Annotated in this window: 56 protein-coding genes and 1 tRNA gene (2 of these 57 running past the window's edge); 40 read left to right on the top strand and 17 right to left on the bottom strand. The window is 60.4% G+C overall.

Going from position 1 to position 56,034, the window contains the following annotated elements; translation table 11 throughout:
- The 20 genes from mutS to A6U86_RS26930 all read left to right on the top strand — a co-directional run.
- Positions 1-1,841, top strand: partial view of a DNA mismatch repair protein MutS gene (mutS, locus tag A6U86_RS27025; RefSeq protein WP_244510110.1) — the 3' portion only. 817 nt of this gene lie to the left of the window's left edge; only the last 1,841 of its 2,658 coding nucleotides appear in the window; its start codon lies off the left edge, out of view; its stop codon occupies positions 1,839-1,841.
- A gap of 27 nt (positions 1,842-1,868) precedes the next feature.
- Complete coding sequence (locus tag A6U86_RS27020) at positions 1,869-2,162, top strand: hypothetical protein (protein WP_068397638.1); 294 nt, start codon at positions 1,869-1,871, stop codon at positions 2,160-2,162.
- Between the two features lie 148 nt (positions 2,163-2,310).
- Positions 2,311-5,226, top strand: coding sequence for a [protein-PII] uridylyltransferase (locus tag A6U86_RS27015; RefSeq protein WP_068397635.1), 2,916 nt, complete (start codon positions 2,311-2,313; stop codon positions 5,224-5,226).
- Positions 5,223-6,788: a murein biosynthesis integral membrane protein MurJ gene (murJ, locus tag A6U86_RS27010; RefSeq protein WP_068397632.1), complete on the top strand. Its 1,566-nt coding sequence runs from the start codon at positions 5,223-5,225 to the stop codon at positions 6,786-6,788. Before A6U86_RS27015 ends, murJ begins: the two co-directional genes overlap by 4 nt.
- Positions 6,789-7,072: 284 nt before the next feature.
- Positions 7,073-7,465 (top strand): VOC family protein, encoded by a 393-nt coding sequence (locus tag A6U86_RS27005; RefSeq protein WP_068397630.1) that lies wholly within the window; start codon positions 7,073-7,075, stop codon positions 7,463-7,465.
- Positions 7,466-7,636: 171 nt separating this feature from the next.
- Positions 7,637-8,701, top strand: coding sequence for a tryptophan--tRNA ligase (gene trpS, locus A6U86_RS27000; protein ID WP_068397628.1), 1,065 nt, complete (start codon positions 7,637-7,639; stop codon positions 8,699-8,701).
- Positions 8,702-8,776: 75 nt separating this feature from the next.
- A complete protein-coding gene (locus A6U86_RS26995) occupies positions 8,777-9,268 on the top strand; it encodes a universal stress protein (RefSeq protein ID WP_068397626.1) in 492 nt (163 codons plus the stop codon).
- 115 nt (positions 9,269-9,383) lie between these two features.
- Positions 9,384-9,950, top strand: a complete 567-nt coding sequence (locus tag A6U86_RS26990) for a NifU family protein (RefSeq protein WP_068397948.1) — start codon at positions 9,384-9,386, stop codon at positions 9,948-9,950.
- Positions 9,951-9,974: 24 nt separating this feature from the next.
- Positions 9,975-10,631, top strand: a complete 657-nt coding sequence (gene tsaB / locus A6U86_RS26985; RefSeq protein ID WP_068397623.1) for a tRNA (adenosine(37)-N6)-threonylcarbamoyltransferase complex dimerization subunit type 1 TsaB — start codon at positions 9,975-9,977, stop codon at positions 10,629-10,631.
- A 2-nt stretch (positions 10,632-10,633) separates the two neighbouring features.
- Positions 10,634-11,128 (top strand): GNAT family N-acetyltransferase, encoded by a 495-nt coding sequence (locus A6U86_RS26980; protein WP_068397615.1) that lies wholly within the window; start codon positions 10,634-10,636, stop codon positions 11,126-11,128.
- A 38-nt stretch (positions 11,129-11,166) separates the two neighbouring features.
- Complete coding sequence (locus A6U86_RS26975) at positions 11,167-11,595, top strand: Fur family transcriptional regulator (protein ID WP_068397613.1); 429 nt, start codon at positions 11,167-11,169, stop codon at positions 11,593-11,595.
- Positions 11,596-11,625: 30 nt separating this feature from the next.
- Positions 11,626-12,423, top strand: a complete 798-nt coding sequence (locus tag A6U86_RS26970; RefSeq protein ID WP_068397608.1) for a 1-acyl-sn-glycerol-3-phosphate acyltransferase — start codon at positions 11,626-11,628, stop codon at positions 12,421-12,423.
- A gap of 60 nt (positions 12,424-12,483) precedes the next feature.
- Positions 12,484-13,896 carry a tRNA (N6-isopentenyl adenosine(37)-C2)-methylthiotransferase MiaB gene (gene miaB / locus A6U86_RS26965; RefSeq protein ID WP_068397606.1) on the top strand — a complete coding sequence of 471 codons (1,413 nt, stop codon included), beginning with the start codon at positions 12,484-12,486 and terminating at the stop codon, positions 13,894-13,896.
- Positions 13,897-13,926: 30 nt separating this feature from the next.
- Positions 13,927-14,979 (top strand): PhoH family protein, encoded by a 1,053-nt coding sequence (locus A6U86_RS26960; RefSeq protein ID WP_068397604.1) that lies wholly within the window; start codon positions 13,927-13,929, stop codon positions 14,977-14,979.
- Between the two features lie 18 nt (positions 14,980-14,997).
- Entirely contained in the window at positions 14,998-15,504 is a 507-nt protein-coding gene (ybeY, locus tag A6U86_RS26955) for an rRNA maturation RNase YbeY (protein WP_068397601.1), read from the top strand.
- 25 nt (positions 15,505-15,529) lie between these two features.
- Positions 15,530-16,687 (top strand): hemolysin family protein, encoded by a 1,158-nt coding sequence (locus tag A6U86_RS26950; protein ID WP_068397598.1) that lies wholly within the window; start codon positions 15,530-15,532, stop codon positions 16,685-16,687.
- A gap of 78 nt (positions 16,688-16,765) precedes the next feature.
- Entirely contained in the window at positions 16,766-18,367 is a 1,602-nt protein-coding gene (gene lnt, locus A6U86_RS26945; RefSeq protein ID WP_068397595.1) for an apolipoprotein N-acyltransferase, read from the top strand.
- Positions 18,368-18,519: 152 nt separating this feature from the next.
- Positions 18,520-18,939: a helix-turn-helix domain-containing protein gene (locus tag A6U86_RS26940; RefSeq protein ID WP_034489843.1), complete on the top strand. Its 420-nt coding sequence runs from the start codon at positions 18,520-18,522 to the stop codon at positions 18,937-18,939.
- A gap of 188 nt (positions 18,940-19,127) precedes the next feature.
- Positions 19,128-20,381, top strand: a complete 1,254-nt coding sequence (gene metK, locus A6U86_RS26935) for a methionine adenosyltransferase (protein ID WP_068397592.1) — start codon at positions 19,128-19,130, stop codon at positions 20,379-20,381.
- Positions 20,378-21,079, top strand: a complete 702-nt coding sequence (locus A6U86_RS26930; protein WP_068397589.1) for a tRNA (guanosine(46)-N(7))-methyltransferase TrmB — start codon at positions 20,378-20,380, stop codon at positions 21,077-21,079. The genes metK and A6U86_RS26930 overlap by 4 nt, the downstream gene beginning before the upstream one ends.
- A 161-nt stretch (positions 21,080-21,240) precedes the next feature.
- Here A6U86_RS26930 and A6U86_RS26925 read toward each other — a convergent pair whose 3' ends face one another.
- Entirely contained in the window at positions 21,241-21,498 is a 258-nt protein-coding gene (locus A6U86_RS26925; protein WP_068397582.1) for a DUF1150 family protein, read from the bottom strand.
- A 45-nt stretch (positions 21,499-21,543) separates the two neighbouring features.
- The gene (locus tag A6U86_RS26920; RefSeq protein ID WP_068397579.1) at positions 21,544-21,975 is read right to left on the bottom strand and encodes an Hsp20 family protein; all 432 of its coding nucleotides are present in this window, start codon (positions 21,973-21,975) and stop codon (positions 21,544-21,546) included.
- A 230-nt stretch (positions 21,976-22,205) separates the two neighbouring features.
- Here A6U86_RS26920 and A6U86_RS26915 point away from each other — a divergent pair, with 230 nt between their 5' ends.
- Positions 22,206-23,150: a nucleoside hydrolase gene (locus tag A6U86_RS26915; protein WP_068397576.1), complete on the top strand. Its 945-nt coding sequence runs from the start codon at positions 22,206-22,208 to the stop codon at positions 23,148-23,150.
- Positions 23,151-23,222: 72 nt separating this feature from the next.
- Here the strand turns inward: A6U86_RS26915 and A6U86_RS26910 are convergent, their stop codons facing one another.
- The 3 genes from A6U86_RS26910 to A6U86_RS26900 form a co-directional block, all read right to left on the bottom strand.
- On the bottom strand, positions 23,223-25,568 hold the full coding sequence (locus A6U86_RS26910; RefSeq protein ID WP_068397945.1) for a methyl-accepting chemotaxis protein: 2,346 nt from the start codon (positions 25,566-25,568) through the stop codon (positions 23,223-23,225).
- Positions 25,569-25,762: 194 nt separating this feature from the next.
- Positions 25,763-26,662, bottom strand: a complete 900-nt coding sequence (locus tag A6U86_RS26905; RefSeq protein ID WP_068397570.1) for a ribokinase — start codon at positions 26,660-26,662, stop codon at positions 25,763-25,765.
- Positions 26,663-26,761: 99 nt separating this feature from the next.
- Positions 26,762-27,940 (bottom strand): DNA recombination protein RmuC, encoded by a 1,179-nt coding sequence (locus tag A6U86_RS26900; RefSeq protein ID WP_068397567.1) that lies wholly within the window; start codon positions 27,938-27,940, stop codon positions 26,762-26,764.
- Between the two features lie 186 nt (positions 27,941-28,126).
- Here A6U86_RS26900 and def point away from each other — a divergent pair, with 186 nt between their 5' ends.
- From def to truA, 5 genes are all read left to right on the top strand, one after another.
- Positions 28,127-28,642 carry a peptide deformylase gene (def, locus tag A6U86_RS26895; RefSeq protein ID WP_068397943.1) on the top strand — a complete coding sequence of 172 codons (516 nt, stop codon included), beginning with the start codon at positions 28,127-28,129 and terminating at the stop codon, positions 28,640-28,642.
- A gap of 65 nt (positions 28,643-28,707) precedes the next feature.
- Positions 28,708-28,968, top strand: a complete 261-nt coding sequence (locus tag A6U86_RS26890) for a plasmid stabilization protein (RefSeq protein WP_068397941.1) — start codon at positions 28,708-28,710, stop codon at positions 28,966-28,968.
- A 21-nt stretch (positions 28,969-28,989) separates the two neighbouring features.
- Positions 28,990-29,409 carry a type II toxin-antitoxin system VapC family toxin gene (locus A6U86_RS26885; protein WP_068397564.1) on the top strand — a complete coding sequence of 140 codons (420 nt, stop codon included), beginning with the start codon at positions 28,990-28,992 and terminating at the stop codon, positions 29,407-29,409.
- A gap of 76 nt (positions 29,410-29,485) precedes the next feature.
- Positions 29,486-30,433 (top strand): methionyl-tRNA formyltransferase, encoded by a 948-nt coding sequence (gene fmt, locus A6U86_RS26880; RefSeq protein WP_068397938.1) that lies wholly within the window; start codon positions 29,486-29,488, stop codon positions 30,431-30,433.
- Positions 30,433-31,230: a tRNA pseudouridine(38-40) synthase TruA gene (gene truA, locus A6U86_RS26875; RefSeq protein ID WP_068397561.1), complete on the top strand. Its 798-nt coding sequence runs from the start codon at positions 30,433-30,435 to the stop codon at positions 31,228-31,230. The genes fmt and truA overlap by 1 nt, the downstream gene beginning before the upstream one ends.
- A gap of 4 nt (positions 31,231-31,234) precedes the next feature.
- Here the strand turns inward: truA and A6U86_RS26870 are convergent, their stop codons facing one another.
- The 3 genes from A6U86_RS26870 to dapD all read right to left on the bottom strand — a co-directional run bounded on the left by A6U86_RS26870 (position 31,235) and on the right by dapD (position 34,027).
- Positions 31,235-31,834 carry a hypothetical protein gene (locus tag A6U86_RS26870; protein WP_068397559.1) on the bottom strand — a complete coding sequence of 200 codons (600 nt, stop codon included), beginning with the start codon at positions 31,832-31,834 and terminating at the stop codon, positions 31,235-31,237.
- Entirely contained in the window at positions 31,821-33,014 is a 1,194-nt protein-coding gene (dapE, locus tag A6U86_RS26865) for a succinyl-diaminopimelate desuccinylase (RefSeq protein ID WP_068397557.1), read from the bottom strand. Before dapE ends, A6U86_RS26870 begins: the two co-directional genes overlap by 14 nt.
- Positions 33,015-33,169: 155 nt before the next feature.
- Positions 33,170-34,027 carry a 2,3,4,5-tetrahydropyridine-2,6-dicarboxylate N-succinyltransferase gene (dapD, locus tag A6U86_RS26860; protein WP_068397555.1) on the bottom strand — a complete coding sequence of 286 codons (858 nt, stop codon included), beginning with the start codon at positions 34,025-34,027 and terminating at the stop codon, positions 33,170-33,172.
- Between the two features lie 212 nt (positions 34,028-34,239).
- On the opposite strand from dapD, the gene A6U86_RS26855 reads away from it, so the two are divergent.
- Entirely contained in the window at positions 34,240-35,112 is an 873-nt protein-coding gene (locus A6U86_RS26855; RefSeq protein WP_068397553.1) for an LOG family protein, read from the top strand.
- 66 nt (positions 35,113-35,178) lie between these two features.
- Here the strand turns inward: A6U86_RS26855 and A6U86_RS26850 are convergent, their stop codons facing one another.
- Positions 35,179-35,883 carry a calcium-binding protein gene (locus A6U86_RS26850; RefSeq protein WP_068397549.1) on the bottom strand — a complete coding sequence of 235 codons (705 nt, stop codon included), beginning with the start codon at positions 35,881-35,883 and terminating at the stop codon, positions 35,179-35,181.
- A 113-nt stretch (positions 35,884-35,996) separates the two neighbouring features.
- The gene (locus A6U86_RS26845) at positions 35,997-36,701 is read right to left on the bottom strand and encodes a pyrimidine 5'-nucleotidase (RefSeq protein WP_068397935.1); all 705 of its coding nucleotides are present in this window, start codon (positions 36,699-36,701) and stop codon (positions 35,997-35,999) included.
- Positions 36,702-36,915: 214 nt separating this feature from the next.
- Here A6U86_RS26845 and A6U86_RS26840 point away from each other — a divergent pair, with 214 nt between their 5' ends.
- Entirely contained in the window at positions 36,916-37,686 is a 771-nt protein-coding gene (locus tag A6U86_RS26840) for an isocitrate lyase/phosphoenolpyruvate mutase family protein (RefSeq protein ID WP_068397546.1), read from the top strand.
- On the opposite strand, the gene A6U86_RS26835 is transcribed toward A6U86_RS26840, so the two are convergent.
- Positions 37,687-38,583 (bottom strand): LysR family transcriptional regulator, encoded by an 897-nt coding sequence (locus tag A6U86_RS26835; protein ID WP_068397544.1) that lies wholly within the window; start codon positions 38,581-38,583, stop codon positions 37,687-37,689.
- Positions 38,584-38,726: 143 nt separating this feature from the next.
- On the opposite strand from A6U86_RS26835, the gene A6U86_RS26830 reads away from it, so the two are divergent.
- Complete coding sequence (locus A6U86_RS26830) at positions 38,727-39,569, top strand: oxidoreductase (protein WP_068397542.1); 843 nt, start codon at positions 38,727-38,729, stop codon at positions 39,567-39,569.
- Between the two features lie 57 nt (positions 39,570-39,626).
- Here A6U86_RS26830 and argB read toward each other — a convergent pair whose 3' ends face one another.
- Positions 39,627-40,514 (bottom strand): acetylglutamate kinase, encoded by an 888-nt coding sequence (gene argB / locus A6U86_RS26825; protein WP_068397540.1) that lies wholly within the window; start codon positions 40,512-40,514, stop codon positions 39,627-39,629.
- 181 nt (positions 40,515-40,695) lie between these two features.
- On the opposite strand from argB, the gene A6U86_RS26820 reads away from it, so the two are divergent.
- The 3 genes from A6U86_RS26820 to A6U86_RS26810 all read left to right on the top strand — a co-directional run bounded on the left by A6U86_RS26820 (position 40,696) and on the right by A6U86_RS26810 (position 42,610).
- Entirely contained in the window at positions 40,696-41,235 is a 540-nt protein-coding gene (locus A6U86_RS26820) for a sigma-70 family RNA polymerase sigma factor (RefSeq protein ID WP_068397537.1), read from the top strand.
- The gene (locus A6U86_RS26815) at positions 41,232-41,945 is read left to right on the top strand and encodes an anti-sigma factor (RefSeq protein ID WP_068397535.1); all 714 of its coding nucleotides are present in this window, start codon (positions 41,232-41,234) and stop codon (positions 41,943-41,945) included. Before A6U86_RS26820 ends, A6U86_RS26815 begins: the two co-directional genes overlap by 4 nt.
- Before the next feature lie 107 nt (positions 41,946-42,052).
- On the top strand, positions 42,053-42,610 hold the full coding sequence (locus A6U86_RS26810) for a fasciclin domain-containing protein (protein ID WP_068397532.1): 558 nt from the start codon (positions 42,053-42,055) through the stop codon (positions 42,608-42,610).
- A gap of 83 nt (positions 42,611-42,693) precedes the next feature.
- Here A6U86_RS26810 and yihA read toward each other — a convergent pair whose 3' ends face one another.
- A complete protein-coding gene (gene yihA, locus A6U86_RS26805; protein ID WP_068397529.1) occupies positions 42,694-43,353 on the bottom strand; it encodes a ribosome biogenesis GTP-binding protein YihA/YsxC in 660 nt (219 codons plus the stop codon).
- 174 nt (positions 43,354-43,527) lie between these two features.
- Between yihA and A6U86_RS26795 the strand changes: the two genes are divergently transcribed.
- Both A6U86_RS26795 and A6U86_RS26790 read left to right on the top strand, forming a co-directional pair.
- A complete protein-coding gene (locus A6U86_RS26795) occupies positions 43,528-44,361 on the top strand; it encodes a GyrI-like domain-containing protein (protein ID WP_068397522.1) in 834 nt (277 codons plus the stop codon).
- A 102-nt stretch (positions 44,362-44,463) separates the two neighbouring features.
- Positions 44,464-45,438, top strand: a complete 975-nt coding sequence (locus tag A6U86_RS26790) for an alpha/beta fold hydrolase (RefSeq protein WP_068397518.1) — start codon at positions 44,464-44,466, stop codon at positions 45,436-45,438.
- A gap of 71 nt (positions 45,439-45,509) precedes the next feature.
- Here the strand turns inward: A6U86_RS26790 and yidC are convergent, their stop codons facing one another.
- Genes yidC through rpmH form a run of 3 tightly spaced genes read right to left on the bottom strand, consistent with a single transcriptional unit; the run spans position 45,510 to position 47,879 of the window.
- Positions 45,510-47,318, bottom strand: a complete 1,809-nt coding sequence (yidC, locus tag A6U86_RS26785; protein ID WP_068397516.1) for a membrane protein insertase YidC — start codon at positions 47,316-47,318, stop codon at positions 45,510-45,512.
- A complete protein-coding gene (gene rnpA, locus A6U86_RS26780; protein WP_034488842.1) occupies positions 47,318-47,719 on the bottom strand; it encodes a ribonuclease P protein component in 402 nt (133 codons plus the stop codon). Before rnpA ends, yidC begins: the two co-directional genes overlap by 1 nt.
- 25 nt (positions 47,720-47,744) lie before the next feature.
- The gene (gene rpmH / locus A6U86_RS26775; protein ID WP_034488840.1) at positions 47,745-47,879 is read right to left on the bottom strand and encodes a 50S ribosomal protein L34; all 135 of its coding nucleotides are present in this window, start codon (positions 47,877-47,879) and stop codon (positions 47,745-47,747) included.
- 417 nt (positions 47,880-48,296) lie between these two features.
- Between rpmH and A6U86_RS26770 the strand changes: the two genes are divergently transcribed.
- The 6 genes from A6U86_RS26770 (at position 48,297) to A6U86_RS26745 (ending at position 55,565) form a co-directional block, all read left to right on the top strand.
- Positions 48,297-50,306 (top strand): methyl-accepting chemotaxis protein, encoded by a 2,010-nt coding sequence (locus tag A6U86_RS26770; RefSeq protein WP_083196998.1) that lies wholly within the window; start codon positions 48,297-48,299, stop codon positions 50,304-50,306.
- Positions 50,307-50,473: 167 nt separating this feature from the next.
- A complete protein-coding gene (locus A6U86_RS26765) occupies positions 50,474-51,994 on the top strand; it encodes a HAMP domain-containing sensor histidine kinase (protein WP_068397508.1) in 1,521 nt (506 codons plus the stop codon).
- A 124-nt stretch (positions 51,995-52,118) separates the two neighbouring features.
- Positions 52,119-52,195, top strand: a tRNA-Arg gene (locus A6U86_RS26760).
- Positions 52,196-52,713: 518 nt separating this feature from the next.
- Positions 52,714-53,571 carry a WcbI family polysaccharide biosynthesis putative acetyltransferase gene (locus A6U86_RS26755; protein WP_068397505.1) on the top strand — a complete coding sequence of 286 codons (858 nt, stop codon included), beginning with the start codon at positions 52,714-52,716 and terminating at the stop codon, positions 53,569-53,571.
- The gene (locus A6U86_RS26750) at positions 53,568-54,623 is read left to right on the top strand and encodes a GSCFA domain-containing protein (RefSeq protein WP_068397502.1); all 1,056 of its coding nucleotides are present in this window, start codon (positions 53,568-53,570) and stop codon (positions 54,621-54,623) included. Before A6U86_RS26755 ends, A6U86_RS26750 begins: the two co-directional genes overlap by 4 nt.
- A gap of 57 nt (positions 54,624-54,680) precedes the next feature.
- Entirely contained in the window at positions 54,681-55,565 is an 885-nt protein-coding gene (locus A6U86_RS26745; protein ID WP_068397500.1) for a WcbI family polysaccharide biosynthesis putative acetyltransferase, read from the top strand.
- A 51-nt stretch (positions 55,566-55,616) separates the two neighbouring features.
- Here A6U86_RS26745 and A6U86_RS26740 read toward each other — a convergent pair whose 3' ends face one another.
- Positions 55,617-56,034, bottom strand: partial view of an MDR family MFS transporter gene (locus tag A6U86_RS26740; RefSeq protein ID WP_068397499.1) — the final stretch only. 1,139 nt of this gene lie beyond the right edge of the window; the window shows 418 of its 1,557 coding nt (coding positions 1,140-1,557); its start codon lies beyond the right edge, outside the window — the gene reads right to left on this strand; it ends in the stop codon at positions 55,617-55,619.

Below are 56,034 nucleotides of genomic sequence, written 5' to 3'. Positions count from 1 at the left end.
CCCGCGCCAATCTCGAACTGGTACGCACGCTCTCCGGCGATCGCAACGGCTCGCTGCTGAAGGCGATCGACCGCACGGTCACCGGCGGTGGCGCCCGGCTTCTCGCCGAACGGTTGATGTCGCCGCTCACCGATCCCCAGCGGATCAACGAGCGACTGGATTCGATCGGCTTTCTGGCGGAAGAGCCTTCGCTGAGCGGCGATCTGCGCTCGGCGCTGAAGCATGTGCCCGACATGCCGCGCGCCCTCTCGCGCCTGGCGCTGGATCGTGGCGGCCCGCGCGACCTCTGGGCCATCCGCCAGGGTCTCGGTGCCGCCGGTGATGTCGCCCGCATGCTCGGCTCGGCCCTCCTGCCCGAGGAATTGAAGGCCGCATTGGCCGGGCTCAGCGGCTTGCCCGCCGATCTCGAAGCGCTGCTCGCCGCCATGCTCGCCGACGAACTGCCGCTACTGAAGCGCGACGGCGGTTTTTTGAGGGAAGGGGCGAATGAAGAGCTGGACGAGGTGCGGGCGCTGCGTGACCAGTCACGCCGGGTCATCGCCGGCCTGCAGCTGCAATATGCCGAGGAAACCGGCATCAAGTCGCTGAAGATCAAGCACAACAATGTGCTCGGCTATTTCATCGAGGTCACGGCGGGCAATGCCGGTCCCATGACCGATACGTCCGAGGCCAAGGCGCGCTTCATTCATCGCCAGACCATGGCGAATGCCATGCGGTTCACCACGACCGAACTTGCCGATCTCGAAAGCCGCATCGCCAACGCTGCCGACAAGGCGCTCGCCATCGAGCTGAAAGCTTTCGACGAGATGGTCGCGGCCGTCGTCGCCAATGCAGAAGCGATCAAGGCCGGCGCTCGCGCGCTGTCGGTGATCGATGTCGCGGCCGGCCTTGCGCTGTTGGCCGAGGAGCAGGCCTATTGCCGCCCACTCGTCGACGCGAGCCGCATGTTCGCCATCGAGGGCGGTCGCCATCCGGTCGTCGAGCAGGCACTGCGCCGTCAGGCCGGTGGACCCTTCGTCGCCAATAATTGCGACCTTTCGCCGACATCAGACGGCAAGGACGGCGCCATCTGGCTTTTGACCGGCCCGAACATGGGCGGTAAATCGACCTTCCTGCGCCAGAACGCGCTCATCGCCATTCTCGCGCAGATGGGCGCCTTCGTGCCCGCCGCTTCAGCCCATATCGGCATTGTCGACCGGCTGTTCTCGCGAGTCGGCGCATCCGACGATCTGGCGCGCGGCCGATCCACCTTCATGGTCGAAATGGTCGAGACGGCGGCGATCCTCAATCAGGCGACCGAGCGCTCGCTCGTCATTCTCGACGAGATCGGCCGTGGCACCGCCACGTTCGACGGACTGTCGATCGCATGGGCCGCCGTCGAGCATCTGCACGAGGCCAATCGCTGCCGCGGTCTCTTCGCCACGCATTTCCATGAGCTGACGGTCTTGTCGGAAAAGCTCGGGCGGCTCTCCAATGCCACCATGCGCGTCAAGGAATGGGACGGCGACGTCATCTTCCTGCACGAGGTCGGGCCGGGGGCTGCCGACCGCTCCTACGGCATTCAGGTGGCCAGACTTGCCGGCCTGCCGGCGTCCGTGGTGGCACGCGCCCGCGACGTTCTGACGCGGCTTGAGGATGCAGACCGCAAGAACCCGGCAAGCCAGCTCATCGATGATCTGCCACTCTTCCAGGTCGCGGTTCGCCGCGAGGAGGCCGTGGGACGACGCGAGCCGTCCAAGGTCGAAGAGAGGTTGAAGACACTCGACCTCGACGACCTTACGCCGCGCGGCGCCCTCGATGTGCTCTACGAGCTGAAGAAAACTGTGACCAAGGCCGGCTGACCGAAAGCGATTTCCAGGGACATTAGGATGCATATCGAAAATCTTCTCTCCGAGGTCCGCGTATTGGCCGATCGCTTTTCTCCCATCGCCGCTCGCGGCAAGATCTGCGGCGAGGGCGAGCCGCCGGATTGCGAGTCCGATCGCGGTCTTCTGAACATCGCTCTGTCCTGCAGCCGCATTTCCGACATCTGTTCGAAGATCGCCAAGGCCGGCTATTGGGAATGCGAGCGCGAAATGGTCATGCAGATTGGTGCCCAGTCGCGAAACATATTACATAGCTTGAACGAGCTTAGACGGGCGCTGGATATGCCGAGGCCCTGAAACTGCCGGTTTCTGCATCGATTGCCGTCACGCTTCGTCAACCTTGACCCGATAGAAATCCTGAGATCATGGATTCGGCTCAGGCTGGATTATGGGAATTTCGGTGCAGATTGCCTGTGTCAATCGCCGGGCAAAGAGGCTATAGCGCATGCAGACGAAAAGACAGGCGCGCCGCCAGTGGCCCGTGGTCAACGAACAGGAATCCGGTCGGCAGAGCATGGAAATGCATGACATCGATTTTCCGGCTATTCTCGACGTTCCCTCGCTGAGAGCGGAATGCGAGGCTCTTGCCAAGCGCAATCTGGATAAGAACGAGGAGCGGTCCGCTCTGCTTGCCCTGTTGAAGAAGGCAAGCCAGGAGGGACGCGAAGAGGCACGCCGCCTGCTGGCTTTCCAGGGCAGCGGGCTCGATTGCGCCCACCGCATTTCCTGGCTGCAGGACCAGATCATCACGGTTATCTACGATTTCACCGTCCAGCACGTTTTTCCGAAGCGTGCAGGTAGCTTCTCCGTCACCGCCGTCGGCGGCTATGGCCGCGATACGCTGGCGCCGGGCTCGGATATCGACCTTCTCTTTCTCTTCCAGCCGAAACCGGACAGCGAAACGCACAAGGCGGTCGAGTTCATTCTCTACATGCTCTGGGACATGGGCTTCAAGGTCGGCCACGCCACGCGCACGGTCGAGGAGTGCATCCGCGAGGCCAAGTCCGATATGACGGTACGCACCGCCATTCTCGAGACCCGCTATATCTGCGGCAATGCACCGCTCGCCAGGGAATTGGAGGCGCGTTTCGACAAGGAGATCGTCACCAATACCGGTCCCGAATTCATCGCCGCCAAGCTGGCCGAACGCGACGAGCGCCACCGCAAGGCAGGCGATACCCGCTATCTGGTTGAGCCCAACGTCAAGGAAGGTAAGGGTGGCCTTCGCGATCTGCACACGCTGTTCTGGATCTCGAAATATTACTATCACGTCCGCGATCCCGTGGAGTTGGTGAAGCTCGGCGTGCTCTCGAAGCAGGAATATCGGCTGTTCGAAAAGGCCGAGGATTTCCTCTGGGCCGTGCGCTGCCACATGCACTTCCTGACGGGCAAGGCGGAGGAGCGTCTTTCCTTCGACATCCAGCGCGATATCGCCGCTGCCCTCGGCTATCACGCCCGCCCCGGTCTTTCCGCCGTTGAGCGCTTCATGAAGCACTATTTCCTTGTGGCCAAGGATGTCGGCGATCTCACCCGCATCCTCTGCGCAGCACTTGAGGACCAGCAGGCCAAGGCGACGCCGGGCCTTACCGGCGTCATCAGCCGCTTTGCCAATCGCTCGCGCAAGATCCCCGGCACCGTCGAATTCGTCGAGGATCGCGGCCGCATCGCGCTCGCGAATCCCGACGTCTTCAAGCGTGATCCCGTCAGCCTCATCAGGCTGTTCTTCGTCGCCGACATCAACGGACTGGAATTCCATCCGGATGCGTTGAAGCGCGTCACCCGCTCACTCGGCCTGATCGACAACCATCTGCGCGAGAACGAGGAGGCGAACCGGCTTTTCCTTTCGATCCTCACGTCCAAGCGGGATCCGGCGCTCATTCTCCGCCGCATGAACGAGGCCGGCGTGCTCGGCCGCTTCATTCCGGAATTCGGCAAGATTGTCTCGATGATGCAGTTCAACATGTATCACCATTATACGGTGGACGAGCATCTGATCCGTGCCGTCGAGGTGCTGTCGGAGATCGACAAGGGCAAGGCAGAGGATATCCATCCGCTGACCAACAAGCTGATGCCCGGTATCGAGGATCGTGACGCGCTTTATGTTGCCGTGCTCCTGCACGATATCGCCAAGGGCCGCGAGGAGGATCACTCCGAAGCCGGCGCCAAGGTGGCCCGCAAACTCTGCCCGCGCTTTGGCCTGTCGCCCAAGCAGACCGAGCTGGTGGTGTGGCTGATCGCCGAGCATCTCACAATGTCGATGGTCGCGCAGACGCGTGACCTGACGGATCGCAAGACCATCATCGACTTCGCCGATCGGGTACAGTCGCTCGACCGGCTGAAGATGCTGCTGATCCTGACGGTCTGCGATATCCGCGCCGTCGGGCCGGGCGTCTGGAACGGCTGGAAGGGCCAGCTGCTGCGCACGCTCTATTATGAAACCGAGCTGCTGCTGGCCGGGGGCTTCTCCGAAGTGTCGCGCAAGGAGCGGGCCGAGGCCGCTGCCCACGCGCTCGAGCACGCGCTTGCGGATTGGAGCGAGAAGGACCGCGAGGCCTACGTCAAGCTGCACTACCAGCCCTATCTCTTGTCCGTGCCGCTGGAGGACCAGATCCGCCACACCCAGTTCATTCGCCAGACGGACAAATCGGGCAAGGTGCTGGCGACCATGGTGCGCACCGACAGCTTCCACGCCATCACCGAGATCACCGTGCTCTCGCCCGACCATCCGCGTCTCCTGACCGTGATTGCCGGCGCTTGTGCGGCGGCGGGCGCCAATATCGCCGACGCGCAGATCTTCACGACGGCCGACGGTCGCGCCCTCGACACCATCCATGTCAGCCGCGAATTCGCCGACGATGCCGATGAGCTTCGTCGTGCCGGCACCATCGGCAAGATGATCGAAGATGTGCTCGCCGGCCGCAAGCGGCTGCCGGAAGTGATTGCGACGCGAACGAAGAACCGGCGCAAGAACAAGGCCTTCGTGATCCCGCCGTCGGTGATCATTTCCAACAGCCTCTCCAACAAGTTCACGGTCATCGAGGTCGAATGCCTCGACCGCACCGGCCTTTTGTCGGAAATCACGGCCGTTCTCTCGGATCTCTCGCTCGATATCCAGTCGGCCCGCATCACCACCTTCGGCGAGAAGGTCATCGACACTTTCTATGTTACCGATCTCGTCGGGCAGAAGATCTCCAACGAGAACAAGCGGGCCAATATCACCGCGCGCTTGAAGGCGGTCATGGCGGGCGAGGAGGATGAGATGCGCGAACGCATGCCCTCCGGCATCATCGCGCCCGCCGCCACGCGCTCGGCTGCCGCCGAAAAGTCCGATGTCGAAAAGAAGGCCGGTTCTGCCGCATGAGCCTCGTTAAGAAATTCATCACCGTCGGTGGGGCGACGCTTGGCAGCCGCATCTTCGGCTTTGCCCGCGAAACCCTGATGGCCGCAGCGCTTGGCACCGGGCCGATGGCCGACGTGTTCTATGCCGCCTTCCGCTTTCCAAACCTTTTTCGCCGCCTGTTTGCCGAAGGCGCCTTCAACGCGGCCTTCGTGCCGCTCTTTGCCAAGGAGATCGAAGCGAACGGTATCGAGGGCGCGAAGCGCTTCTCCGAGGAAGTGTTCGGCGTTCTCTTTTCCGTTCTGCTGCTGATCACCATCGTCATGGAGCTGGCCATGCCGCTGCTGGTGCGTTGGGTCATCGCGCCCGGCTTCGCCGACGATGCCGAGAAATTCGACCTGACCGTCCGGTTGGCCGCCGTCATGTTCCCGTATCTGATGTCGATGTCGCTGACGGCGATGATGAGCGGCATGCTGAATTCGCTGCATCATTTCTTCGCTGCCGCCGTGGCTCCGATCTTCCTCAACCTGGTGATGATCAGCGCCCTGTTTTACGCGATCTATTACGGCGCCGATCCGCTGACCACCGCTTGGTACCTGTCCTGGTCGGTGCTGGTGGCAGGCGTGCTGCAGCTGGCCGTCGTCTATATCGGCGTGCGCCATGCCGGCATCAATATCGGCCTGCGCTTTCCGCGCTTCACGCCCAATGTCAAACGGCTACTGCTTCTTGCCATCCCGGCGGCCATCACCGGCGGCGTCACCCAGATCAATCTGGTGATCGGCCAGGCGATCGCCTCGGGCAAGGAAGGCGCGATCGCCGCCCTGCAATATGCAGACCGCATCTACCAGCTGCCGCTCGGCGTCGTCGGCGTCGCAGTCGGAATCGTACTTCTGCCCGAACTGGCCCGCTCGCTGAAGTCAGGCCATATCCAGGAAGCTGCCAATACCCAGAACCGCTCGATCGAATTCGTGCTGTTCCTGACCCTGCCAGCCGCGGTTGCCCTCTGGCTTCTCTCCGACGATATCATCCGCGTGCTTTACGAGCGCGGCGCCTTTAATGCAGAAAATACAAAGCTGGTCGGCTCCATCCTCGCCATCTTCGGCCTTGGCCTGCCGGCTTTCGTGCTGATCAAGGCACTACAGCCCGGCTTTTATGCCCGCGAAGATACGAAATCGCCGATGCGCTACACGGCCGTCGCCGTCGCCGTCAACTCGGTGCTATCAATCCTGCTTTTCCCGGTGCTGGCCGAACGGGGCATTGCGGTCGCCGAAGCGGTTGCCGGTTGGCTGAACGCCGTACAGCTCTTCGTCACGCTCTATCGTCGGGGTCACCTTTCCTGGGAGTGGTCGCTGGCGCGCCGCACTGTGATGCTGCTCATCTCCTCCGCTGTCATGGGCGGCGTCATCGTATATCTGGCTGATCGCTGGGAACCGCTTCTGGGGGGGAGCTCGTCGCTGCTGACCAAAACCGGCGTTCTGGGCTTGCTCATATTGATTGCGATGGTGGTGTATTTCGTTGTGGCCTTCATCATCGGCGGCGTGGATTTGGACATGATACGCCGCAAATTGAAGCGTAAGCCGGCATAGCCCGTTTCGGATGCGGAGGTGGTGAAGGGCGGGTAGGCTCGTTCCTTCGCCCCGCAATGCGGGGAGAAGGTGGCTTGGAGCGATCGAACGGAGTGAGATTGCGACAAGTCGGATGAGGGGCCTTCACCAATGTCGCGACAAAAGTAAGATGTGCCGGCACCACGATCGCTGCGGCTGACCAGGATAGTCTGCCGACGCCTAGCTTCTGTGCATGGCCCCTCACCCTAGCCCTCTCCCCGCAAGCGGGGCGAGGGGACGGCATTCACCAAATGTGGAGTCCTCCAATGCCCCAATCCCTCTTCCTCGTCGCCCTCGTCGTTGATGATTACGATCGCGCCAAGGCCTTCTATTGCGACGCCCTGGGTTTCGAGTGCCTGCAGGATGAAGTGCAGCCGGAGGGCAAGCGTTGGGTTGTCATCAAGCCCAAGGGCACGGAAGGGGCGGCGCTGCTGCTCGCTCAAGCTGCCGACGATAGCCAGCGCGCCGCGATCGGCAACCAGACCGGCGGCCGCGTCGGCTTCTTCCTCAAGACCGATGACTTCGCCCGTGATCATGCGGCGATGCTTGGCAAAGGCGTGCAGTTTCGGGAAGAGCCGCGCCATGAGGTCTATGGCACGGTGGCCGTCTTCGCCGACCCCTATGGCAATACCTGGGATCTGATCCAGCATTCTTCGTGAGCCTCCAAGACATAGCCTCTTGATCCCAGCCTGTCTGCCGTGCATAAGCCGCTCGAAACCAAGGGTCGAGCGCGGCTCTGGAATCAAATAGTGGAGCATGATGTCGTCCGAAAACCGCTCACACTTTTCGGCATCATGCTCTAGGCCCTCCACAAGCCTTTCGAGGACGACATGACCGAATTCAAGCCGCTCGTATTCTCCGGCGTCCAGCCCACCGGCAACCTTCATCTCGGCAATTATCTCGGCGCGATCCGCAAGTTCGTGGCCCTGCAGGCCAACAACGACTGCATCTATTGTGTCGTCGACATGCATGCGCTTACCGCCCAGCTGGTGCATGAGGACATGCCGGGCCAGACGCGGTCGATCACCGCCGCATTTCTGGCTGCCGGCATCGATCCGGAAAAACATATCGTCTTCAATCAGTCGGCCGTACCGGGCCATGCCGAACTCGCCTGGATCTTCAACTGCGTCGCCCGCATCGGCTGGATGAACCGCATGACGCAGTTCAAGGACAAGGCCGGCAAAGATCGCGAGCAGGCCTCCCTCGGCCTTTATGCCTATCCGAGCCTGATGGCCGCCGACATCCTGCTCTATCGCGCCACGCATGTTCCTGTTGGAGACGACCAGAAACAGCATCTGGAGCTCACCCGCGATATCGCCATGAAGTTCAATCTGGACTACATGGAGCATATTCGCCGCACGGGCTATGGCATCGACATCACCGTCGGCGACGAGCCGGTGCATGCCTATTTCCCGATGGTCGAGCCGCTGATCGATGGCCCGGCACCGCGCGTCATGTCGCTGCGTGACGGCACCAAGAAAATGTCGAAGTCAGACGCCTCGGACCTGTCGCGCATCAATCTGCTCGACGACGAAGAGAACATCTCGAAGAAGATCCGCAAGGCCAAGACCGATCCGGATGGCTTGCCGAGCGAAGCCGATGGTCTCGCCGGCCGGCCGGAAGCCGACAATCTGGTCGGCATCTATGCAGCGCTTGCCGACAAGTCCAAGGCGGAAGTTCTGTCCGAATTCGGCGGTCAGCAATTCTCGGTCTTCAAGCCGGCTCTGGTTGATCTTGCCGTGCACGTGCTTTCGCCGATCACCACCGAGATGCGCCGGCTGATGGCCGATCCAGGCCATATCGATAGCGTCCTGCGTGACGGCAGCGCCCGCGCCCGCGCCCGCGCCGACGTGACGATGAAGCAGGTGCGCGATATCGTCGGCTTCATCTACTGATGATCTTGTAGGGCAGGGCTCCCGTCGAAAAACGGGGGCTTGCAAAACGCCGTCTCCGGGTGTTTGAGTCGCCGCATGGTATCAAAACGTCTCTCACGGCTCGAAGGTCATCGCCGCAAATTCATGGCGGTCATCGACGGCACACCGGAATGCCAGCGCGCCGTCCATTATGCCGGCCGGCGTGCCAAGAATTCCAATGGCGGCCTCGTGCTCCTCTATGTGATCCCCGATGGCGACTTCCAGCAATGGCTTGGCGTCGAGGAGATCATGCGGGCGGAAGCGCGCGAGGAAGCCGAGGCGGTGACGGCAAAGGCGGCCCAGACCATCCGCGAGACTGTCGGCATTGATGCGGAAATCGTCATTCGTGAGGGATCCGCCGCCGAGCAGATCAACGCGGTGATCGAGGAGGATCGCGATATCGCGCTTCTTGTTCTCGCTGCCGGTTCCGCCAAGGAGGGCCCGGGCCCGCTGGTTTCGTCGATCGCAGGGCGAGCGGCAGCTTTCCCGATCCCCGTGACGGTGCTGCCGGATACGCTGACCAACGAAGAAATCGATGCGCTCAGCTGATGCGCCAGACGATTTCTTGAGAAACACTCTCTTGAATAAACTGGCCAAAAAGCCTATCTTCTTTTGAAGTATTCTAAAGTCGGGACCGGGTTTTGCCCGCCGCATGGAGATCAAGATGTTCATTCAGACCGAAGCGACGCCGAACCCCGCGACCTTGAAGTTCCTGCCGGGCAAAGTGGTGATGGAAACCGGTACGGCCGAGTTCCGCAGCGCCGACGAAGCTGAGGCTTCCCCGCTTGCGGCCCGTCTCTTCGAGATTCCCGGCGTCACCGGCGTCTATTTCGGCTACGATTTCATTTCCGTCTCCAAGGAAGAACAGGAATGGCAGCACCTGAAGCCCGCCATTCTCGGCTCGATCATGGAGCATTTCATGTCCGGCAAGCCCGTCATGGGCTCCGCTTCGGTTCTGTCCGAGGTGCAGGATGCCGGCGGCGAATTCTTCGATGAGGGTGACGAGGCGATCGTGCTCACCATCAAGGAATTGCTCGATACGCGCGTGCGCCCGGCCGTTGCCCAGGATGGCGGCGACATCACCTTCCGCGGCTTCCGCGACGGCAAAGTCTACCTCAATATGAAGGGATCCTGCGCCGGTTGCCCGTCTTCGACAGCGACGTTGAAGCACGGCGTGCAGAACCTGCTGCGCCATTTCGTGCCGGAAGTGCAGGAAGTCGAAGCCGTTTAATCCAGACGTTTCGGATAAGTTGACATGATCGTACTGGCGCTCGACACGGCAGGTGTGGATTGCGCTGCCGCAGTGTATGATAGCGGCAGTGATTCTGTGATGGGGGAGGTCACGGAAACGATCGGGCGGGGACATGCCGAGCATTTGATGCACGTGGTCGACGAGGCGCTGGCGAAAGCCGGTACAGCGCTCTCGGCAGTCGAACGTGTGGTCGTGACCGTCGGTCCCGGTTCCTTCACCGGCATCCGCATCGGCGTTGCAGCCGCACGCGGTTTTGCACTCTCCCTCAATGTTCCCGCGGTTGGTGTTACGACCCTCGAGGTCATGGCAGCGACCGCACGAGATCAGAATCCTGGCAAGCCGGTTCTGGCCGCCATCGACGCGAAGCGCGAGGAGATCTATCTCCAGGGCTTCGACGCCAATGGCGACCCGCTGGACGAGGCGCGGGCCGTGACGATCGACGAGGCGCGGATAATTGCCGGCGCTTTCGATGGTATCGTCACCGGAACCGCCGTCGCCCGGTTGAGCGACGCGCCGCCAGCGGAGCGGCCAGACGCATTTCCGATTGCCGTCATCGCCCGGCTGGGCGCTGCCAAACCTGTCAGCGAAAAGCCGAAGCCGCTTTATCTTCGCGGACCCGATGCCAGACCGCAGGCCGGATACGCAGTTGCCAGGCAATAGAAATGCTCGAATCCTATCTCACCTTGAAAGCCGAATACGAAATCATCCCCATGGAGCTGAAGGATTGCGTCGAGGTGGCGCTCCTGCACGGCGAAAGGTTCTCCCGCGTCTGGGACGAAAGTGAATTTCAGGATCTTCTCTCGCAGGAGACGACCTTCGGCTTCGTCGCCCGCCAGACCAATGCGATCCTGAAAAAGGCGCTTCCCGGCTTCGTGCTGGCAAGGCATGTGGCGGGCGAGGCCGAAATCCTGACGATCGCCGTCAACGCCAAGCTTGGCCGCTCGGGCCTCGGCTGGCGGTTGATGCAGGCGGCCCTCCGTGAGGCCGGCAATCGCGGCGGCGAAACCATGTTTCTGGAGGTTGACGGCGGCAACCAGCCGGCGCTCGGCCTCTACCGCAAGCTTGGTTTCGAGACGGTCGGCGAGCGCAAGGCCTATTACGTCAACGACAATGGTACAAAGTCGACGGCGCTTGTCATGCGGCGCGTTCTTCGCTAGTCCGTTGTCACAGTCCAATAGACCGAAGACAGCAATCGATGGATGATGCCGTAAAATCCCTTGAGGAGCTTTGCGCCGAGCGTGGCATGCGCATGACCGAGCAGCGTCGGGTCATCGCGCGCATTATCGAGACATCGGAGGATCACCCGGATGTCGAGGAGCTCTACAGGCGTTCCGTGCTGGTGGACGCGAAGATCTCGATCTCGACCGTCTATCGCACCGTCAAGCTGTTCGAGGATGCCGGGCTGCTCGCCCGCCACGATTTCCGCGATGGCCGCTCCCGCTACGAAACGGTGCCGGAAGAGCATCATGATCACCTGATTGATCTGAAGAGCGGTGAAGTCATCGAATTTCATTCGCCGGAGATCGAGGCGCTGCAGGAGCGTATAGCCCGCGAACACGGCTTCAAACTCGTCGACCACAGGCTGGAGCTTTACGGCATCCCGCTGAAGAAGGACGAAGGTTGAGGTGAAGGCTGTCGTGCAGGAGCGAATGAGTTGATGACCTGGCTGCGCGTCGGCTGTGCCGCCATTGTCATCTGTGTCGTCAGCCTTGCGCTGGTGCCGCTGCAGCTCCTTTGCCTGCGCTTCGACTGGAAACTCAGGCGATACCTGCCGCGCTACTGGCATCGCATCGTCTGCTATTGGCTTGGCGTGCGCATTCATGTCGTCGGCAAGCTTGAGGCTGACAGGCCCTTGATGCTCGCCTCGAACCATTCTTCCTGGCTCGACATTCTCGTGCTGTCGGCGGTTGCCGATGTCGCCTTCATCGCCAAATCCGAGGTGCGGGACTGGCCGATCTTCGGCCTCTTCGCGCAATGGCAAAAGAGCGTCTTCATCGAGCGCCAGCAGAAGCAGAAGACCGGCGACCAGGTGAACGAGATCGCCGAGCGCATGGCCGCTGGCGAAATCATGGTGCTGTTCCCGGAAGGGACGACCTCCGACGGCAATCGCCTGCTCGAGGTCAAGTCCTCGCTGTTCGGCGCGGCCGCGGCCGCACTGCCGAAAACGCCGGATGCCGTCGTGCATGTGCAGCCCGTCGCGGTTGCCTATACCCGCATTCACGGTGTGGCCATGGGCCGTTATTACCGCCCGATCGCGGCGTGGCCCGGCGATATCGAACTGGTGCCGCACCTGAAGGATATCGTCGCCTGCGGCGCGATCGACGTCGATGTCTGCTTCGGCGAAGCGCTGGACTATCGGGCCGGCTCCAACCGCAAGCAAGTCAGCGCCACCATCGCGCGGCGCATCCGCAATATGCTCGCCAGCCGGCTGCTCGGCCGCGAGATCGCCTGATTTCCAGGTCGTTTCAACTTTTTCATTTTCTCCGCCAGCAAAAGTCACTACATAGCGGCCATGACCAAGGACAGCTTGACCCTCGACGCCCCGGCGACCCCTGCATTGCAGCTCGGCCTCCGCGATGGCTCCAACAGCCGCAAGGTTTTCATCAAGACCTACGGCTGTCAGATGAACGTCTATGACTCCACGCGGATGAGCGATGCGCTTGCCCGCGACGGCTATGAGCCGACCGAGGATATGGAAGAGGCCGATCTCGTCCTGCTGAACACCTGTCATATCCGCGAGAAGGCGGCTGAAAAGGTCTATTCCGCGCTTGGCCGCCTGCGCGACATGAAAAAGCGCAAGGCTGCCGACGGACGCGAGATGATGATCGGCGTTACCGGTTGCGTCGCGCAGGCCGAAGGCGAGGAAATCCTTCGCCGCGCGCCCGCCGTCGATGTCGTCATCGGCCCGCAGACCTATCACCGCCTGCCGGATGCGCTTCGCCGCGCCAAGGAAGGCCACCGCGTCGTCGACACCGAATATGCGATCGAAGACAAGTTTCAGCATCTGCCCATTGCCGAGAAGGCGAAGATCCGCGCCCGTGGCGTCACCGCCTTCCTGACGGTGCAGGAAGGATGCGACAAGTTCTGTACCTTCTGCGTGGTGCCCTATACGCGTGGTTCCGAAGTCTCCCGTCCGGTCGCCCAGATCGTCGAAGAGGCCGAGAAACTTGTGGATGGCGGCGTGCGCGAAATCACGCTGCTCGGCCAGAACGTCAATGCCTGGCATGGCGCCGGTCCCAAGGGCGAAGCCTGGAGCCTCGGTGATCTGCTCTATCGGCTGGCGGAGATACCCGGCCTTGCGCGGCTGCGCTACACGACCAGCCATCCGCGCGACATGGACGATCGGCTGATCGACGCGCATCGCGATCTCCGCACACTGATGCCCTATCTGCACCTGCCTGTTCAGTCCGGTTCGGACCGCATCCTCAAGGCAATGAACCGCCGGCACACAGCTGTCGAATATCTGGCACTGATCGCAAAGATCCGCGCTGCACGGCCGGATATTGCGCTCTCTGGCGATTTCATCGTCGGCTTCCCGGGGGAGACAGATCAGGATTTTGAGGATACATTGAGACTGGTCGAGGAGGTGAATTATGCACAGGCCTTCTCGTTCAAATATTCGACGCGTCCGGGCACGCCCGGCGCTGACTTGAAGGACCAGGTGGCCGAAGAGATCAAGGCGGAACGGCTGGAACGATTGCAGGCCCTGCTGTTGAAGCAGCAGCATGCTTTTGCCGACACTTGCGTGGGCAAGGTTGTGGATATCCTCCTGGAAAAGCCGGGTCGCATGCCCGGTCAGTTGATTGGACGCTCTCCCTGGCTGCAATCTGTGAATGTTGATGCAAAAGCATCGCAAATCGGTGACATTATTAACGTACGAATCACCGGGACCAGCACCAACAGCCTTTTTGCTGAGCTGCTCTAGGTTCCGGACGGGCAAAAGGAGCCACACCGCTTGAACGGACAGGAATTGGTTTCTTCTTCATCGCGCCAGCCCCGCACCGCGAGCGACGCCAATCACTTCATCCTGACGTTCGAGAACAATCGGTTCGCCAGCGAGCTTTTCGGGCAGTTCGATCAGAACTTGAAGCTGCTGGAAGAGCGTCTCGGCATCGATGCCCGCGCCCGCGGAAACTCCGTGGTCATCACGGGCGATGTGCCGGCCACCAACCAGGCGCGCCGCACGCTCGATTATCTCTATGACAAGCTGCAAAAAGGCGGCAATGTAGAACCTTCCGACGTGGAAGGGGCAATCCGCATGGCGGTTGCCGCCGACGACCAATTGACACTGCCGACCATGGAGAGAAAAGCCAAGTTGACGATGGCGCAGATTTCGACGCGCAAGAAGACGATCATTGCTCGCACGCCGACGCAGGACGCCTATATGCGGGCGCTGGAGCGCTCCGAGATGGTCTTCGGCGTCGGTCCGGCCGGTACCGGCAAGACCTACCTCGCCGTTGCGCATGCCGCCCAGCTTCTGGAGCGCGGCGCCGTCGAGAAGATCATCCTCTCGCGCCCCGCTGTCGAAGCCGGCGAGCGCCTGGGCTTCCTGCCCGGCGACATGAAGGAAAAGGTCGATCCCTATCTCCGTCCGCTTTATGACGCGCTTTACGACATGATGCCGGGCGACAAGGTCGAACGCGCGATCACTGCGGGCGTCATCGAGATCGCGCCGCTCGCCTTCATGCGTGGCCGTACGCTCGCCAATGCCGCCGTCATCCTCGATGAGGCGCAGAACACGACATCCATGCAGATGAAGATGTTTCTGACTCGTCTCGGCGAAAATTCGCGGATGATCATCACGGGCGATCCGAGCCAGATCGACTTGCCGCGTGGCGTCAAGTCCGGCCTGGTGGAGGCGCTGCAGCTGCTGAACGGCGTCGAGGGCATCACCATCGTCCGCTTCAAGGATACGGATGTCGTCCGTCACCCGCTTGTGGGGCGCATCGTCCGGGCTTACGACTCGATGTATCCCGCCCCGGGCGAGGAAAACGACCCGCAGATCTGATCTGCGGTCTCAAAGCTCATGGCGGAACTCGATATACAGATCAGCGTGGAGGAGGGCGATTGGCCCTCCGAAGCCGACTTGCAGGCCCTTGCCGAGCGCGTGCTCGGCGAGGCTGCGGCCTATCTCAAGAAACATGAGAAACAGCCCTTTCCGAAAGCGGCGCCCGAATTGTCCTTGGTTTTTACCGACGATGACTCCATCCGCGAGATAAACGCGGAATGGCGCTCGCAGGACAAGGCGACGAATGTGCTGTCCTTCCCCGCCTTTCCGCTGGAACCCGGCGGCAAGCCCGGCCCGATGCTCGGCGATATCATCATCGCCAGGGAGACGGTGGAGCGCGAGGCAGTGGACCTCGAGAAGAGTTTTGACGACCATTTGACCCATTTGATGGTGCATGGTTTCTTGCATCTCTTCGGCTACGACCATATGAATAATAGCGAAGCCGAAAGAATGGAGGGGCTGGAGACTCGCATTTTGGCTGGTCTTGGCCTATCTGATCCCTACGCGGGACAAGATCCCATTTGACTTGAACCCTGTCTGACCAGGAACAATGAGCGACTTTACGACAAGAACGGCCCCCGAGGCCAAAGACAGCGCCGATGCGGCCTCCTCCGACGAGGTTGGCAGTAGTAGCAGCGGCAAGCGGTCCCAATCTTCATTCTGGGCGCGCGCTGCGCGCATTCTCCGCCCGGCACAGGATGCCACGCGGCTGCGCGAGGATCTCGCCGACGCGTTGATGACCAACGCCACCGGCGACGATGCCTTTTCTCCCGACGAACGGGCGATGCTCCACAATATCCTGCGCTTCCGCGAGGTGCGCGTCGAGGACGTCATGGTGCCGCGCGCCGATATCGAGGCGGTGGACCAGAACATCACCATCGGCGAGCTGATGATCCTGTTCGAGGAAAGCGGCCGTTCGCGCATGCCCGTCTATGCCGACACGCTGGATGATCCGCGCGGCATGGTGCATATCCGCGACCTCCTGTCCTATGTCGCCAAGCAGGCGCGCAACAAGCGCCGCAGCGGCACCGCCAAGGCCGCAACAGCCGCGACGACTGAAAAGGCGCCGCGCTCCGCCAAGCCGAATTTCGATCTTTCTCGTGTCGATCTGCAAAAGACCCTGGCGGAAGCCGGTATCATCCGCAAGATCCTGTTCGTGCCGCCCTCCATGCTAGCCTCCGATCTCCTGCGCCGCATGCAGGTCAACCGCACGCAGATGGCCTTGGTCATCGACGAGTATGGTGGAACCGACGGCCTGGCCTCGCACGAAGACATCGTCGAAATGGTCGTTGGCGATATCGATGACGAGCATGACGACGATGAAGTCATGTTCAAGCGCGTCTCCGAAGACGTCTTCGTTGCCGATGCTCGTGTCGAGCTGGAAGAGATCGCCGCGGCGATCGGTCCGGATTTCGACGTCATGGAGCAGGTGGATGAAGTCGACACACTTGGCGGTCTGATCTTCTCCGCGCTTGGCCGCATCCCGGTGCGTGGCGAACTCGTGCAGGCGTTGCCGGGCTTCGAGTTTCATATTCTCGATGCCGATCCGCGCCGCATCAAGCGGGTGCGCATCACCCGCAAGCGGCATGCTGTCCGTCGGCGGCCGTCAAAGGCAGACGGCGATGCCGGTCTATCCGAGCGCGGCCTGCCGTCGCCGGAAGCAATTGCCGAAGAAACTTCGAGCGAACGCAACGCCGCCAGCCAATAAACTGCGCTTCAGCGGGACAAATCGCTGCTTTTTTGAAAGACTGCGGCCAGTTGATTCGCAGTTGAACGGAGCGGGCGTATGGAATGGCTTTCGGGCAGGGTGATCCTCGTCTGGGGTTTCAAACGCGCGTTGCTTGCGATTTTGGCGGGCGCGGTCGGTGTACTTGCACTGCCGCCCTTCGGTTTCTTTGCGGCAATGTTCATTTCCTTCACGCTGCTCGTATGGCTGCTTGATGGTGTCGCCGCCGGTCCCGACAGCGGCTTTCTCGGTCGGCTATGGCCGGCCTTTTTCACCGGCTGGCTGTTTGGCTTCGGCTATTTCGTCGCCGGCCTGTGGTGGCTCGGCCATGCGCTGCTGATCGATGCCGACGAGTTTGCCTGGGCATTGCCGTTGGCGATCCTCGGCCTGCCGGCCTTTCTCGCCGTCTTCTATGGCGTGGCGACTGTTCTTGCCCGGATCCTGTGGTCCGACGGCATGGGGCGCATCGCGGCACTTGCCTTCAGCTTCGGGCTGCTGGAATGGGTGCGGAGCTTCCTCTTCACCGGCTTCCCCTGGAATGCCATCGGCTACGGCGCCATGCCCATACCGCTGATGATGCAGTCGGCGCATCTGATCGGCGTGCTCGGCGTCACCGTGCTCGCCGTCTTCGTCTTTGCGGCGCCGGCCCTGCTCGGCACGCGCCAGGGACGGGTGCCGGGGATTGGTCTTGCGATCATCATCGCTGCCGCCCATGTCGGTTATGGCTATTATGCGCTGAACCTGCCGGCCGCCCCGCCTGTCGAAGGCAAGGCAACGCCCGTCATTCGCATCGTCCAGCCGTCCATCGACCAGGAGACGAAGATGGATACGGCCGCCGACCGCAACGCCATTTTCGACAAGCATCTGGCGCTCTCCGTGCAGCCGCCCGCAAATGGCGGCAAGCGCCCTGATATCATCGTCTGGCCTGAAACGGCCGTGCCGTTCATCCTGACCGACAACAGGGACGCACTCGCCCGCATCGCCGATCAGCTTGATGATGACCAGATCCTGATCACCGGCGCTGTTCGCGTCGAGGACATGGGTCCGGGTGTCGATCCCCGCTACTACAATTCGATCTATGTCATCGATGGCCGGGGCCAGATCATCGGCGCATCCGACAAGACCCATCTTGTGCCCTTCGGCGAATATGTGCCGTTTGAACATATTCTGAGCTATCTCGGCATCGACAATGTGGTGGAACTGCCGGGCGGATTTTCCGCAGCCACGCGGCGGCAGCTGCTGACCATGCCTGACGGTATCAAGTTCTACCCCCTGATTTGCTACGAGATCATTTTCCCGAACGAGATGACCTCGGAGATTCGGCAGGCGGATGCGATCCTGAACGTGACGAATGATGGCTGGTTTGGCGATACGCCGGGCCCCTACCAGCATTTCCTCCAGGCAAGGGTGAGGGCGGTGGAGCAGGGGCTTCCTCTGATTCGCAGCGCCAATACCGGCATCTCCGCCTTCGTCGATCCACACGGGCGTGTGCTTTCGGGAATTGATTATAACCAGCAAGGGTTTATCGACACCACCTTGAGTGGTGCAACTGTATCGCGTGTTGATGATAAGGCCCGGAAAACATACTTTTGGTTGATTGTCGGCTTAGTCGGCATGGTCGCCGTCGTTTCACGCATGGGTTTTATTTCGAGGGTGAATTGACCAAAAAACCCTAAAATTGCATAGTGCTCGTTATCCGCCTTTTGAACGTAGACTGGAGGCCTTGGGGGCGTCGGCTGCAACGTGGCGTTATAGGGGGTGGAGAAAGGTACCGGGTGGCAGGTCCTGAACTCAACCTATGTTAGGGTAAAATGATGATTGAGAACAAAAAAAAGCCGAACCCCATCGACATTCATGTCGGTAGCCGCATACGCCTCCGCCGCACCATGCTTGGCATGAGCCAGGAAAAACTCGGCGAAAGTCTTGGAATTACGTTTCAGCAGATCCAGAAATACGAAAAGGGCACCAACCGGGTTGGCGCCAGCCGCCTCCAGAATATTTCCAGCATCCTCAATGTCCCGGTCTCCTTCTTCTTCGAAGATGCCCCGGGTGAGCACACGGCCACCGCGGGGGGCTTGGCCGAAGCATCCAGCTCTAATTACGTCGTCGATTTTCTGTCCTCTTCCGAAGGGCTGCAGCTCAATCGCGCCTTCGTGAAGATCTCCGACGGCAAGGTGCGCCGCAAGGTGGTGGAGCTGGTCAAAGCGCTCGCCGCCGAGGCGGATGCCGAGTAGACCTTTCGGGGCGCTGCAAAGCCGATGAAGTCGAGAGGCGGTCATTTTGGCCGCCTTTTCTGCATTTACGGCAAAAATTTATCCCTTCGACCGGGATATAAAGATATATTTATGTCCTTGTTCGGCTTGTTTTTCGAGCCGGAGACGAATATCAAAAGCAGAGATTTGTTCTTTGAGGGGAATCCCGAATGCGCGCGAATTATCTGTTTACGAGTGAGTCTGTTGCCGAAGGTCACCCGGATAAAGTTTGTGACCGTATCTCCGATGAAATCGTCGATCTGGTTTACCGCGAAGCCGCAAAGACCGGCGTGAATCCATGGGGCGTGCGCATTGCCTGCGAAACCCTTGCCACCACCAACCGCGTCGTCATCGCCGGTGAAGTCCGCCTGCCGCCGAGCCTGATGAAGAAGGACAAGGACGGCAACGACGTCATCAATCCTTCGAAGTTCAAGGCTGCGGCCCGCCGCGCCATCAAGGACATCGGCTACGAGCAGGACGGCTTCCATTGGAAGAAGGCACGCATCGACGTGCTCCTGCACTCCCAGTCTGCCGACATCGCCCAGGGTGTCGACAACGCTGCCGACCAGCAGGGCGACGAAGGTGCCGGCGACCAGGGCATCATGTTCGGCTACGCCTGCAAGGAAACGCCGGACCTCATGCCGGCGCCGATCTATTATTCGCACAAGATCCTGCAACTGCTCGCAACCGCCCGCAAGAAGGGCGATGGCGAAGTTGCCAAGCTCGGCCCCGATGCCAAGAGCCAGGTGACCGTTCGTTACGTTGACGGCAAGCCGTCGGAAGTGACCTCGATCGTCCTCTCCACCCAGCATCTCGACGATAGCTGGGATTCCAACAAGGTTCGCGCCGTTGTCGAACCCTATATCCGCGAAGCGCTCGGCGACCTGAAGATCGCTGCCGATTGCAAGTGGTACATCAACCCCACCGGCAAGTTCGTCATCGGTGGTCCGGACGGCGACGCCGGCCTCACCGGCCGCAAGATCATCGTCGACACCTACGGTGGTGCCGCCCCGCATGGCGGCGGTGCCTTCTCGGGCAAGGATACGACCAAGGTCGACCGTTCGGCCGCCTATGCCGCACGCTATCTGGCAAAGAACGTCGTTGCCGCCAGCCTGGCCGACCGTTGCACGATCCAGCTGTCCTATGCCATCGGCGTTGCCCAGCCGCTCTCTGTTTATGTCGACCTGCACGGCACCGGTAAGGGCGTCAGCGAAGATGACGTCGAAGCAGCGATCCGCAAGAGCATGGATCTCTCGCCGACTGGCATCCGCCGTCACCTCGACCTCAACAAGCCGATCTATGCCAAGACATCGGCATACGGTCACTTCGGCCGCAAGGCTGGCCGTGACGGTTCGTTCTCCTGGGAACGCACCGATCTGGTCAAGGCTCTCAAGGAAGCTGTGAAGGTCCGGGAAGCCGCATGATCGACGTCGAGCGCCGGTCGCGGGCGACGGAAGCATTCTTCGGCCGGCGCAAGGGTAAGGCCTTGCGCGGCCAGCAGGCTGAAAAGCTCGAAGCATTGCTGCCGCAGCACATTGTCGATCTTGCCGCTCCGGCGCCGCAGCCACTGAATGACCTCTTCCAGGTGCCGACCGAACGTCTGCGCCTGGAAATCGGCTTTGGTGGCGGCGAGCATCTCATTCACAGGGCGCTGGAACAGCCGGCCACCGGCTTCATCGGCGTAGAACCCTTCGTCAATTCGATGCAGAAGCTGCTCGCGCGGGTCGACGAGACCGGCGCGCGCAATGTCCGCGTCTATAATGATGATGCCACGCAGTTGCTGGACTGGCTGCCGGATGGCTGCCTGGATCAGATCGATCTGCTTTATCCGGATCCCTGGCCGAAGAAGAAGCACTGGAAACGCCGTTTCGTTTCGCAGGTCAATCTCACACGCTTCCACCGTGTGCTGAAGCCGGGCGCTCTCTTCTGCTTTGCGTCCGACATAGACACCTATGTCAACTGGACACTGCAGCATTGCCACGCCCATGGCGGCTTCGAATGGACTGCACGGAATGCCGCTGATTGGCTGACGCCCTACGAGGGATGGCCGAGCACGCGCTACGAGGCAAAGGCCCGGCGCGAAGGGCGCTCTTCGGCCTATCTGACATTCAAGAAAATCTGATTGCTGGTTTCACGGCTGGAGCAGGTGATCGATCGCCGCTTCCGCATCATCCCGTCAGGACCGCCATGCCAGGCGGTCTGGATCATGCGTATGCGCCACGGCTGGGCCGGTCGGCGCGGTCCTTGCAAACGGTGAGCCTCATCGTTGAGCGGCGTCTATGGTCAGTGCAGGCTGACCGTCTTCAGTTCATCTTCGGCGGCGCGATAGAACGTGCTGGAACGGTTGTCCGTCAGCAGGATCGGCGTACCGTCGGCACCGAAAAGCGCCCATAGATCGACATCCGGGTCGATATCGGGAGCTTCGGGAAAGCAACGTGAGACTTCGTTGCAATCCATCTTTCTGATGTAGGCAACCTCGCCGGTGCCGATATTGGCAAGCTCGGATTGCGTCAGGCGGGCGTTAGCTTCTTTCAAAAGCATATTCGTACCTCCAGTATGAGGGACCAACGGCACTAAGCCGTTGTCCTACTGTGAGACCGAAATGTTAATTTTCTTTACCATACGATCCGGTTCGGGCCGAATGAGATCGACCGAGAGCAAGCCATTCTTCAGTGCGGCGCCAAGCACTTGCATGCCGTCGGCAAGGACGAAGACGCGCTGGAATTGCCGGGCCGCAATGCCACGATAAAGATAGTCGCGCTCGCTCTGTTCAACCTGACGTCCGCGGATCAGCAACTGGTTTTCCTCGGTGCTGACATCGAGCTCGTCCTCGGAGAAACCCGCTACCGCAAGCGTGATGCGCAAACGCTCCGGCTCGCCCGAAAGGCGATCGGCACCCATGCGCTCGATATTGTAGGGGGGATAGCCGTCACTGGTTTTGGAAATCCGCTCCAGCGTCTTTTCCATGGTATCGAAGCCCAGAAGCAGCGGGCTGGCAAAGGGAGTCATCCGGCTCATCGTCTCAAAGTCCTTGGGTAGCAAGCGACCGTTCCGGACCTGATCTTCAGCACCCGGTTGTCCCTAATATGGGAGTACGCGCCGGTGAGTGCAAGGCATCATCTCTTCGCATCTGCGAGATCAAAAGTCGCTGCCGATGAATCGTTTGTGACAAGACGAGGCAGTGCTTGACAAAGCCGGACCGAACTCGCGACAAAGCCTCTCGATCTGTCCGGAGGAAAATTACAAACATGACCGAACCTAGAAAAATCATCATCGATACCGACCCTGGTCAGGATGACGCCGCGGCGATCTTTCTCGCCTTCGGCAGCCGCGAAGAGATCGATGTCCTCGGTATCACCACCGTCGCCGGAAACGTGCCGCTGCGGCTGACGAGCCGCAATGCCCGCATCGTCTGCGAGCTTTGCAATCGTCGCGATGTGAAGGTGTTCGCCGGCGCCGACGCGCCGCTCAAGCGCAAGCTAGTGACCGCCGAGCACGTTCACGGCAAGACCGGCCTTGATGGTCCTGCTCTGGCCGAGCCGACGATGGAATTGCAGCCGGGGCATGCGGTCGATTTCATCATCGACACGCTGCGCAACGAGCCTGAGGGAAGTGTTACGCTCTGCACACTCGGCCCGCTGACCAATATCGCGCTGGCCTTCCAGAAAGCACCTGAGATTGCCGGCCGCGTGCGCGAGCTGGTGATGATGGGCGGCGGTTTCTTCGAAGGCGGCAACATCACGCCGGCAGCCGAGTTCAACATCTATGTCGACCCGGAAGCGGCCGATGTCGTCTTCCGATCCGGCGTGCCAATCGTCATGATGCCGCTTGACGTCACCCACAAGCTGCTGACGCGCAAGGACCGTGTTGCCCGCATCGCTGCTGTCGGCACCCCGCCGGCCAAGGCCATGGTCGAAATGCTGGAATTCTTCGAGCGCTTCGATATCGAAAAATATGGCTCGGACGGCGGACCATTGCACGATCCGACGGTCATCGCCTATCTCCTCAAGCCCGAGCTATTCAAGGGCCGCGATTGCAATGTCGAGATCGAGGTGACATCGGAATTGACTGTTGGCATGACGGTGGTGGACTGGTGGCATGTTACCGAGCGCAAGCACAATGCCAAGGTCATGCGCGATGTCGATGCCGATGGCTTCTTCGCGCTGCTGACAGAACGTTTCGCCCGCATCTGACAGGTGAATACAGAAAAGGGGCCGCCGGAGTGATCCGGCGGCCCCTTTTGTCGTTTAAACTATTAAGCCGGCTCAGAATTCTTCCCAGTCATCCTGTGCGAGGGCGTTGGCACCCTGCGTCTGGGGAATAGGCTTGCGTGCCGGTGCTGCCGCAGGTGAGGCAACCCTTCGGGCAGACACAGGCGCCCGCATCTGCTGGGCGGTTGCCCTCAGTGCTCCTGCATTGTCCTGTACGCTGCGCGTGGTGCGGAAGCGTGCCACCAGGGTCTTCAGGCTCTGTGCTTCCTCGGCAAGCGTGACGCTGGAGGCCGTGGTCTCCTCGACCATCGCGGCATTCTGCTGCGTCACCTGGTCCATCTGGTTCATGGCCGAGTTGATTTCCTTCAAGCCGACCGCCTGCTCGCTTGCGGAGGCGGAGATCTGGCGGATAAGGCCGTTGATCTCCATCACCTGCTGGGCGATCTTGTGCAGCGCGTTGCCGGCGCGGCCGACGAGATCGACGCCTTCCTTGACCTGACCAGCCGACGTGTTGATCAGTGTCTTGATTTCCTTGGCAGCGTTGGCCGAGCGCTGAGCCAGTTCCCGGACTTCCTGCGCGACGACAGCAAAGCCCTTGCCGGCATCACCCGCACGAGCGGCTTCGACGCCGGCGTTGAGGGCGAGAAGGTTTGTCTGGAAGGCGATCTCATCGATAACGCTGATGATGCGTGAGACTTCCTGGGACGACTGCTCGATGCCATGCATGGAGGCGATGGCCTTCTGGACAATCTCGCCGGAGTGCTCGGCATCCTGGGAGGCAGCGTTGACGCTGCTTGCCGCTGTCCGCGCATTTTCAGCACTCGAGTTTACCTGCGCGGTGAGCTCGTTGAGGGCTGCTGCGGTCTCTTCTAGGCTTGCCGCCTGCTGCTCCGTGCGCCGGGCAAGATCCGAGGCGCTGGTGCTGATCTCGCCGGTACCGCTGCCGATATTGCCGACGCTGGCATTGACGGTTTGGACGGTCTCTTCGAGGCTGATCAGGGCCGCGTTGAAATCCTGCTTGAGCTGTGCGTACTCGCCGGGGAAGTCGTCGGTGATCCGATGGCTGAGATTGCCCTTAGAAAGCTCCGCCAGGCTATGGCCGAGAATGCCGACGATGTGGCGCTGCAGGGTGACGCTGTCGTTTCGTTCGGTCTCCGAACGGCGGCGTTCGCCTTCGGCGGCCAGGCGCTGATCATTGGCTTCACCTTCGAGGCGCTTGGTGTCGGCAAGCGCAAAACGGAAGCCTTCCAATGCCTTGGCAACCGAACCGACTTCGTCGGCCCGAGCCTGACCGGAGACCGGTTCCGCATAGTTGCCGGCGCTGAGGCCGTTGACGCTGGCGACAAGACCCGCAAGCGGCTTCTGTACGAAGCCGCGAACGGCGGCGTAGAGGGCCAGCATGACGGCGATGAGCACGAGGATGCCGGCGACGATCATCGTGTAGGTCTGGTCGCGCACAGGCGCTGCGATTGCGCTGTGCGGCACGTCGATGAGCACGACCCATGTGGCGTTGAGGCCCGGAACCGCGAAGGGATAGACGACGCGGTCGAATTCTTCGCCGCCGTCATCCGAAAGGTTTTTCATAATGCTTGCGGAGGAAGAGGTGAGTGCCGCCTTGATGGTATCGGCGCCGGCACCATTATAGTCCTTCATCAAAAGGGCCGCCGTCGGTGCGACCAGCCACTTGTTGTCCTGGGAAACCAGCAGCACACGGCCGGAGCCGAATGGCTGTAGCTTCTGCAGCTTCGTGGAGAGCGAGGCGAGGGAGATATCGACGCCCGCGACGCCGATCATCTTGCCGCCCGACATCACCGGATAGGCGATCGAGCTCATGGTGGTGGGAACGTCGGTGCCTTCGGCCATGTAGGGCGGGGTGATCGAACCCTTGCCGCTATCGGCGGCGAGCTTCCACCACGGAGCCGTATAATCATTGTTGAAGGTGGAGAACTGGATGCCGCCATCCTTGGTCTTCGACCAATAGGGGGTGAAAGCACCCTTGTCGTTGACGCCCTGGTCCTTGTTGTTGGCAAGCTCCATCGTCTTGCCGTCGAAGGCGCCGAGCTGCTCGCAGAACCAGCTGCCGAAGGCAAAAGCGTTCTGTTCGACGTTCGCCTTGAGAATGTTGATGATACCCTTTCGGTCGAAGGTCTGGCCCTCGTGGCCACGGCCGATGATGGCGGCCATCGAGCGCGCGGCGCTGGCCATCTCGCCGATATTGGCGGCAATCTCATTGGAAATGGACTTGGCCTCGGTATTGGCCTGATCCATCGTCAGGGTCTCGACGCGATCGCGGGTCTGGGAAATCAATAGAAAATTGGAAACCAGCAAAACAAGTGCGATCGCTAGCCCCGTGACCAAGATGAGCTTGGCCGCAAGCGACTTCATACGAAAGATGAACATCATTTCCTCGAAAAAGCGATGCGTCGGATAGGCATTATCCAGATGCAAAGTCGGCGCAGGATGGCCCTGTCATGGGGCCGCCGTGAGAATTCCTGCCGCAGCCGCAAGGCCATGCACGCCAGGCCAGAGGAGAATGATATGGAAGCGCAAAAATTTAATTAATTGCGCTTCGAGATGCCTACGATTTGTTGAGTTTAAAGCCGTTCGGCGACTTCGTTGGCAACGGGAATGGACGGCTGCGCGCCCGCCTTGAGGCAGGCGAGCGAACCGGCGACTGCGGCGCGGCGCAGGCTGGCATGAAAATCCAGGCCCTCGTCGAGGCTTGCGGCAAAATAACCGCAGAACGTATCGCCCGCACCGACGGTATCGACAGGCTCGATCACGAGGCCCTTGGCACTGGAAAGCTCGCCGTCGCGGATGGCGATGACGCCGTCGCCGCCAAGCGTCACGATCAGCGTCTGACCGGTTTCGCCATGCAGGCGGACGAGGGCAGCCTCACGCTCGGCGGCGGACATGTTGTCCTGGCCAGCCAGCCTCTCGAATTCGGTCTCGTTGGCGATAACGATATCGGCGAGCCTGCCGAGGCGTTCCGCTTCCGGGATCAGCGGGGCGAGATTGAGCACCGTGCGCACGCCTTTGGCCTTCGCAGCGTTCAATGCCGTCTCGACGGCGTCGACCGGAATTTCGAACTGAAGCATCAGCGTATCGCCGGGGTTCAGCGCCGCGACGGCGGCGGCTGCGTCTTCGGCGGTATTCGTGCCATTGGCGCCGGGAACGACGGCGATCATGTTTTCACCGTCGCCACCCACCAGGATCAGGGCTGTGCCGGTTGGCTCCGAAACACGGCGAGTGGTGGAAAGATCGGTGCCGGCAGCATCCAGCAGTTCGAGCGCAGGCACGGCAAAGCCATCATTGCCGACAGCACCGCTCATGCGCACCGTTGCGCCGGCGCGGCGCGCGGCCAGCGCCTGATTGGCGCCCTTGCCGCCGGCGGCCGTGGAAAAACCGTTGCCGGCGACGGTTTCGCCCGGCTTGGGCAGACGGTCTGTCGTGGCGATGAGGTCCATGTTGATGGAGCCGAAAATGGTGATCATGCGGTATCCTGCCCTGCGAGTTGTGCATGATCCCACCCGAAGGCTGCCCTATGTCTTTTGGGATCACGCGCCGATTTCGCGCGACACTGCCCGAAGCGATCAGTCCTCGTCAACTACTCTCAGCTTGAGTTGGCTGGTACGGTTGTCGATCGGCTTCGGTCTGTCCTCCGCACGCGCCTTTGTCGGCTCTTTCGCGGTCTCGAATTCCAGCGCTTCTATCCTCTCGCCACGCCTTGCCAGCTTGTCGGCGGAGGTGACGATCATATCGACATCCTTCTGTGCCATGGCGAAATGTCCCTGGAGCTTGCGCACCCGTTCGTCCAGGCGCGAGAGATCATCCATCAGATGCGCCACTTCGCTCTGGATGACATGCGCCTGCTCGCGCATGCGCTGATCCTTCAGGATCGCCTGGATGACCTGGATGGACAGCATCAGCAGTGACGGCGAGACGATGACGATGCGCGATCGCTGCGCCTTCTGCACGATTGCTTCGAAATTCTCGTGGATCTCCGCGAAGATCGATTCCGAGGGCACGAACAGGAAGGCGGTATCCTGGGTTTCGCTGGGAATAAGATACTTCTCCGAGATATCGCGGATATGCAGTTCCAGATCCCGGCGGAATTGCTGCGCGGCAATCTTGCCCTGCTCGGGGCTCGCCGCGCTGCGAATGACATTCCAGGCTTCGAGCGGAAACTTGGCATCGATAACCAGCGGCGGTGCACCGTTCGGCATCCGAATGGTGCAGTCGGGCCGCGAGCCGTTCGAAAGCGTCGGCTGGAAGGAATAAGCGCCCATCGGCAACCCGTCGGTGATGATGGTCTCCATACGCGCCTGGCCGAAGGCGCCGCGCGTCTGCTTGTTGGAGAGGATGGCCTGCAGGCCGACGACATCCTTTGCCAGCGATTGAATATTGGTCTGGGCCGTATCGATCACGGCGAGCCGTTCCTGTAGGCGGCGCAGGTTCTCGTGTGTCGAGCGCGTCTGTTCGCCGATCGTCGCGGTGACCCGTTGCGACATGCCATCCAGGCGCTGGCCGATGGCCTGGTTGAGCTCCGCTTGCCGTGAGCCGAACACTTCGGCCATGGTCGCGAGCCGGCCCTGCATCTCCGCCTGCGCCCGCAAAAGCGTTGCCATGTTGTGCTCTGATTCCAGCATGTCCTCCTCGGATCGTCCGCGACCGCGCATCAGAAGAACGAGGACGGCGATCACGAGCAGGATGACGAGGCCGGTCAGAACCTGGATCGCGGAGATGGCTTGGCCGAAGAGGATGAAGGACATGGAACCGAGTATGCTCGTGGAATTCTTACGGACACCATAACAAAAACATCGTGAATAGCTAGATCAAAACGTGAACAGGATTTTTCGGCCGCTTAGCCAGATCCGATGCGTCGTCGGTGAAAAAACACCTCGATACGTCCATCTTGGCGATTCCATCGCGGTAAAAGATGCGTTATGGGAAACGTCATGACGATCAAGCCACTCATCATTTTACCCGATCCGCTGCTCCGCCAGGCTTCCAAGCCGATCGAGCGCATCGATGCCGAAACGCAGCGCCTCGCTGACGATATGCTGGAAACCATGTACGACGCGCCGGGCATTGGCCTCGCCGCCGTCCAGATCGGCGTTGCGCGCCGGATGCTTGTCATCGACGTATCGCGCGAAGGCGAGGAAAAGAAGCCGCTGGTTTTCATCAACCCGGAAATCGTCACTTCTTCGGAGGAGCGTTCGGTCTACGAGGAAGGCTGCCTTTCCATTCCCGACTATTATGCGGAAGTGGAGCGCCCGGCACGCGTCACCGTCAAGCATCTCGACCGCGATGGCAAGGAACAGCTGACCGAAGCCGACGGCCTGCTCGCAACCTGCGTACAGCACGAGATCGACCATCTCAACGGCGTGCTCTTCATCGACTATATCTCCCGCCTGAAGCGCGAGATGGTGATCAAGAAGTTCACCAAGGCCGCCAAGGCCAAGGCTCTTTGATCTCGAGTCGTTGAAAGATTGGGCTGCAGCGCCTATGATATCATTGATATCAAATGGAGGCGCCGATGAGCGATCTTTTGCTGCGCGGCATCGATGACACACTGAAGAAGCAATTGCAGGCGAATGCCAATCGGCATGGCCGCAGTCTATCCGACGAGGCGATTGATCTGTTGCGCCAGTCGCTTGGACGCCAGCAGGATTCCAACAGTTCCGCGGGGCAGCGGCTGAGAACCATTCTCGGCGGTGACAAACTGAGCGAAGAAGAGATCGATGCAATTGCCGCCTTCCGGCATGCATCTGATCGCGAACCGCCGCGGTTTGAGTGATCGTTCCTTGGGATACTTCGGATGATTGTGCTCGACACCAACGTCGTGTCCGAACTTCAAGGGCGGTTGTATAGCGATCGGATATTGTCATGGCTCGATGGTTTCGCCGCCGAGACCATTTTCGTGACGACGGTTACGATAGGTGAGATTCGCTTCGGTCTGGAGCTATTGGCCGAGGGAAAACGCAAGGCGGCGTTGATTGCCCAATTGGAGGCGATAGAAGCCGAATTTACCGGCCGCGCCCTTGGATTTTCAGGCAGTGCGGCGCATCAGTATGGAATAATTTCTGCCCTGCGGCACAAAATGGGGCGGCGGATGGAAACGAAGGACGCCATGATCGCTGCCATCTGTCTCGCGCATGGCGCCACATTGGCGACGCGCAATACAAAAGATTTCGAAGGGCTTGATCTCAAGCTCATAAACCCGTTTGAAGACGGCTAACCTGTTGCCCCCTGACAACGCGCAGCGTTTTCGGCGCCAGTCACACGAAACCTGATATCTCAGCCGGATGGATCGCATGTCGCTCAACATCATTTTCATGGGAACGCCCGAATTCTCCGTGCCGACATTGCGGTCGCTGATCGATGCGGGCCACAGGGTTCGCGCCGTCTATACGCAGCCGCCGCGCCCCGGTGGGCGGCGCGGGCTGGACCTGCAGAAATCGCCGGTACATCAGGCGGCCGAATTGCTCGGCCTGCCGGTATTCACGCCTGTGAATTTCAAGGATCCAGACGAGCGCCAGCGGTTTCGCGATTTGGATGCCGATGTTGCCGTGGTCGTGGCCTATGGGCTGCTGCTGCCGGAAGCGATCCTCACCGGCACCCGGCTCGGCTGCTATAACGGACATGCTTCGCTGCTGCCGCGCTGGCGCGGAGCCGCCCCCATCCAGCGGGCGATTATGGCCGGCGATAGCAAGACCGGCATGATGGTGATGAAGATGGATAAGGGCCTCGACACCGGCCCCGTCGCGCTGACGCGCGAAGTCGAGATCGGCGAGACCATGACTGCGGGCGAGCTGCACGACAAGTTGATGCTTGTCGGCGCAAAGGCCATGGCCGAGGCCATGAACAAGCTCGAGCATGATGAGCTGCCGCTGACCGCCCAGCCGGCCGACGGCGTCCTCTACGCCGCCAAGATCGACAAGGGCGAAACACGCATCGATTTCAACAAGCCTTCGGCCGATGTTCACAATCATATCCGCGGTCTCTCGCCTTTCCCCGGCGCCTGGTTCGAGGCCGAGATTGCCGGTCGGCCGGAGCGCATCAAGGTGCTCGGCTCGGAACTGGCCGAAGGCAGCGGAGTTGCCGGCACTGTGCTGACGGATGATCTCGTCATTGCTTGCACCTCAGGTGCTGTCAGGCTGACGAAGCTGCAGAAGGCCGGCGGCAAGCTGCTGGCATCGGCCGATTTCCTGCGCGGCACGCCGATTGCGCCGGGCACCGTGCTCGCTTCGGAGCAGGCCTGATGCCGCGCTACAGAATGACCGTCGAATATGACGGCACGTCCTATGTCGGCTGGCAGCGTCAAACCAATGGTCGCTCGGTACAAGGCGCAATCGAAGGCGCCATCCTGTCGTTGACGGGGGAGACGGTTTCCATCCGTGGGGCGGGACGCACCGATTCCGGCGTCCATGCCATGGGCCAGGTCATGCATGCCGACCTTGCCAGGGAGTGGGAGCCCTTTACCCTGTGCAAGGCGGTGAATGCGCATTTGAGGCTTGCGGGCGAGCGCGTTGCCATTCTTGATGTTACAGAGGTCGACGTTCGCTTTGATGCACGTTTTTCGGCCATCCGCCGTCATTATCTCTATCGCATCATCACCCGCCGTGCGCCCCTGGCGCTGGAGGCCGGGCGCGCCTGGTGGGTGCCGAAGGAAATGGATCACGAGGCCATGCATGCCGCTGCGCAGATGCTCGTCGGCCGGCACGATTTCACGACGTTCCGCTCGGCGCATTGCCAGGCAAACAGCCCGGTGCGTACGCTCGACAGGCTCGATGTCACGCGCAGCGGCGAGTTGATCGAGATCCGCGCGACAGCACAGAGCTTCCTCCACAATCAGATCCGCTCATTCGCCGGAACGCTGAAGTTGGCCGGCGAGGGCAAGTGGACGCCCGACGACGTGCGCGCCGCTCTTGAGGCGCGAGACCGCAAGGCATGCGGCCCGGTAGCCCCACCGGACGGGCTTTATTTCATGCAGGTCGACTATCCGGATGATGGGGCGCTTCAGATGCCGGCGCCGGATGAGGAATCCGACGATTCCTGAAAGCTCAGACCGGTGGATATATGCCAAGGAAACGCTGCAGAAAATCCGTCAGCAGCATGTTCGGAATAAGCAGCAGCAGCGTCAGCGTGCCAATGAAAAGCGGATGGTTGCCGCAGATCATCCTGAGAACCCGTGCCAGCGCAAAGATGGTAGCCATGGCCAGTGCCAGCGATAGGAACCCAGCTAAAACTGTCGTGCCGGGGACAAAGATGATCAATGCCAACAGCAGTGCATTCAGATAGTTTGCCGGCACGAAAAACCAATTTATCGTCGTGACGATCGGCGCAAACTTATCGCCGAAGCGGAAGAGCAAAAGCAATAGGCCGGCGAGAATCGGTGGCATCAGCCAGCTGGCCGCCTCGACCAGCGCTAGGCGCAAGAAGAATGCGAGGCCGGTCGATGTTTCCGGTGGCATGGCGCTTAGATAGGCCTGCTGCAGCCACAGCCATGAAATGCCGATCGGCGGCAGGCTCCAGAAGATGGCCCAGAAGGAGCGCATCATGCCGCGGTCCGATATGTCCAGATACTGGAACCCGCGTGCATCCATCCGGATCAGCAGCCAGAGGCCGGACAGATAATATTGGACTTCCTTAAATGTCGGCATTCTCGAACCAGCGCTGGATGAAGGTCTGGTAGATCTCGGTCAGCGTTTCGAGATCCGAGAGTGCCACGCGTTCGTCGATCATATGCATGGTCTGGCCGACAAGGCCGAATTCCACGACTGGGCAATAGTCCTTGATGTGGCGGGCATCCGATGTGCCGCCGGTCGTCGAGAGTGCCGGCCTTTGGCCCGTAACGTTTTCGACAGCGGAAGACAGAGAGGCGATCAAGGCATTGTTGCGCGTCAGGAAAACCTGGCTCGGTCGATCCGACCAGGCGATATCGTATTTGGTCGGCGGGCGTCCCGGGCGCAGCGCCTGGTCGGCCGCAGCGGCATCCAGGCGGGCGATGATTTCGGCTCTCAGCGTGTCGACCGACCAGGTATCGTTGAAGCGGATGTTGAAGGCGGCGGTTGCCTTGGCGGCGATGACGTTGGTGGCGGCATTGCCGACGTCGATGCTCGTGACCTCAAGGTTCGACGGCTGGAAATTATCCGTGCCGGCGTCGAAGGGACGCTCGAGCAGCGCTTCGGTCAGCTTGATGATGCTGCGCACGGGGTTGTCGGCGAGGTGCGGATAGGCGGCATGGCCCTGAACGCCGTGAACGGTGATGAAGCCCGAGATCGAGCCACGCCGGCCGATCTTGATCATGTCGCCGAGGCGGTCCGGGTTGGTCGGCTCGCCAACGAGGGACGCATCCCATTTTTCACCGCGTTCGGCCGCCCATTGCAGCAGCTTCACCGTGCCGTTGATCGCCGGTCCCTCTTCGTCGCCGGTGATCAGGAAGGAGATCGAGCCGGCAGGCGGCCCATGCTTCTCGATATGGCGCGCCACTGCCGCCGCGAAACAGGCAATGCCGCCCTTCATGTCGACGGCGCCGCGGCCGAACATCTCGCCATCGGCGATGTCGGCGGCAAAGGGCGGATGGCTCCAGGAGGCGGCGTCGCCGACCGGCACGACATCCGTATGCCCGGCAAACATCAGATGCGGCTCCTCGGTGCCGAGCCGCGCATAAAGGTTCTCGATGTCGGGTGTTCCCAGCTCACTCGCCGTCATGCGCTCGATCTTGAAGCCGAGCGGCCTCAGCATGTCGGCAAGCGCAGTCAGCGCGCCGCCTTCTGCCGGCGTCACGGAGGCGCAGCGGATCAGGGTTTGCAGGTTGGTAACGGGATTTGTAACGGTCATCGGAGGCAACTTATCCGGCGGGAAATGGCAAAGCGATGGCAAAGGATCGACAATGAGTCGAAAATCTTTGCAGCGATTCCAGCAATCGCACGGGCATGCTCACCCGGCAAGCATAAGGGGAGCGTGATGTGGCCACCACGCTCCCGAATTCAGATTTAGTCGCGCAGCAGTTCGTTGATGCCGGTCTTGGAACGGGTCTGTTCGTCGACACGCTTGACGATCACGGCGCAATAAAGGCTGGGAGCCGGCTGGCCGTTCGCCATCAAATTGCTGTTCGGCAGCGAGCCGGCAACGACGACAGAGTAGGGCGGCACTTCGCCATAGGTGATCTCGCCGGTGGCGCGGTCGACGATCTTGGTGGACTTGCCGATGAAAACGCCCATGCCCAGCACGGAGCCCTGGCGAACGATGCAGCCTTCGACGACTTCGGAACGGGCGCCGATGAAGCAATTGTCCTCGATGATGGTCGGGCCGGCCTGCATCGGCTCCAGCACGCCGCCGATGCCGACGCCGCCGGACAGGTGCACATGCTTGCCGATCTGCGCGCAGGAGCCGACGGTCGCCCAGGTGTCGACCATGGTGCCTTCGCCGACATAGGCGCCGAGATTGACGAAGGACGGCATCAGGATGGCGTTCGGAGCGATATAGGCGGAATGACGCACGACGGCGTTCGGCACGGCGCGGAAGCCGGCTTCACGGAAACGGTTCTCGCCCCAGCCTTCGAATTTCGAAGGAACCTTGTCCCACCAGGTCGCACCGCCGGAGCCGCCTTCGACGATCTTCATGTCGTTCAGGCGGAAGGAAAGCAGCACGGCTTTCTTGAGCCACTGGTTGACAGTCCAATTGCCGTCCGAACCACGCTCGGCCACGCGGACCTTGCCGCCGTCGAGCAGATTCAGTGCCAGTTCCACGGCGTCGCGAACTTCGCCGCGCGTCGACGTGTTCACATTGTCGCGATTGTCGAAGGCAGCCTCGATGGTCTTTTCGAGAGAGGCGAGATCGGTTGCGCTCATGGGAATTCCTTAAAACGTCAGTGGCTATCGTGGTTTCCGGCAGCGGGTCCGGAGAGGGTCGATTGGTCCTATAGCATGGATGCCGAAAATGGAATGTCTTTTCCGCGCCGATTGAGCTTGGCATCGGGCCGCTGTAGGGACATATGCAAGGGCTTGGCCGTCACTGCCACAAGCAGAGCGGCCGGCATGATCGATTTGAAAGGCAAGATTAAATGAGCAAGGCGAAGAACGGCAAGCTGCGGCGCAAGGATGGGGTATGGGACCCCTTGAAGACGAGTTCGGCGGACAAGAAGCGAGCTGAATCCGTGCCGCGCACACCGCAGTCGATGTCGCCTTCCTATAGGCTTGCCTATGCGGATGAGGATTTTCTCTGCCGTGAGGAGTTGCGGCCGATCCGCCTGCAGCTGGAATTGCTGAAGACCGAAATGTCCCTGACCGAACGCGGCATCAAGTCGACCGTCGTCATGTTCGGCGGTGCGCGTATCCCCGCACCCGGCACCAATGCCTGGGCGGCGCGCAACGACGTGCAGCGCGCCAATCTCGAGGCCGCATCAGTCTACTACGAGGAAGCGCGCAAGTTCGCCCGGCTTTGCTCGCGCTATTCGGCAGGCTTCGATTTCCATGAATATGTCGTGGTCACCGGCGGTGGCCCGGGCGTGATGGAAGCGGGCAATCGCGGCGCGTCCGAAGAGGGTGCGCCTTCGATCGGCCTCAACATCGTCCTGCCGCACGAACAGGCGCCGAACGTCTACGTTACGCCGGAGCTCAGCTTCAATTTCCACTATTTCGCGATCCGCAAGATGCACTTCATGGTGCGCGCCAAGGCGATTGCCGTGTTTCCGGGCGGCTTCGGCACGCTCGACGAGCTGTTCGAATGCCTGACGCTCATCCAGACCGGCCGCATGGAGCGCCTGCCGCTGATCCTCTTCGGCGAGAAGTTCTGGCGCAGCATCATCAATTTCGATGCGCTTGCCGAATTCGGCACCATTGCGCCCGACGATGTCAATCTGATCAGCTTCGTCGACACCGCAGATGACGCCTGGAAGATCGTTACGGATTTCTACGAGCACGAAAACGGCCACTAAACGAAGAAAGACCCGCCATCGCATCGCGAAGGCGGGTCTTTTGATCGGCAGGGACTGTTGCTTGGTTTAGAGCAACGGCCGGCCCGGCATGTCGTCCAGGTTGACCACTCCATCGTGGTTGCGGTCCAGGCGATCGAAGAGCTTGTTCATGGCGTCTTCGGCTTCCTGCTTGCTGATCTGGCCGCTCTGGTCGGTATCGGCAAAGCGGAAGATCATGGCGCCGCGCATGAAGCCGCCTTCGTGCGCGAAGCGGCCATGCGGACGGTGATGGCGGTTGCCGTTATCACCCTTGTTGTCGTCATTCTGGGCCTGATCGCCCTTGGATTGGTCGGCGGTCGGAGCCTGGCTATTCTGAGCCTGGTCACCTTGGGCCTGATCAGCTTGCGGTTTGGCATTTTGAGCCTGATCGCCGTCGGCCTTGGCGTGCTCGGCCTTCCACTGCTTGATCTGCGCCTGGCGATAGGTCTTGTATTCGCCGGGGGTTATCTGGCCGTCATGATTGACGTCGATCTGGTCGAAGATCTTGTCGACCCCGGCCTTGACCTCGTCCTTGGTCAGCTTCGTGTCACCGGGATTGCCGAATTCCTTCAGCATGCGCACGTAAAGGACTTCAGGCGAAAAATGCGGCCTGTGCCAGCGACCCTGATGATGACCGTGGTGACGGCCGCCCCAATCATTGCCATCATGAGGAGCGGCAAGTGCGACCTGTGCTACAGCACCCAGAAGAAGGGTCGCGGAAAGCCCGGTCAGAAGAAGTTTTTTCCCGTTCATCGCTTTTCCTTTCGTGTCGAGGAATGGTCAAACGATACGGCTGGTGGTCGAAAACGACCAATTAAACCTCTGTAAGGCGGATGAAACTTTCGTAACCCCACCCTAATGAATGGTTAAGCCAGTGCCTTGAGGAAGGCCGTCAGATCGTCGGTGACGTAGTCTATATGATCGTCCTCACCGGTCGTCTGCTCCCACCATTCGACGATGGCGGTCTCCAGGTTTTGCGGTACGAGAAGCACCGTTTTCATGCCCAGCGCCTTGGGCACGGTGAGGTTGCGCGGCAGGTCCTCGAACATGGCAGCCTTCTTCGTATCCACACGATTGAGGCTCATGAACTTGTCATAGGTGCTGCCGGCCGGCTTCGGCACGAAATCGGCGGCGACGATATCGAAGATGTCGTCGAAATTGTCGAGGATGCCGAGTGCGCCGGCAGTTGCCTCGGCATGCTTGACGCTGCCGTTGGTGAAGATGAACTTGCGTCCGGGCAGCGCCTTGATGGCGGCGGCCAGTTCCGGCTGCGGCGTCAGCGCCGAATAGTCGATCGCATGCGCCTTTTCGAGGAACTCATTGGGGTCGATGCCGTGATGGATCATCAGCCCCTGCAGGGTCGTGCCGTGCTCGAGGTAATATTGCTTCTGCAGCTTGCGGGCATCTTCACGCTCCATCTGCAGCAGGGCCGAGACATAGGCCGTCATGTTCTTGTCGATCTGCGCGAAGAGATCGACATGATGCGGATAGAGCGTGTTGTCGAGATCGAACACCCAATCGCGGATGTCGGAGAAGTCCGAAGGCTCGGATAGCGTCTTTGTCTGGCTCATGGCCGCCTTATGACATGCCGTCCGGTGCAAGGAAAAGAAAATATTCATGCCGATATGTGAGCTTCCTTGCAGATATTGTCGCGCGATCTAATGCCGGCTATGATTCTACCATTGATTTCCGGGGTTTTGCTCTATTTGCAAAGTGAGGAAAAGCTTACATTCTTTGGGGTCGTGGAGAGAAATTCGCCCGCCTGGGCTTTTCGGAGGGGATGCGATGAGTGAGGTGGAAAAGGCGCTGGAATTCGCGCGGCTGCACAAGAAGGGTGAGCCGCTCGTTCTTTTCAACATCTGGGATGCCGGTTCGGCCAAGGCGGTCACGGAGGCGGGTGCCAAGGCGCTCGCGACCGGGAGCTGGTCCGTCGCCGCAGCCAACGGCTTTGGCGATGGAGAGGCGATACCGCTGTCGCTACTGGCGGTGACCACCCGGTTGATCTCGGTCACGAGCCCGTTGCCGCTTTCCGTGGACTTCGAAGGCGGCTACGCGGTGGAGCCCGAGGCGGTCGCGGCTAATGTCGAAAAGATCATGGATCACGGCGCCATCGGCATCAATTTCGAGGATCAGGTGGTCGGCGGGCAGGGCGTCCATCCGATAGAGTTGCAGGCGGCACGTATCCGCGCTATCCGGGAGATGGCCGATCGGCGGGAAATACCGCTGTTCATCAACGCCCGCAGCGATCTCTTTCTGCAGGAAAGCGACACGGCGCACCATCAGATCCTGCTGGACGAGGCCTATCGCCGCGCCGATGCCTTTGCCGAGGCGGGAGCGAGCGGCTTCTTTGCACCGGGCCTCGTCGAGCCTGAATTGATCGCCGCGCTCTGCGAACACTCGTCCTTGCCGGTCAACATCATGGTGCGCCCGACAACCCCGGACAACATGACCATGGCTGGCCTGGGCGTCAGCCGTATCAGCTATGGGCCGGCGCCCTACCGCTCGGTCATGGGAATGCTGAAAAGCGAGGCCGAGGGGATTTATCGTCCGTCCTGATCATGCGAGCTCGGCCTTGGTCGCCAGCACGCGCGCGATGAAATTCTGCACGACGGCGGAGCGCTCATCGCGGCGTGTGGCGAGCGTCAGCCGCGCCACCGGTCCATTTCCCGCAATCGGAACATAGGTAACGCCGGGAACCCGGATTTGCGCCACTGCCGACGGCACCACCGAGACGCCGAGTTCCACGGCGATCAGATTGGCGATCGAGGTGATCTGCGGCGCGATCTGGCCTAGGATCGGTTCGAAGCCTGCGTGCCTGCAGGCCGCAATGATCCCGTCGAACAGACTGGGGCCGGCTGTACGCGGAAAGAGCACGAAAGGCTCTTCGGATAGGGACGACAGCGGCAGGCTCTCCGCCTCCGCCAGAGGGTGCCCCGAAGGCAGAGCGATCACCATGGCTTCCTCGCCAAGCGTATGCGAACGGAAAGCCGGCGGGTCTGCGTGGCCCGGCCGGATGAAGACGGCGTCCAACTCCTCGGCGCCAAGCCGCTCCAGCAGCCGCGTCGTATGCGCCTCCTCCAAAGTCAGATCGATTTCCGGATAGGCGCGGCGAAAGCTGCGCACTGAAGATGGCACGATCGGACTGAACGCCGCCGAGCCGGTAAAGCCGACCCGCAATCGCCCGAGTTCGCCACGCGCCGCTCGCAGCGCCAGCGCCTTTGCCTGTCCGGCCTTCGCCACGATCGCGCGTGCTTCCGGCAGAAAGACTTGCCCCGCCTCCGTCAATTCCACGCCATGTGGCATCCGGCGAAACAGCGGCGCGCCGATTTCGTCCTCCAGATCGCGGATCTGATTGCTGAGCGGCGGTTGGCCAATACCGATGCGTCGCGCAGCGCGGGTGAAATTCAGCTCCTCGGCGACGGCGAGAAAATATCTGAGGTGGCGCAGTTCCATCAGTCTGTTTCCGATTTAGAGGCGAAATATCTTTAAGATATGAACAAAGACACCGCAATATATTGGACTGCTGACCAGGTCGGATCCACTTAGGGGAAGGCGCCGCTCATCGAGCGCGCCACGCTAACAGCCAGGAGTTCCCCATGAGTTCGAAAGACAGCAAGATTTTTCTCATCACCGGCGTCAGCTCGGGCTTCGGTCGTGCCTTCGCCGAGGCGGCGCTTGGCGCCGGCCACCGTGTCGTCGGCACGGTTCGCAATGCCGAGGGTAAGGCGCAATTCGAGGCCATGCAGCCGGGGCGGGCCAAGGCCGTTCTGCTCGATGTGACCGATTTTGCCGCGATCGAGCCGGCCATCACACGCATCGAAGAGGAGGTGGGTCCGATCGATGTTTTGATCAACAATGCCGGCTATGGTCACGAGGGCACGCTGGAGGAATCGCCGCTCGACGAGATGCGGCGTCAGTTCGACGTTAACGTCTTCGGCGCCGTTGCGATGATCAAGGCGGTATTGCCCTTCATGCGCCGTCGCCGCGCCGGCCACATCATCAATATCACCTCGATGGGCGGTTTCATCACCATGCCCGGCATTGCCTATTATTGCGGCAGCAAATTCGCGCTGGAGGGGATCAGCGAGGTGCTGGCGAAGGAGGTAGCGGGGTTCGGCATCCATGTGACGGCGGTTGCGCCCGGCTCGTTCCGCACGGATTGGGCGGGCCGTTCCATGGTGCGCTCCGATCGCAGCATCTCGGATTACGATGAGCTGTTCGATCCCATCCGAAAGGCGCGCGAGGAGAAGAGCGGCAATCAGACCGGTGACCCGCACAAGGCGGCCGCCGCCATGCTGGCGCTGGTAGCTTCGGAAAACCCGCCCGCCCATCTTTTGCTCGGGACGGACGCGTTAAACCTCGTGCGCGGAAGAATTGCCGCCTTCAGCGAGGAGATAACCACCTGGGAAGATCTCACCCGCTCGACCGACTTCGGCTGATGCCATCGTTGCCGACGGCAAAACGCGCCCTTTCCTGCAAAGGAAGGGGCGTTTTTCCTATGGAACGATCAGCGTGCCGGCGCCGTGTTCGGTGAAGATCTCGAGCAACACCGAGTGAGCCGTTTTGCCGTTGAGGATGACGACGCCCTGAACACCGGCCTTGATGGCGTCGATGCAGGTTTCGACCTTCGGGATCATGCCGCCGGAAATCGTGCCATCGGCGATCAGCGCATGCGCCTGGGAGACCGAAAGCTCCTTGATGAGCTGGCCCTGCTTGTCGAGCACGCCTGGGACATCCGTCAGGAAAAGCAGGCGGGTGGCGGAGAGCGCCCCGGCGATCGCACCGGCAAAGGTGTCGGCGTTGATATTGTAGGTCGCGCCGTCGCGACCGGGAGCAACCGGGGCGATCACGGGGATCATTTCCGACTTGGCGAGCAGGTCGAGCAGCGTGCGGTCGACTTCGACCACTTCGCCGACAAAGCCGAGATCGAGCACGCGCTCGATGTTGGAATCCGGGTCCTTGATGGTCTTGTGCGCCTTTTCGGCGAAGACCATGTTGCCGTCCTTGCCGCAAAGGCCGATCGCCCATTCGCCGGTCTGGTTGATCAGCGCGACGATTTCCTTGTTGATCGAGCCGGCGAGCACCATTTCGACGATCTCGACCGTCTTCTGGTCGGTGACGCGCAGGCCGCCTTCGAATTTCGATTCGATGCCCATCTTCGTCAGCATGGCGCCGATCTGCGGGCCGCCGCCATGAACGACGATCGGGTTGACGCCCGATTGCTTCAGAAGTGCGATATCCGCCGCGAACGCCTTGCCGAGCTCGACATTGCCCATGGCGTGGCCACCGTATTTTACGACGATGGTCTTGTTTTCGTAGCGCTGCATGTAGGGCAGCGCCTGTGCGAGCAGGCTGGCTTGGAGTTCGCTGTGGGCTTCGGACATGGTGCACCCTTCGAAATTGTTCGCGGCCTTTTATCTCAAGTTTTTGACAGAGGGAATAATGATGTCAGGATTAGTTTGCTCGGCATCATATTGGAACTGGCGAAATTGATTTCGCCGCCGCGCTTGCCAGCGGAGACTTTTCTCTTAAAGATTGTCCAAGGTGCCGCAAGCGGGGAATCGAATGGCGAGCGAGGAGATGGAAGCGCTTATCGGCCGCGTCGCCATGCGTGACCAAAAGGCCTTTGCCGCCCTTTATAAGAGCACGAGTCCGAAACTCTACGGCGTCTGCCTGCGTATCGTTGGTAACAAGACGGACGCAGAAGAGGTTTTGCAGGAGGTTTTCGTGAAGATCTGGCAGCGAGCCGAGCAATTTGCCGTGTCCGAAGGACCGGCAATGCCCTGGCTGACGGCGATCGCCCGCAACAGATCGATCGATTTCATTCGTGCCCGCAAGCCTGTTGCTGATGAAATCGATGCCGCATATGACCTTGCCGACACCGAACCCGACCCGGAAGAACAAGCAATCGTCAAGGGAGAGGGCAGGCGCATTGACAGGTGCATGGAAGAGTTGGAAGCTGATCGTGCGCGGGCTGTTCGTGGCGCCTATGTCGAGGGCTTGAGCTACCAGGAACTCGCCGATCAACATTCGGTGCCTTTGAATACGATGCGCACCTGGCTGCGCCGAAGCCTGATCAGACTAAGAGAGTGCATGGACCGATGAGTATGCCCGATCAAAGCAAGGGAGGCCGCTCCCGCGATGAAGTCCTGGCCGGAGAATACGTCCTTGGCGTGCTCTCGCTGGAGGACCGGCAAAAGGTCGAGCGGCGCATGCGCAGCGATCGCCAGTTTGCAGCCATTGTCAGCCGATGGGAGCAGAACCTCTCGGAATTCAACGAGGAATACGAAAGGGTGACGCCCGCCGCCTCGGTATATCCGAAGATAGAGAAGCGGATTTTCGGAGATTCCGCGTTCGGCGCACATCTCTGGAATTCCCTCACGCTCTGGCGTTCCGTCGCTTTCGGGTCGCTGTTTCTGGTCGCGGGCGTCCTGGTCTTCACGATCACCAATGAGGCTGCCCTGCGTCCGACCGCCGGCAAGCAGCTCAGCGCTTCGCTCGCCGGCCAGAACAATGCCATCAGTCTGCTGGCCAATTACGATGTCGCCAACGGCCGTTTGAAGGTCACACCGGTCGCCGCCGGCAAGCCGGAAGAGAAATCGCTGGAGCTCTGGCTGATTCGCGGCAGCGATCCGGCCGAGGCGCTGGGCATCCTGCCGCAGACGGGCGAGGGCGAAATCACCCTGCCGCCGGAACTTCACGGTAAATTGACCGAGGGCGCCATCATCGCGGTCAGTGTCGAGCCCTTCGGCGGCTCTCCGACCGGCAAGCCCACGGGCGAAGTGGTGGCATCGGGCACCATTCATCTGCCCTGACGAAACCTTCCTGCGAAAAACAATCACGGCTGAAACTCTTTTCCATACCCTCCGTATCTTCTTCTGACCCCGCCTGATCGGGGCAAAAAAGAGGAAGAGGAAAAGTCATGATCAAGTCCGTGATTCGCATCGGCGCTGTGGCTGCAATGGTTTCGGCCGGCGCGAGCCTGGCTTACGCCAAGGACCCGATGGTCGGTGGCGCAGCGATGTATGCAAGCAAGAACATCATCGAGAACGCCGTCAATTCGAAGGACCATACGACCCTGGTGGCGGCCGTGAAGGCAGCAGGCTTGGTCGAGACACTCGAAGGCAAGGGCCCGTTCACCGTCTTCGCTCCGACCAACGAAGCCTTCAAAAAGTTGCCGGCCGGGACGGTCGAAAATCTGCTGAAGCCTGAAAACAAGGCGACGCTGACGAAGATTCTGACCTGCCATGTCGTTTCCGGTGACGATATGGCTGCAGCCATCAAGAAATGGGCAAAGAGCAATGGCGGCGAGTACGACCTGAAAACGGTCGGCGGCTGCACGATCAAGGCCATGGACAAGGGCGGCAAGCTGACCCTGACCGATGAGGCCGGCGGTACCGCTCACATCACCATCGCCGACGTCAAGCAGTCCAACGGCGTGATCCATGTGGTCGACAAGGTGTTGTTGCCGAAGATGTGATCATCTCGTGGCGACAAGGCCGCCGCCTCACCATGCGGGGTAAGGGGCGGCGGCCTCATAGCGCATAGAATGAATGCGAATGATTAGACGGGAATTCCCACCGTCAGCCTGATGGCCTCGCGCAGCTCCTCGAGGCCATCGCCTTTTTCCGAAGACGTGGACAGAATGCCGGGATAGGCGGCCGCGCGCTTGCGGGTCTTCTCAGCGGTATCGGCCAGCAGCCTCGGAAGCCCGGCTTCCTTGATCTTGTCCGTCTTGGTCAGCACGATCTGATAGGAAACAGCGGCCTTGTCGAGTAGGCTCAGCACTTCTTCATCGTTCTTCTTGATGCCGTGGCGGCTGTCGATGAGCACATAGACGCGCTTCAGCGTCGTGCGTCCACGCAGATAGTCGAACACCAGCTTCGTCCAGGCGTCGACCTGTTCCTTCGGGGCCTGCGCATAGCCATAGCCCGGCATGTCCACCAGGGCCATCGGCGGCAGATCGCCATTCTCGCCCGAAAAACCGTCGGGAACGAAGTAATTGAGCTCCTGCGTGCGGCCCGGCGTGTTCGAGGTACGCGCCAGGCCCTTGTGACCGACCAGCGCATTGATCAGCGATGACTTGCCGACATTCGAGCGCCCGGCGAAAGCCACTTCCGCCGGTCCTTCCGGTGGCAGAAATTTCATCGCCGGCACGCCGCGGATGAAAATCCACGGACGCCCGAAAAGCGGCTTGTCGTCTTTTATCGTCTGGTCTGCCATGCGCTCGCGGTCTTTTGCTTGAATGAGTGGTCTGGCTTCGGGGTTTTATCCGCGAAAGTCAAGTTTTGATCGCCGGATTGGCGCTGGAGCATCTCTTCCATTTCGAGAGCGACGAGGCAAAATCCGCAATTGCTGCACCGCTGAACCACGCAGATCGTGCTAAAGCTCGGTACCATGAAAACAGTCACCGAACAGAGCTATCGTCGGCGCATAGCGCGGGTCATCGAGGCGATCATGGTCGATCCGTCGGCACCGCATTCCGTCGAAAGCCTGGCAGCGGTCGCGCACTTCTCTCCCTTTCATTTTCACAGGCTTTACCGCGCAATGACAGGCGAAAGCGTTGCCGCCACCATACGGCGGGTACGGCTTGCGCAGGCGGCATATCAATTGGCCGCGAGCCCCGCCTCGGTCACGGAGGCGGCTTTGGAGGCCGGCTATGACAGCTCGCAGAGCTTCGCGCGTGCCTTTCGCAGTCTGACAGGCCTGAGCCCGACCGCCTTCCAACAGCAGCAGCAGGCGATCGCGGCAAACCTGCAATCGGTGACGATTGAAGATCGACCACCGGCGACGCTATTCGGCTTGCATCACGAAGGTCCGGCCGCCCAGACCATCCCCCATACTTTCCGCCGTCTCGCCCAAAAACTATCGGAATCCGGGTTGGTGTGGACCGATCTCGTCCGTGTCGGCGTCGGTTCCGGCGATCCGGAGCAGGGCGAGGGGTTCCGGTATTTCGCTGGAGTTGTGCTTCCGAGCGACAGCACCGCGACAGAAGGGCTTGAGCGATATGATGTGCCGGGCGGACGCTATGCCAGCTATCGGCTCATGGGACCTTACGCCCTGATTTCCTCGACCTTTCAGACGCTCTTCGGCAGCTGGCTGCCGCAGAGCGGCTTCGAACCCGACGACCGCCCGGTTATCGAGCTTTACCTCAATCATCCGGCCAAGGTGATGGAGCACGAAATTGCCACCGATCTGCTGATCCCAATTCGCGGCGCCAACGGCACCTAGTCGCGCCAGCACCTCACATCCCAGTTTCGCATGGGCGGCCGATCTCGAGGGATAAGCCGAACTCTATCCCTTTGTGTTTTTCGATATTCTCTGGAGAAGAAAATGCACCTTATCAAAATTGGCTTTCTCATTGCCCTTGGGCTAGTCGCAACCTCGGTTCAGGCGGCGGGTCTGACGCCGATCGAAGTGCCGGCCGGTGCAGACGGCCCCGCCTTGAAAGGCTTTGTCTGGTCGCCCTGCGCGACCCAGGCAAACGAAGTCCAACTCGGGCCGATCACTGTCCCAGCCGTGCGTGGCTGCGCTATCGCAGGCGAGAAACTGCCGCTGGTCGTCATCTCGCATGGCCACGGCGGCGGTTCCCTTAATCATCACGACGTTGCCGAGACGCTTGCGGATAAGGGCTTCCTGGTGGTCGCGCTCAATCATCCCGGCGACAATTTCTCCGATCCCAGTCGGGCCGGCGATATCTCGATCATGTTCCAGCGACCGCAGGACGTGAAGCGTCTCATCGATTTTCTGCTGGCCGGCTGGAAGGAGAGAGCGAAGATCGATCCGGACCGTATCGGTTTCTTCGGCTTTTCCCGCGGCGGCTATACCGGCCTCGTGCTCGCCGGCGCCGTTCCGGATTTCGGCGATCCTACCGTTCCATGCCCCGAGCCGGCTCCGATCTGCGGCGAAATCCGCCGAAACGAAATACCGGCAACGCCGCTCGCACGTGACCCACGCATCAAGGCTTTCGTCCTTGCCGATCCACTGAGCTTCTTCTCGACCAAGGAGAGCCTGAGGAGCGTCGAAGCACCCATCCAGCTCTGGAGTTCCGAGCGGGGCGGCGACGGCGTGCTGCCGAAGAGCGTCGCCATGCTTGAGGACAATTTGCCGAGCAAGCCTGACTTTCACCTCGTGCCCGGCTCGGCGCATTTCGCCTTCCTGGCGCCATGCCCACCGGCCTTGGCCAAATCACAGCCGGAGATTTGCTCCGATCGGGCAGGGTTTGACAGGGCTTCGTTCCACAAGTCGTTCGATAAGGAGGTTCTGGCGTTCTTCCGTCAGCATCTCAACGCAGGCCATGCGCCATGAGACGGCCACCTCGTCGCAAGATCATATACTTCTCGAAAAAGAAAAGCCCCGCGAGAGCGGGGCTTTTTGGTTCATTTCGATGGTGCCGGTTTTCGTTTGAACAGGCCCTTCAGATTGTCGAAGAGTTCCACCTTCACACCATGCCGCCTCATGATGATCGACTGCTGGATGACCGAGAGCGTGTTGTTCCAGGCCCAGTAGATGACGAGGCCGGCCGGGAAGCTTGCCAGCATGAACATGAATACCAGCGGCATCCAGGTGAAGATCATCGCCTGGGTCGGATCCGGCGGCGTCGGGTTCATGCGCATCTGCAGGAACATGGTGACACCCATGATCATCGGCCAGACGCCGAGATGCAGGATGGTCGGAGCCGCAAACGGCAGCAGCCCGAAGAGATTGACGATCGAGGTCGGGTCCGGAGCGGAAAGGTCCTGGATCCAGCCGAAGAACGGCGCATGGCGCATCTCGATGGTGATGTAGATCACCTTATAGAGCGAGAAGAAGATCGGGATCTGCAAGAGCACCGGCCAGCAACCCGCGATCGGATTGATCTTCTCTTCCTTATAGAGCTGCATCGTCGCCTGTTGCAGCCCCATTCGGTCGTCGCCGAACTTCGCCTTCAGCTCTTCCATTTTCGGCTGCATGCGCTTCATGTTGGCCATCGAAGCATACTGCTTGCTGGCGAGCGGGAAGAACAATGCCTTGACCACGATGGTGGTGCAAAGGATGGCGACGCCGAAATTGCCGAAGTAGCGGAAGAAGAAATCCATCAGCTTGAACATCGGCTTGGTGATGAAATAGAACCAGCCCCAGTCGATCAGGCGGTCGAAGCGCGGGATCGAGTAGCTGGTCTCGTAACGGTCGATGACCGGTACTTCTTTCGCGCCGGCGAAGACGAGGTTCTTCAGTTCGATCGACTGGCTGGGAGCAACCGTGATGGCGTCCTGCTTGTAATCGGCCTGATAGCGCGGCGTGCCGTCGCTGAAGTGCGAGAAACGGGCATCATAGGCGGTCGCCTGCGGCGGCACGATGGTCGCGGCCCAGTACTTGTCCGTCATGCCGAGCCAGCCGCCGGTGGACTTGGCGGGCGTCGTGGCTTCCTTTTCGGTCGCTGCGTACTTGGTCTCGATCAGGCCGTCATCGCCGATGACGCCGATGAAGCCTTCGTGCAGAACGTAAGCAGACGGCGTCTCCGGTTTGTTGTAACGGGTGACGCGGCCATAGCTCGACAGCGAAACCGGTGCCTGGCCGCTGTTGGCGATCTTGTCGCTGATCGTGAACATGTAGCGATCGTCGACCGAAATCGTGCGCGAAAAGGTGATGCCCTTGTCATTGGTAAAGGTGAGCGTTACCGGCGTCTTGTCGGTCAGCTTGTCGCCGCTCGAGAGCGTCCAGACGGTCGAAGGGCCGGGGACTGCGCCGGTGGCGTCGCTGCCGACATAGCCGAGCTCGGTGAAGTAACCATCCTTGGTGTCGGCCGGGCTGAACAGCGTGATGATCGGGCTGCTCTTGTCGACGGTCTCGTGATAGGTCTTGAGCCTGAGGTCGTCGAGGCGCGCGCCCTCCAGGTTGATGGAGCCGGCGAGTGCGGGCGTATCGATCGTGATGCGCGAAGAGGCGGTCTTGGCAACCGATTGGTCGCGCGACAGGACCGTCGGCGCGGTCTGGCCGCCTGCCGGCAGTGAACCGTTGACCGCGGCGCCTGCGCCCGCAGCTGCGGGCGTCGTCTGCTGGGCCTGCTGCGACTGCTGCTGCAGCTTGGCGGCCTGTTCGGCCTGGCGCTGCGCTTCAAGGCGCGGGTTCATATAGAAAAACTGCCAGGCAAGAACAATCAGCACAGACAGTGCAATTGCAATGAAGTAATTGCGTTTGTTTTCCATCATACTTTCCTGGAGCGGTCCGTTTCCGACCGCCGATGTTTCGGCCTGGTTTCGATGCGGCTTACGAGTTCGCTTGCCAATTTTTCGAAAGGTGCGGTCAGCACATCGCGCCGCGCGACAACCACATAGTCGTGTCCGGGCTGCATTGCAAACCCGGCATGAAGCCGCACGGCTTCTTTCAGCCTGCGCCGCATGCGGTTACGCTCCACTGCGTTGCCATGTTTTTTTGTAACGGTAAAACCAACGCGGGGGTCGGCGTCGGCAAGCTTGCGGTCCAGCATCTCTAGGAGGAAGAAGCCGCCTCTGCGCTTCTCACCTTCGCGGACTGCAAGGAACTGCGGCCGGCTTTTCAGCCGCCCGACAGTCTTATTGGGTCGTTCATTCGTCAATTTGCCCGCCATCCTCGACTATCGGGCATTTCGGCCGTTAGGCCGAAAGACGCTTGCGGCCGCGGCTACGGCGAGCGGAAAGAACCGCGCGACCGCCCTTGGTGGCCATACGCGAACGGAAGCCGTGGCGACGCTTGCGAACAAGCTTGGATGGTTGATAGGTACGCTTCATTTATTTAAACACCGCGGAGTGCGGCCCTTCTTGAGCTTTGCCTTAACAGCAAGCAGCGTTGTTGATTATGGCGAACGGACTTGGCCCGCAAATGCAGGCTCCGTGACCGGACGTGCGCGGGCTTATACGGATCAAGGCCCGGAGAGTCAATTATACCGCCGCAAATTCCTTTGAATCAGGGATTTCAGCCGGTCGATCGCCCATCGCCGCGCACTGCTCCAGCATTCCGTCTGCTCGACTACGGCGCCAGCAATATAATTCAGTAATTACTTAAATATAGGCCCGAAATAGCGCCGAATAGGCGCGTTTTGATTAAAATTACCGCAATATAACATTAATCAATTTAGCCGATATCTAGGTATATGCCGGGAAAACCCGTCGATTTCTGGGGGATGGGCTCGGCGCCGGAGGTATATTGTGAAAATTCGCGGCAAAATAAATCTGCTTGTATCAGTTATGACTGGCGCGGCACTCTTGATCGGTGCCACCGCTCTTTATGCTCTGCATCAATATGACCAGAAATTACAGAGTTACGAGCAGACAGCCAGCCGCGCCTATATGGGCGAGCACCTCAATCGCTACGTGACCGCGGTCGTCATGGAAGCGCGCGGTATTTACGCGGCCGCTTCGGCGAAGGATTCCAAGAACTTTGCCGATGGGCTGATGAGCGATCTAGATGAGATCGACAAGGTGCTTGCGGCATGGGCGCCTCTGGTTCCCGATGCCCAAAAGGCGGAATTTTCCAAATTGCAGACCCGCGCCCAGGAGTTTCGCGGCTTCCGCACGGAGACGGCCCGCCTCGGCGTGACGGACGGTCCGGATGCAGCCAGCAAACAGGGAAACAACGAGGCGAACCGCGCCAATCGCAAAGCCTTCCAGGCCGAGATCGATGCCGTCGTCCAGGCCGACAAGGCAGAGCTTGCCAGGGCTGAAAGCGAGATCGCGACTTTTCACGATCACGTTCTTTGGGTCGTCCTTGGTATCATGATCGTCGGTATCGGCGCCGGTGTCGGCCTGGGCACCTATATCGGTACGGTCCACCTGAGCCGCCCGATCCGCAAGGTGACGGACGCCATCAAGCAGGTTGCCGACGGGCAATTCGATATCGAGGTTCCGTTTGCCGGCCGCGCCGACGAAATCGGCGAAATGGCCGCCGCCGTCGATGTCTTCAAGGAAAACGGCAATGCCGTTCGCCGTATGAACGCCGAGGAAACGGCCATGCGCGCCAGAAGCGACGAGCTTCAATCGAGCATGTCGCTGGCCGTTTCGGCTGCCGCCGCCGGCGATTTCAGCCGCCGCATCGATAGGGATTATGGCGACGCCAATCTCAATCGTTTCGCCGGCAATGTGAATGAGCTGCTTGTCAGCGTCGATGCCGGCATCGGCGAGGTTCGCCGCGTCATCGCAAGCCTGGCCGATGGCGATTTGACGCAGGCGATGAAGGGTGAGTTCCAGGGCGCCTTTGCGGAATTGCAGGAGAACGTCAATGCGACGTTTGCAACGCTCAAGAGCACCATGCGCGAAGTGCGCGAGACCACGGGCTCGATCAACTCCAACACCAATGAGCTGCGCCACGCCAGCGACGATCTTTCCAAGCGCACCGAACAGCAGGCCGCCGCTCTCGAGGAAACCTCGGCGGCGCTCGACGAGATCACCTCCGTCGTCCAGAATTCGACGGAACGGGCACGCGAGGCAAGCGTCATGGTCAGCGAGGCCAAGGACGATGCCGCCCGCTCCGGCACGGTGGTTCGCAACGCCATCGACGCCATGGGCCGCATCCAGCAGGCATCAGGCGAAATCAGCCAGATCATCGGCGTCATCGACGATATCGCCTTTCAGACCAATCTGCTGGCGCTGAATGCCGGCGTGGAAGCGGCGCGTGCCGGCGAGGCGGGCAAAGGCTTTGCCGTCGTTGCCCAGGAAGTGCGCGAGCTTGCCCAACGCTCCGCCACTGCGGCCAAGGATATCAAGGCGCTGATCAGCAAATCGGGCGATCAGGTGCAGGTCGGCGTCAAGCTGGTGCAGGACACCGGCTCGGCGCTGGCGACCATCGAAGCCCGCGTGCTCAAGATCAACGATCATATCCATTCCATCGCGACGGCGGCGCGCGAACAGGCAACAGGCCTGTCCGAGGTCAACAAGGCCGTCAATCAGATGGACGAAGTCACGCAGCGCAATGCCGCGATGGTCGAAGAGACCTCGGCCGCGACGCATCGTCTGGCGGGCGAGGCCGATGGTCTGGTGCGCCTTGTTTCCCGCTTCAAGGTCGATGTCGGCACCCTGTCCGCTCCGGTGCCGGCGCGGGCCGAAACGCATCGTCCGGCGGCCTCGCCGGCACGCCGGATGATCGACAAGGTTGCGACGGCCTTTGGCGGCAGTGCTGCCCGATCGCCGGCCACCACGACGCAGAATTGGGAAGAATTCTGATCTCTTCGCAAGGGCGGTGCGGCCTTGCGTGAGCGCCGCCACCGTCCTTTCCGAGCCTGTTGCGGTTTCAAAGCCGGGAAGCGATTGGAAAAAAGCCCATAATCACCTATTATCTGGTTTCGATACGTCGCCATCAGGTCGCTTAGCGGCGAAGCGGGACAATTGAAATGGATAGTGAGCAGGGCAGGGATACCGCGAAGGCCGGCAAGGCCGAGAAGGGTCGTCTGTCCCAGTTTTGCAGGCCTACGGGCATTTTCGGCGGCCTCTCCGGCAAGCTTCTCATCCTCACCGTCGGCTTCATTCTTATCGCCGAAGTGCTGATCTTCGTGCCCTCCGTTGCCAATATGCGGCTGCGCTGGCTGGAAGATCGCCTGAGCACGGCCGCCGCTGCCGCAATCGTCATCGACGGCCTGCAGCCGGCCGAGCTGCCCCGCGCGCTGCAAAAGGAAACCCTGATGGCCACCGGCACCCGGGCCATCGTCCTGCGCAAGGACGGCACGTCGCGCTTGCTGGCGACGGCTGAAATGCCCGCTTCCGTCGACGACATGTATGATCTGAGCGATGTGTCGCAGCTGACGGCCATCAAGGACGCGCTCGATACGCTGCTGTTCGGTGGCAACCGCATCATCCGCGTCTTTGGCCCTGTCGGCGGCGATGCCGGCACCGGGATCGAGGTGGTGCTGAAGGATACGCGTCTGCGCAATGCGATGCTCGCCTATTCCGGCAGCGTCTTCTTCATGTCGATCCTGATCTCGCTCTTCACAGCGACGCTGATCTTCTTTGCAATCAACCGCATGATGATCAGGCCGATCCGCCGCCTCACCGACAGCATGCAGGCCTATTCGGACGATCCGGAAGATCCGGGCCGCGTGCTGGTGCCCGATAAGGGGGGCGATGAGCTCGCCGTTGCCGGCCGTCATCTGGCCTCGATGCAGTCGCAGCTGCAGAAGACGCTGAAGCAGCAGAAAAATCTGGCGGCCCTCGGCCTCGCCGTGTCGAAGATCAACCACGACATGCGCAACATATTGTCGGCTGCGCAGCTTATGTCGGACAGGCTGGTCGATGTCGATGATCCGATGGTCAAACGTTTTGCGCCCAAGCTGCTGCGCACGATCGATCGCGCCGTCGGCTACACGACCGAGGTTCTGTCCTACGGCCAGACCTCCGAATCCGCCCCGCGCCGGCGCAAGATTCACCTCGTCGAGCTTATCGGCGAGGTGCGCGATATCCTGGCGATCGATCCCGAAAGCGGCATAGAATTCGTCGAGCAGCTGAGCCCCGAGCTGGAGGTCGACGCCGACAGCGAGCAACTGTTCCGTGTCATCCACAATCTCTGCCGCAATGCCCATCAGGCGCTGATCGCCTTTGGCGAGATTACGCCGGACAGCATCCGGCGCATCACCGTCTCGGCGCATCGAATCGGCAGCGTCGTCAGCATCACCGTCGATGACACCGGCCCCGGCATGCCGCAGAAAGCCCGCGAAAACCTCTTTACCGCCTTCCGTGGCTCCGCGCGCTCCGGCGGTACCGGCCTTGGCCTGGCGATTGCGAGAGAGCTTGTGCTGGCCCATGGCGGCACCATTGCGCTGGTGGAAAAGCCGGCAGCGGGAACGCAGTTCCGAATCGAAATTCCCGACCGACCGGTATCCCTCGACGATTATCGCAGCCGGAGCCTCCAAGAAAGTTGAGTATTTTCAGTCTCTTGCCGGCATCTTGCACGAAAATCGCGATCTTTTTCACAAATCCACTTGCATTCCCTCAAGGGAGGCTTTAGAGAACCGCCACACCAAACGGTTCCTTCCGTTTCGGCACGCACCCGTAGCTCAGCTGGATAGAGCACCAGACTACGAATCTGGGGGTCAGGAGTTCGAATCTCTTCGGGTGCGCCATTTCTTTCTGAATTTTGGTTTAGTTCAAAACGCGGCGAATTGCTGCGCAGAACCAGTATCTTGCTCGCTCTTGCGTGAACTGCAATCGCACGAGGCATCCCCCAGTCGTAGCGAAAGATCGCCCTGATCCGTCGGTGGTAATCACCTCGCGCTCGGCCCATGGCTCGCATCGAGCTTGCGCAGCTTGCCGGCCAATACTCGGTTTCGGCGAAGTCGCCAGCGGCCTGAAATCATGGCGCGTTTCCACGATATGACGCTACCGGACTGGGGGCGACGCTATCTGTATAGAATTGCAAAGACACAGCCAGTTTACTTCATGCATCGCTTAATTGCGTTGGGAGCATCAATGGAGCCAGCTGAGACAGGTCTTTCTACGACTGAAGAATAACTCTTCTGTCCTTCCGATAACAAAAGAACCAGGGACTGCACATCGCGAGCCTTGAATAGCATAGGGGCTATCTATTCGGCATCGCGTTGGCGGGATTTTGATGTCAATGCGCATATGTTAGGGGCGTGCCATGGAGCGTTGGCTGTTGGTTTCCAACTGCAACACGTATGGTCTTGCGCGTTCGTTGCAGTTGTTGAGCAACAGCTTCCATCTTGATTGCGTCGATGTGTGGCAATTCAAGCGGAATACGCAGGAATATGCGGAGAAGATCCCGACCTATGATCGGGTGATTGTAAATCCCGAGGTCGAGCTTAGCGGCTATGATTTCTCAACGGCGCGGAATCTCTGCAGGATTCCGAATCTGGAATTTGATGCTTACCATCCGGATTTCTGTTTTGCTGGAGCAAGGGGAACGCGAATTACCGAGCCGATGGCCGCCAGCCAGTCGATGATCGCGCTCGCGGCCTTCCAGGCGGGATTGGGCATCGAGGAGACGCTCATGTTGTTTCGCCGCGACGTTTACGAGCGATGCGGCTTTCTTGCGCGATGGGAGCCTGCGAGAGACAGGCTCATTGCAACATTCGCAACCTTCGGAATCGACTTGTCGAATTCCTTCCGGCGCTGGTCACGCGGCGAAATTTTCATGCACAGTTTGGGGCATCCAAAGGCGCAGCCGATTTTCGATATCGCGCGGGCGTTTCTCAAAAGTCAGAACGTGGAGATCAACAAGACGGATATTCTGCCGTTTGACACGATGGTGGAGGCAGGCTGCCTGCCAGTCTATCCCGAGATCGGAGAGGCGCTCGGCGTCGATGGCTCGTATTTCTTCAAGCTTCCGGGCGAATACAAGCTGATCTCACTGCAGAAATTCATCGAGCGCAGCTTCGAGGTCTATCGGGGATACGATCTGAATGAAATTCAGGTCGAGCCCGGTTTTCGCAATCGTTTTCATCAGGTCACAAGCGTTGTGGCGGAGATACATGCATGACGAATCCATATGCCGGAATTCAGGATTACCAACTATGGCGGCGGTCTGTCGCACGGGTGGAAACGCACATGTTCGATCCGATCGTGAATCCAAGGTTCACGATCGACAAGACGTCGAAAGTCGCAACCGCCGGCAGTTGTTTCGCTCAGCATATTTCGCGGCAGATCCAGCGCATCGGCTTTCATTATTTCATTACCGAAAAGGGAAGCGAGCTTTCCGAAGCGGAGCGCGTTAAGCGCAACTTCGGCGTTTTCTCGGCGCGATATGGAAATATCTACACCTCACGGCAGTTGCTTCAGCTTTTCGATGAGGCTTTCGAGGGCCGTGTTCCCCTGGAGAAGGCGTGGTTGCGCAAGGACGGCAGGTTTGTCGATCCCTATCGCCCGCAGGTCGAGCCGGATGGCTATGAAACAGCCAAGGCCGTTGCCGAGGCGCGCAGGCGCCATCTTGCGGCGGTCCGGTCGGTTTTCGCCGATTCCGACGTCCTGGTTTTCACTCTCGGGCTTACCGAGGCATGGAGATCAAAGGCGGACGGTTCCATCTTTCCCCTGGCGCCTGGCGTCACCGCTGGTTCTTTCGACCCCGATCAGCACGAGTTCATCAATCTTACCCTGGACAACGTGAATGATGATCTGTCTCTTTTCCTCAAGAAACTGAAGGCGGTGAATCCCCGGGTGAAGGTGCTGCTCACGGTCTCTCCGGTGCCGCTGGTCGCGACCTACGAGAACCGAAGCGTCCTGGTTTCGACAACCTACAGCAAATCCGTGCTGCGCGTGGCAGCCGAGCAGATGCTCTCACGCTTCGACTGGGTGGACTATTTTCCCTCCTACGAAATCATCACCGGAAGCTATGCTGGCGGCCTCTACTACGAGGACGACTATCGCGAGGTAAACCACCTTGGCGTAGCGCACGTCATGCGGTGTTTCGTCCGGCACTACGTATCCCAGCCGGCCGACGCGTCGGCGAGGAAGTTCGAGATGTTGCCACCTCCCGTCGCCGAGTTTCAGGACGTGGTCTGTGACGAGCGCGAAATCGAGATGCTGCGCCCCTGATGTGAGGGCAATGGGTACCGGTTCGCCGCTCACACAAGATATGCATGGGAGTTTTTCGTGGAATCGTGGTTGGTCATTTCAAACGCACAGACGCACAACCTGGCAAACTCGCTGCGGCTGCTTACCAATGACATCGAGATCGATGCTGTCACCATCTGGCACCTGAAGGCGGACCTCAACAGCTATCAGCCGAAAATTCCGGACTATGACAGGGTGATCATTCATCCCTTTATCGAGCAGGGCTATTGTGATTTCTCCACCGCGGCCAAGCTGGACAGAATCCCTTCGATAGCGTTTGACGCCTATCATCCGGATGTCTGTTTCACCCTCATGGGGGGTGGGATTTTCAACGGTGTCATGGGTGCCTATCATTCGATGATAGGACTGGCGGCCTTCAGGGCGGGGTTGAGCGTCGAGCGAGCGTGCTCTCTTTTCCGGCGCGATATTTTCGAGCGGTGCGGATTCTTGAACCGTTGGGAGGGCGAGCGTCAGCAGCTGATGGACAATTTCGCTCGATATGGGCTGGATATTTCGGCTCCGTTCAGATCCTGGGGGCGTCGCGAGAGCTTCATGCACGGCATTGATCACTCGAAAGCCCGCCCCATCCACGACATTGCCCACACCTACCTTCAATCATGCGGGATCGAGCCCAATCCCACGGATATCGTACCGGCAGACCTGATCATGACGGGGGTGTGCTTTCCGGTCTATCCGGAGATTGCGGAAGCCCTCGGCGTCGAAGGCTCCTACATGTTCAAGCGCTATCAGGAATACAGGCTGATCTCGCTGCAGGATTTCATGGAGCAGAGCTTTGCGGCCTATTCAAACTATCCAATCGACGAGATCACCATCGATCCGCGTTTTCGCCAACGCTTCGAGCTTGTGAAGTCGGTGATAGCCGAAGAGACCGGCACTGAGACGCTCGATATCGACGCGGCATAATTCGTATCGTCGGGAGGGTGGCGGTAAATACCTCGTTGCGAAGCGAGATGTTCACTTTCGCGAGGTTGCCGCTCCTCCATGATCCGTCGCCAGCGGCAGTTCCGGCAGAAACAACAGCGCCGCCAGCGCCAATGCCACGATCACCGTTCCCGTTGCGAACGTCATGGCGATGGCGTGGCGGTAGAGGGCAATGGCGGCGGCATGGACTTCGGGGGAGGCGGTGGCGAGCTGCTTCAGACCGGCTTCGGTGAGCGATGACATATGCACGCCATCCAGCAGACCGCCGGCATTCTGCACGCGATAGGCAAGGATAGCGCCGGAGCCGGTAACGCCGATGAGGCCGCCGAGCGAGCGGAAGAAGGCAAGCGTTGCCGTACCCACGCCGCGATGAGCGAAGGGCAGGGCATTCTGCACCGCGATCGTCATCGTCGGCATGACGAGCCCAAGCCCCAGGCCAAGCGCGAAGACG

It is taken from the genome of Rhizobium sp. AC27/96 (genome assembly GCF_001692325.1).
Classification (GTDB): Bacteria; Pseudomonadota; Alphaproteobacteria; order Rhizobiales; family Rhizobiaceae; genus Rhizobium.
This window is presented reverse-complemented; position numbering and strand designations above follow the sequence as displayed.

Bases quoted from the DNA above. Each gene is read 5' to 3' on its own strand.
- A6U86_RS27015 (WP_068397635.1), top strand. From the start codon at position 2,311: ATGCAGACGAAAAGACAGGCGCGCCGCCAGTGGCCCGTGGTCAACGAA.
- dapE (WP_068397557.1), bottom strand. From the start codon at position 33,014: ATGACCGTTACAAATCCCGTTACCAACCTGCAAACCCTGATCCGCTGC.
- A6U86_RS26750 (WP_068397502.1), top strand. From the start codon at position 53,568: ATGACGAATCCATATGCCGGAATTCAGGATTACCAACTATGGCGGCGG.
- A6U86_RS26940 (WP_034489843.1), top strand. From the start codon at position 18,520: ATGATTGAGAACAAAAAAAAGCCGAACCCCATCGACATTCATGTCGGT.
- A6U86_RS26950 (WP_068397598.1), top strand. From the start codon at position 15,530: ATGAGCGACTTTACGACAAGAACGGCCCCCGAGGCCAAAGACAGCGCC.
- miaB (WP_068397606.1), top strand. From the start codon at position 12,484: ATGACCAAGGACAGCTTGACCCTCGACGCCCCGGCGACCCCTGCATTG.
- A6U86_RS26890 (WP_068397941.1), top strand. From the start codon at position 28,708: ATGAGCGATCTTTTGCTGCGCGGCATCGATGACACACTGAAGAAGCAA.
- metK (WP_068397592.1), top strand. From the start codon at position 19,128: ATGCGCGCGAATTATCTGTTTACGAGTGAGTCTGTTGCCGAAGGTCAC.
- A6U86_RS26910 (WP_068397945.1), bottom strand. From the start codon at position 25,568: ATGTTCATCTTTCGTATGAAGTCGCTTGCGGCCAAGCTCATCTTGGTC.
- A6U86_RS26835 (WP_068397544.1), bottom strand. From the start codon at position 38,583: ATGGAACTGCGCCACCTCAGATATTTTCTCGCCGTCGCCGAGGAGCTG.
- murJ (WP_068397632.1), top strand. From the start codon at position 5,223: ATGAGCCTCGTTAAGAAATTCATCACCGTCGGTGGGGCGACGCTTGGC.
- yidC (WP_068397516.1), bottom strand. From the start codon at position 47,318: ATGGAAAACAAACGCAATTACTTCATTGCAATTGCACTGTCTGTGCTG.
- A6U86_RS26870 (WP_068397559.1), bottom strand. From the start codon at position 31,834: ATGCCGACATTTAAGGAAGTCCAATATTATCTGTCCGGCCTCTGGCTG.
- A6U86_RS26850 (WP_068397549.1), bottom strand. From the start codon at position 35,883: ATGAACGGGAAAAAACTTCTTCTGACCGGGCTTTCCGCGACCCTTCTT.
- A6U86_RS26915 (WP_068397576.1), top strand. From the start codon at position 22,206: ATGACCGAACCTAGAAAAATCATCATCGATACCGACCCTGGTCAGGAT.
- A6U86_RS27020 (WP_068397638.1), top strand. From the start codon at position 1,869: ATGCATATCGAAAATCTTCTCTCCGAGGTCCGCGTATTGGCCGATCGC.
- A6U86_RS26885 (WP_068397564.1), top strand. From the start codon at position 28,990: ATGATTGTGCTCGACACCAACGTCGTGTCCGAACTTCAAGGGCGGTTG.
- argB (WP_068397540.1), bottom strand. From the start codon at position 40,514: ATGTCCGAAGCCCACAGCGAACTCCAAGCCAGCCTGCTCGCACAGGCG.
- A6U86_RS26755 (WP_068397505.1), top strand. From the start codon at position 52,714: ATGGAGCGTTGGCTGTTGGTTTCCAACTGCAACACGTATGGTCTTGCG.
- truA (WP_068397561.1), top strand. From the start codon at position 30,433: ATGCCGCGCTACAGAATGACCGTCGAATATGACGGCACGTCCTATGTC.
- A6U86_RS26790 (WP_068397518.1), top strand. From the start codon at position 44,464: ATGCACCTTATCAAAATTGGCTTTCTCATTGCCCTTGGGCTAGTCGCA.
- def (WP_068397943.1), top strand. From the start codon at position 28,127: ATGACGATCAAGCCACTCATCATTTTACCCGATCCGCTGCTCCGCCAG.
- rpmH (WP_034488840.1), bottom strand. From the start codon at position 47,879: ATGAAGCGTACCTATCAACCATCCAAGCTTGTTCGCAAGCGTCGCCAC.
- trpS (WP_068397628.1), top strand. From the start codon at position 7,637: ATGACCGAATTCAAGCCGCTCGTATTCTCCGGCGTCCAGCCCACCGGC.
- A6U86_RS26810 (WP_068397532.1), top strand. From the start codon at position 42,053: ATGATCAAGTCCGTGATTCGCATCGGCGCTGTGGCTGCAATGGTTTCG.
- ybeY (WP_068397601.1), top strand. From the start codon at position 14,998: ATGGCGGAACTCGATATACAGATCAGCGTGGAGGAGGGCGATTGGCCC.
- A6U86_RS26820 (WP_068397537.1), top strand. From the start codon at position 40,696: ATGGCGAGCGAGGAGATGGAAGCGCTTATCGGCCGCGTCGCCATGCGT.
- A6U86_RS26855 (WP_068397553.1), top strand. From the start codon at position 34,240: ATGAGCAAGGCGAAGAACGGCAAGCTGCGGCGCAAGGATGGGGTATGG.
- tsaB (WP_068397623.1), top strand. From the start codon at position 9,975: ATGATCGTACTGGCGCTCGACACGGCAGGTGTGGATTGCGCTGCCGCA.
- A6U86_RS26840 (WP_068397546.1), top strand. From the start codon at position 36,916: ATGAGTGAGGTGGAAAAGGCGCTGGAATTCGCGCGGCTGCACAAGAAG.
- A6U86_RS26765 (WP_068397508.1), top strand. From the start codon at position 50,474: ATGGATAGTGAGCAGGGCAGGGATACCGCGAAGGCCGGCAAGGCCGAG.
- A6U86_RS26925 (WP_068397582.1), bottom strand. From the start codon at position 21,498: ATGCTTTTGAAAGAAGCTAACGCCCGCCTGACGCAATCCGAGCTTGCC.
- dapD (WP_068397555.1), bottom strand. From the start codon at position 34,027: ATGAGCGCAACCGATCTCGCCTCTCTCGAAAAGACCATCGAGGCTGCC.
- A6U86_RS26920 (WP_068397579.1), bottom strand. From the start codon at position 21,975: ATGAGCCGGATGACTCCCTTTGCCAGCCCGCTGCTTCTGGGCTTCGAT.
- A6U86_RS26930 (WP_068397589.1), top strand. From the start codon at position 20,378: ATGATCGACGTCGAGCGCCGGTCGCGGGCGACGGAAGCATTCTTCGGC.
- lnt (WP_068397595.1), top strand. From the start codon at position 16,766: ATGGAATGGCTTTCGGGCAGGGTGATCCTCGTCTGGGGTTTCAAACGC.
- yihA (WP_068397529.1), bottom strand. From the start codon at position 43,353: ATGGCAGACCAGACGATAAAAGACGACAAGCCGCTTTTCGGGCGTCCG.
- A6U86_RS26995 (WP_068397626.1), top strand. From the start codon at position 8,777: ATGGTATCAAAACGTCTCTCACGGCTCGAAGGTCATCGCCGCAAATTC.
- A6U86_RS26980 (WP_068397615.1), top strand. From the start codon at position 10,634: ATGCTCGAATCCTATCTCACCTTGAAAGCCGAATACGAAATCATCCCC.
- A6U86_RS26905 (WP_068397570.1), bottom strand. From the start codon at position 26,662: ATGATCACCATTTTCGGCTCCATCAACATGGACCTCATCGCCACGACA.
- A6U86_RS26815 (WP_068397535.1), top strand. From the start codon at position 41,232: ATGAGTATGCCCGATCAAAGCAAGGGAGGCCGCTCCCGCGATGAAGTC.
- A6U86_RS26975 (WP_068397613.1), top strand. From the start codon at position 11,167: ATGGATGATGCCGTAAAATCCCTTGAGGAGCTTTGCGCCGAGCGTGGC.
- A6U86_RS26845 (WP_068397935.1), bottom strand. From the start codon at position 36,701: ATGAGCCAGACAAAGACGCTATCCGAGCCTTCGGACTTCTCCGACATC.
- A6U86_RS26990 (WP_068397948.1), top strand. From the start codon at position 9,384: ATGTTCATTCAGACCGAAGCGACGCCGAACCCCGCGACCTTGAAGTTC.
- A6U86_RS27005 (WP_068397630.1), top strand. From the start codon at position 7,073: ATGCCCCAATCCCTCTTCCTCGTCGCCCTCGTCGTTGATGATTACGAT.
- rnpA (WP_034488842.1), bottom strand. From the start codon at position 47,719: ATGGCGGGCAAATTGACGAATGAACGACCCAATAAGACTGTCGGGCGG.
- A6U86_RS26900 (WP_068397567.1), bottom strand. From the start codon at position 27,940: ATGTCCTTCATCCTCTTCGGCCAAGCCATCTCCGCGATCCAGGTTCTG.
- fmt (WP_068397938.1), top strand. From the start codon at position 29,486: ATGTCGCTCAACATCATTTTCATGGGAACGCCCGAATTCTCCGTGCCG.
- A6U86_RS26795 (WP_068397522.1), top strand. From the start codon at position 43,528: ATGAAAACAGTCACCGAACAGAGCTATCGTCGGCGCATAGCGCGGGTC.
- A6U86_RS26830 (WP_068397542.1), top strand. From the start codon at position 38,727: ATGAGTTCGAAAGACAGCAAGATTTTTCTCATCACCGGCGTCAGCTCG.